Origin of the sequence: Arthrobacter sp. MMS18-M83 (assembly GCF_026683955.1) — a bacterium.
Classification (GTDB): domain Bacteria; phylum Actinomycetota; class Actinomycetes; order Actinomycetales; family Micrococcaceae; genus Arthrobacter.
Map to the genome: position 1 here is coordinate 1668441 of NZ_CP113343.1, position 56936 is coordinate 1725376.

Consider the following 56936-nt stretch of genomic DNA (forward strand, 5'->3'; position numbering starts at 1 on the left):
GGCCTGAGCTTCGGGCTGCTGCTCGCGCTGGCCGCCGTCGGCCTGTCCTTGATCTTCGGCACCACCGGCCTGACGAACTTCGCACATGGCGAGATGGTCACGCTCGGAGCCGTGTTGGTCTTCACCTTCAATGCGATGAACCTGCCGTTCTGGCTGGCTATCGTGCTCGCGTTGCTCGGCGGTGGACTCTTTGGCTACGTTCAAGACGCCGGACTCTGGCGCCCGCTGCGGCGGCGCGGAACCAGCCTGGTGCCCATGATGATCGTCAGTATCGGCCTCGCCTTGGCGATCCGCTACGTCATCCAATTCTTTTTCGGCGGCGCCACGCAGCAGCTGCCCTACGCCCAGAGTTCGGAAATCCAGATTGGGCCAGTGTCCATCTCGCCCAACAACCTTTGGTCCCTCGTCATCAGTGCCGTGGTCATTGCCCTGATCGGCATCGTCCTGCTCAAGACAAGGCTCGGCAAGGCAACGCGCGCAGTGGCGGACAACCCCGCCCTGGCCGCAGCCTCCGGCATCGACGTTGACTCTGTCATTCGCATCGTGTGGATCGTCGGGGGCATGTTGGCATCCCTCGGTGGCATCCTCTGGGCCTACTACCGGCCAGGGGTCACCTTCGACATGGGTTCGCAAATCCTTCTGCTCATCTTCGCCGGCGTGACCCTTGGCGGTCTTGGAACCGTCTTCGGCGCACTGATCGGTTCGATCGTCGTCGGAATCTTCGTCGAGCTGACTACAGTGTTCGGCCTCGCCGCCGACCTCAAATACGTCGGTGCCCTGTTCATCATGATTGTTGTCCTCTTGTTCCGACCGCAGGGTATCCTCGGCCGGCGTGAGCGCGTGGGTTAGGAAACGGCTATGGACTTTGGATTTATTTTCTCCAGCGCCGCGGGCGAATTGATCAGCCCGACGACGGCGGCATACGCCCTTGCCGCGCTCGGCCTCGCCGTGCACTTCGGCTACTCGGGCCTACTGAACTTCGGCCAGGCAGGATTCATGGCGGTCGGCGCGTACGGCTTCGCCATCTCGACCCTGACCTTCAAGGTTCCGTTCTTTGTCGGTTTGCTCATCGCGGTCATCTGTTCAGTGGCATTTGCGTTCATCCTGGGTATTCCCACACTGCGGCTTCGCGCGGACTACCTCGCCATCGTGACTATCGCTTCCGCGGAAATCCTGCGATACATCGTCACCACCAACCAGCTGACCGGCTTTACGGGTTCGGCTAACGGTCTGGCGGCCTTCGAAGGCGATTTCTTTGTGATGAATCCGTTCCCGCCCGGCACATACCTGGGCATGAACAACCGTGACTTCTTCATCAGGGTTGTCGGCTGGGGCCTGGTCGTCGTCTGCTGCGTCCTGGTGTGGCTCCTCATGCGCAGCCCTTGGGGACGCGTCCTGAAGGGAATTCGTGAGGACGAGAATGCTGTCCGTTCGCTCGGAAAGAACGTCTATTCCTACAAGATGCAGGCCCTGATGATCGGTGGCGTGCTTGGCGCCCTGTCGGGCATGATCTTCACCCTCCCCCGAGGCGCGGTCCAGCCATCCAACTACGGTACGGAGCTGACCTTCTTCCTGTGGACATGCCTGCTCTTGGGCGGAATGGCAACGGTCCTCGGACCCGTGATCGGCGCCATGATCTTCTGGGTGGTCTTGTCCCTGACCCAGAGCATCCTGTACGGCCTGATCGAGTCTGGAGCGGTGACATGGCTCACTACGGTCCAGGCCGGTCAACTGCGCTACATCCTGGTGGGTGTGGCCCTCATGCTCCTGATGATCTTCCGCCCGCAGGGCGTCTTCGGCAACAAGAAGGAGCTCGCATTCGCATGACTGAGCCTCGCGACAACTCGCATGATGTGAAAACAGAAGAACTCAACTACATGACTGATTCACGGCCGATCGCCATCGGCGAGAACCTACCGGGCTGCAAGAAGAGGGACCCGATCGTGGTGGCGGAAAACGTCACGCGCAGCTTTGGCGGCATCAACGCCGTCGACGTCGAGTACCTCGAGATCCCGCGGCACAAGATCACGGCACTCATCGGCCCCAACGGAGCCGGCAAAACCACCCTATTCAACCTCCTGACAGGCTTTGACACGCCTAATTCCGGTGAGTGGAAGTTCGAAGGAAACAATATCGCGGGAGTGTCTTCCTACAAGGTGGCCCGCATGGGCATGGTGCGCACGTTCCAACTGACAAAAGTCATGGGGAAGCTCACCGTCATGGAAAACATGCGGCTCGGTGCCGCAAACCAGCCAGGCGAGCGTCTCTCGAAAGCCCTGTTCAAAGGCATCTGGGGCGGCCGGGAAAAGGAAATCACGGCCCAGGCAGATGTCCTGCTGGAGAAGTTCAAGCTGGACGCCAAGAAGGACGACTACGCAGCTTCCCTCTCCGGAGGCCAGCGCAAGCTCCTGGAGATGGCCCGTTCGCTCATGGTCCGGCCGAAGCTCGTCATGCTGGACGAACCCATGGCAGGCGTCAACCCGGCGCTGACCCAGTCCCTTCTTGACCACATCAAGAACCTGAAGGCGGAAGGCATGACCGTGCTCTTCGTGGAGCACGACATGAACATGGTCCGGCACATCGCCGACTGGGTGGTGGTCATGGCCGAAGGGCGGATCGTCGCCGAAGGCCCACCAGGGGAAGTCATGAAGAACCCGGCCGTGATCGATGCCTACCTGGGCGCCCACCACGACGTCGATCTCGGCGACGCCGAGGGCATCAAGGAACTCGAGGCCGAACTCGAGGCAGACGAGGAATCGATCGTGGGCACGGAAAATGCAGGCATGATCGCCCCCGAAGTCGTCATCGCCCGTCTGGAGGAGGATGGCAAATGAGTGCAACCAGCGCAATGCCGGCAGCCGGCAGCACACCGGCCGACGAGGCCGTGGTGAGCGTCACCAACCTGGTGGCGGGGTACCTGCCCGGCGTCAACATCCTCAACGGCTGCAGCATCGAAGCCCGCAAGGGTGAACTGATCGGCATCATCGGACCCAACGGAGCAGGTAAATCCACCCTCCTGAAGGCGATGTTCGGGCTTGTGAAGGTCCACTCCGGCTCGGTGGTGGTCCGGGGGCAGGACCTCACCGGGCTGAAGGCAAACAAGCTGGTGACGAAGGGAGTCGGTTTCGTCCCACAGAACAACAACGTGTTTGCCACGCTGACCATCGAAGAGAACCTCCAGATGGGCATGTTTCAGAAGCCCAAGGCTTTTGCCGAGCGCTTCGATTTTGTGACCGAGCTCTTCCCGGAGTTGGGCAAGCGCCGCGCCCAGCGTGCGGGCTCTCTCTCCGGCGGTGAACGCCAGATGGTGGCCATGGGACGCGCCCTCATGATGGATCCGGCCGTCCTGTTGCTGGACGAGCCGTCCGCAGGCCTCTCCCCTGTCAAACAAGATGAGACCTTCCTGCGCGTCCACGAGATCAACCGAGCAGGTGTCTCGGTGATCATGGTGGAACAGAACGCCCGCCGGTGCCTCCAGATCTGCGATCGCGGCTACGTCCTGGACCAGGGCAAGGACGCGTACACCGGCACAGGCAGGGAGCTCATGAAGGACCCCAAAGTCATCCAGCTCTACCTCGGCACCCTGGCCGACACCGTGGAGGGCGACGGACACTAAGCTCAAAGCCCGGCACTGCGGTGCCGGGCTTTTTGCTGCCCGTTTTGGCGCGCCCTTCGACTGCCCCGCTTTGGCGCGCTCTCCGACCGCTCGCTCTGGCGCGCTTTCCGACCGCTCACTTTGGCGCGCTCCGGCAGCGAAGAGGGCAAAGCAAAGGACCCCCGGAGATTCCGGGGGTCCTGCTTACTTCGCTTCGTTATTGTTCAGTCTGCTTCAGCCTGCGGCTTAGAGCTTGCCGAATTCTTCGCGGACCGGCTTGTAGGTGTTGTCGTCCTGGTACTTGTAGATACCGATGTAGGCCTCGGTCGGGTCGCCGTTGGCAGCAAAGGTCACGGGACCAGACTTGCCGTCGTAGTCGATGTCCTTGCCTTGGCGAAGCAACGTCACGCAGCTTGGGAAGTCATAGCACTTCACGCCGTCCTTGGAGACGTCCTGGAGGTGCTTGGCAATGTCCACGCCCTTCGTGCTCTTCGCTTCTTCCGTTGCCAGGGCGATCAGGTTGACAGCGTCCCAGGATTCACCCGCGTAGCTGTAGTCCTTCAGGCTCGGGTCAATGGCCAGGAGCTGCTTCTTGAAGTCATCCTTCGCGAAGGTGCCCGGGATGGTGCCCTGGGCTCCGGTCATCGTGCCTGGCTTGAAGTCCTTGCTGTAGTCGGAGGTGTTGCCGTCAACCATGAACAACTGCGTTGGCTTGACGCCCTTGCCTGTCAGGAGGGGAACGATGCTCTTGGCCTGGTCGAAGGAAATCAGGGCGATCGCGTCCGGCTTGGCTGCAATTACCTTGTCCACCTGGCTGCTGAACTGGGAGTCGCCTTCATTGAAGAGTTCCTCCGCAACAACCTTTCCACCGGCCGCTTCGAACGCGGACTTCACGTTCTTCTGCAGGCCAGTACCATAGGCGTCGTTCAAGACGATCATGCCCAGGGTCTGGGCACCGCAGGATGCCATGTAGTTTCCGAGGACCTTGCCCTGTAGGACGTCAGAGGGGGCGGTGCGCCAGTAGAGGCCCTTGTCGTCCCAGGTACTGAAGTCCGGCGAGGTGTTGGCCGGGGAGAACTGGATGACGCCAGCGCCAGTGATCTGGTTGATCACGGTCTTGGAAACGCCCGAAGACGCTGCACCGACGATAGCGCTGACTCCCTGGCCGAGAAGGGCCGTGGTCGATTGGGTAGCGATATCTGTCTTCGTGTCACCGGAATCACGGTGGATCACCTCGACCGGGTGGCCGAGGACCCCGCCTGCGTCATTGATCTGCTTGATGGCAAGGTTCACGCCAGCGATTTCGGGCGGGCCGAGGAAGGCCAGTGAGCCGGTCGTAGGCAGAAGCGAACCGATCTTCAATGGCGCTGCGGAAGTGGTGGTCGAGGGAGGCACGGGACCGGTAGTGGTTGCGGTCTGGCTTGCGCCAGCGCCTGCTCCCGCACTGGGTGCGGGACAAGAGACGCCTGCAGGCGCGGCGGAGCTGCTTCCAGTGGAGCTCGGTGTGGATGATCCACCACAGGCCGTGGCTAGAAGAGCGACGCCGATGCCAAGCGCGGTGAGCTTGGCCGCACGGGGCGCCGCATGGGAAAGATCAAACATGAATTGTCTCCTCGATCGAGAGAGGTGCGATCTACCTTTAAATGCGATTGATCAGGTGTTCCTGAATAAGACTCAAACTAATGCAATTGAACCGGGAACATAAGTGATTCAGGTCACAGCCCTATAACACTCGTTGCATGGGGGAAATCTTATGGTCAGCCGGGAGTACCTTCGGACCCTTGCGGCGAGTCCACGGCCATCCGCGCCGTCGCAAGGAATGCAAGCGTGCCCCAGCCGGGACTCGAACCCGGACTGAGCGGATTTTAAGTCCGCTGCCTCTGCCGATTGGGCTACTGGGGCGCCCGGATAATGGTAACCCAGCCCGCGGCCGGGTACGCGTCAAAGGCCAGGAGTCCGGCGCCCCTGGAGCGCTTCGAACGGCTCTGCATAGCGGAAGGTGCCGCTGACGCCGTCGGGCCATGTCGTAAGAGGCAACAACTGGAAATGGTCTCCCCACACGGGGTCGGGCGCCGTCACGCCCAGTTGGCTGGCCGGAAGATATCCGAAGCGCGGATAGAAATCAGCGCTGCCCAGCAAGGCGATGCCCGGTTCGCCCGCGTCCTCGGCCCGTCGGGCGGTCTCCTTCAAGAGCGCAGATCCGATGCCGCGCCGCTGCAGGTGCGGCTGGACGCTGATGGGGCCGAGTCCCAAAAGTTCGAGATTTCCGAGCCAAGCGCGGGTGCTGATGATGTGCCCCACGATCTCCCCGCCGATCTCGGCCACGATGCTGAACTCGGGAAGATACCCGTCGCAGTCGAATAGTTCGCGCAACAGCTTCACTTCCGCCGGGATTCCTCCGACCGGCAGTCCGGTGACCGGGCTGATCGAGAACGCGCTGGCTGTCAGCTCCAGGATCTCCTCACGGTCAGCTGGCATCTCCGTCCGCAGGACCAGCCCTTGTGACAGCCGCTGCAGCACCTCCATGGCGTGCCCGCGTTCGGCGGATGGAACCAGCAGGTGGTCGTGATGGAACCCTGCCAGGACGTTGCAGCTGATACCGGCTGCGGTCAGGGCGGAACTGACGGCTGCCGTCAGGCCCACCGCATCCAGCGCGGAGTGAATCTGAAGGGTGATCCAGGCGGCCTCGAAGTCGTAGGACAGTCCGAGACGCTCGGCTTCCTCGCGGCGCACCACCACTGTGAGGCCCTCCGCTTCGCGGACAGCGGCTTCGATGTTGCCCTCAAGCGGTTTGCCATGTGGCCACAACGCGTACACATAGTCGCCGTCGCGAACCACAGGGTGCATGGATGTCAGAAGGGTTGTCAGATCGCTTTCGCCAGCCATGCTGACAAGTCTAGGATGCGGAGTCGCTGACAGAACCGGCCCCGCCGTCGCGGAGGCCTGGACTTAACGGCGACGGCGGCCGCCTCCGGGTGGGAGACGGCCGCCGTCGTCAGGACTGCTTCGGTATCGCTACTTGGCGTCAGCCGTAACCGGGGCCTTGGCCTCGGCTGGCTCAGCAGCCGGAGCGGGAGCCGGCGCAGCAGCCGGCTTGGGGGCCGGGGTCGCTGCGGACACGAACGCGCCGCGCGGGTTGTCGAGGTCCATCAGCTGGGTGGTGTCGCGTCCCATGATCATGCCCAGGAGCCAGTTGAAGATGACACGGACCTTGCGCTCACCGGTGGGGATGGCCAAGCCGTGGTAGCCGCGGTGGGCCAGCCAGGCGAGACCGCCCTTGAGGCCGATCCGGCCCAGGAGGTTGATGTTGGCAACGCCCTTCCATTCGCCGAAACCGGCAACCGCACCGAGGTTCTTGTGCTTGTAATCGCCCATGGGTTTGTCCCAGCGGGAGGCCCACAAGTTCTTGGCGAGGCGCTTGGCCTGGCGGAGTGCGTGCTGGGCGTTCGGAACGCAGGTACCGTCCGGCAGGCCGCTGCCAGTGAGGTCCGGGACGGCGGCGATGTCGCCGGCGGCCCAGGCGTTGTCGATGATGCCTTCGTCGCCCGCGATGCGGAGGTCCGGCAGAACACGGACTCGTCCGCGGGGCTCCAGCGGGAAGTCGGTGGAACGGATCATCGGGTTGGCCTGCACACCTGCCGTCCACACGAGGGTGTCGGCTTCGAATTCCTGGGCGGGAGTCTTGTCCGGCAGGTTGATGAGCTTCAGGCTACCCTCGGCGTTGTCGAGGGAGGTGTTGAGCAGGACCTCGATGCCGCGGCTGCGCAGGTGTTCAACTACCCATTCGGCCTGGGCAGCGGTGACCTCGGGCATGATGCGGCCCATGGCTTCGACGAGAACGAAGCGGATTTCTTCCTGGCGGATGCGGGAGTTGTTCTTGACGGCGGCGCGGGCGAGGTCTTCCATCTCGGTGATGCACTCGATACCGGCGAAGCCGCCACCCACAACCACGAAGGTCAGGGCCTTGGCTCGCTCAGCCGGGTCCGTCATGGTGGAGGCGACCTCGATGCGCTCGAGGACCTTGTTGCGTAGCGCTACTGCTTCTTCGATGGTCTTCAGGCCGATGCCTTCATCGGCGAGGCCCTTGATCGGGAAGGTGCGGGTGATGGCGCCGGCGGCAACCACGACGTCGAAGTAAGGAATCTCGAAAGGCTCGCCACCGTCAGCCGGGGCAACAACTGCGGTCCGGTTCTGGTGGTCGATGCTGGTGACGCGGCCCTGGATGAGTTCCGTCTGCTTGAGGTGCTGGCGGTGGGAGACGACGGCGTGGCGTGCCTCGATGTTTCCGCCGGCCACTTCAGGGAGGAAGGGCTGGTAGGTCATGTAGGGAAGCGGATCAACGACGGTAACGATTCCGCCGGCATTCGCGATCTTCTTCTGCAGCTTGAGTGCTACGTACAGGCCGACGTATCCGCCGCCGACAACGAGAACACGGGGACGGTCAATGAGCTCAGGGGTGGTTGCCATAAGAATAGAGTACAGCACCTTGTGAAAATCTTCACTAACTATTTCCCGGCGCCGCCGCACCGGCGCCACGGGCTATTTCGGGGTACTCGGATCCACAACGTCTGCCGCGCCAGTGGCTGGTTCTTCGGGCAGTTCCGGACTGCTCCGGTAGGCGCGCCTCAATTGGACCGAGGCGCCCGCGACGATGGCCACGAAGAGCGATCCGAAGCCGATGACCACCGCAGCGGGAACGGCTGTGTCCGCCTGGGAGGGCGCCTTCGCCACGGGAACCGTGGGATCCGCCAAGGTGGCTGCGGGGCTGCTGGGCTTGGACACCGGCTCTGGTGTGGGGCTACTGAGGTCCCCGCGTCGATGGACCCGGATCCAGTCCACGATGGAACCCACCGGATTGCTCGTTGCCTCGGGCACATCGGCTTTCAATGCCGCTTCGGCGTTGAGAATGCCGTAGCCATAGATGGGGTCCTTGCCAGGCGCTCCAGCGTCCTCTGCCGTGGACACAATCCGGTTGATGACCTGCTTGGCGCTCATATCCGGCCATTTCGAACGGATCAGGGCCGCGACACCGGAGACAAGGGGCGCGGAGCCGGAGGTTCCGGCCCAGTCTTCATAGCTCCCCCGGGCAGGCCGCCCACCAGCTTTTCCGCGGGCGCGGAGATGCCGATGCTGATCCCCTGCGAAGAAGCATCGACGCTGGCCGTACGGTTTCGGTCAAGGCCTGCCACGGTCAATACGCCGGGAATCGTGGCCGGCGCGCCCACCTGGACGTTCCCGCCAATGCGGTTGCCCGCCGCGGCCACGATCACCACGTCCTTCTGTTCGGCATAGAGGAACGCCGCATCCCAACTCTGGGGCCAATCCGGCGAGGTGCTCCCGAGGGAAATGTTGATGACTTTGGCACCGTTGTCCACCGCCCACCGCACAGCCTGCGGAATCTGCTCCTGGTCTGTCTTTCCGGCAGGGTTCGGCGAACCGAGCCAAGCCGAGACAGACAGGATCTCGGCCTCGGGGGCGACGCCGACGATTCCGTCCGGGCCAATGGATCCGGAGGAGGGCGAGGGCGAGGGCGAGGGCGACGGAGACGCCGAAGGGCTGGCTGAAGCGTGTCCACGGCCAGCCAGGAGCGTAGCGACGAGGGTCCCGTGCTCGGGTTTGGCGCCGATGCTCTTCTGCCCGTTTGGATCGCCCGAACCGGAAACGTCAGTTCCGCCGACTACGGCACCCTTGAGATCGGGGTGTTGCCCGTCTACCCCGCTGTCAATGATGGCCACTTTCACCCCGGCGCCCTTGGATACCTGCCAGGCAGCGGAGATGCCGTATTCGTTGAGCCAGTATTCCTTGTCCCGCCAGGAGTCGGCGAACGCCGCAGGCGCAGCCAGCAGGGCCCCTGCCAGGCTTCCCCCGGCCAACATGGCGGCCAGCGCGGCCGATGCGGTTCGGCGGCGCCAACGGTGCGGCAGCGTCATCAGCGAATACTCAGCGCGATGCCGTCGAGGATGTCATGCTCGCTGGAGGTGGCCACGCTGATGGATCCATCCCCGAGCTCAGCCAGGCGCTGGAGTATGCGGCGCCATACGAGTGCTCCGGCTCCGATGACGTCGACACGCCCGGGGTGCATGTAGGGCAGCCGGGCCCGCTCTTCGCGGCTCATTTCCAGCAGGCTCGTGGCGGCGTCGCTGATGGTCTCCAGATCCAGGCTGGCGCCGTGGATCAGTGCGGGATCGTACTCGCTCAGGCCCAGGGCGTGTGCCGTGATGGTGGTGATGGAACCCGCAACACCCACGACGGCGGTGGCCCGGCCCAGCGGGACCGTTCGGCCGGCGAGGTCAATGGCTGCGTCGACATCGGCTTCCGCGGCGGCGATCTGCTCCGGCGTCGGGGGGTCGTTGCGGAGGTGGCGTTCGGTCAGCCGCACGCAGCCGATATCAACGGATTTGGCGGCAATGACGCCATCGGAGTCTCCAAGGACGAACTCGGTGCTTCCACCGCCGAGGTCCACGACGAGCAGCGGATCCTTGCCACGCGAAGGAAGCACGCTGCTTGCCCCGGCGAAGGACAGGGCGGCTTCTTCATCGCCTGAGATGACCTCGGGTTCGACCCCCAGCAGGTCCCGTATGCCGTCAACGAAGACGTCCCGGTTGCGAGCGTCGCGGCTGGCGGATGTCGCCACGAAGCGGACACTCCCTACACCGTGATGGCGGATCAGTTCGGCGTAGTCGCCCGTTGCCGCAAAGGTGCGTTCGAGCGCCTCAGGGGCAAGTTCGCCGGTGGCGTCCACTCCTTGACCGAGGCGAACCACGCGCATCTCGCGGACAATGTCGCGCAGCGGAGACCCCGCATCGGCACCGCTGGCGTCCGCGATGAGGAGGCGAATCGAATTAGTGCCACAATCGATGGCGGCTACGCGGCTCATGCGTCGTGCTCCCCTGCAATCGGCTCGTCCGAAAATGCATCGGCGGTCTTGGACTTGCGGACAGGTGCCGGACGGCCCACGATGTCCGGAAGCCCCTGCGGGCCGTGGCGACTGAGGTCCTTGGACGGGGCCTCGCCCGCGCTGTCCCAAGCGCCGTCGCAGTAGCAGCGGTCCGCGGTCCACCATTCGCTGATCGCTTCAATGGCCTCGTCGCCGAGCGGATTGACTCCGGGGCCGGCTGCCAGGGAATGGCCAACCAAGACGTGGAGGCATTTGACGCGCGTGGGCATTCCGCCGGCGGAGACCCCCGCGATCTCCGGGACAGGTCCAGTCCCGGCACGTCCGGCAATTTCGTCACGCGCGCGAAGATAGGCCTCGTGGGCGCCCTGGTAGGCCGTTGCCAAGGGCTTGTCTGCCGTGAGCCGTTCATTCATTTCATTCATGAGCCCGCCCGCTTCCAGCCGCGACACTGCGGCGGTAATGACGGGGTGCGTCAGGTAGAACGTCGTCGGAAACGGTGTGCCATTGCTCAAACGCGGAGCAGTCGCCGCGACCAACGGGTTGCCGCACACGCAGCGGGCGGGGATTTCGACAACGTCGCGGACAGGCCGTCCGAGCTGGCGGCTGAGTACTTCCAGGTCGTGAGCTGATGGCTTGCGGGACTCCTGCGATGCAGGTGCCGAGTTGTTTTCCACTGGCGCTGCCATCCTTCCTGCCCTGTTTTGGCCGTGCCTATCAGGGCGCGACGGCGGCGGGCACCGCGTCTAGTCTGTTGCCGAGCGTCTGATGGATTCCCACAGCCCATCCACCCACGGCAGATTGGCGGGGCTTCCGGAAGCTCCTGAGCCGGTGCGTCCGCCCGGTGTGCCGGCGGGAACTCCGCCGCCAAACACCCAGTAGCCTGCTTCACCCGGCATAACCATGTTAATGCGGTCGCGGGCCTGTTGTTTCACGTAGTTGGGGTCCTGCCAGCGGGTGATCTGCTTCTTGAGGCCTGCTTGCTCGGCCTGCTTGCTCGCGATGTCGGCCTCCAGGGCGGAGATTTCCGCCTTTTTTTCCAGGAAAATCTTGACCGTGGGCGCGAGCATGATGGTGATCGCGACCATCACCACGGCGAGTGCAAGCATGCGCCCTGAGAAGGCCTTTGCGGGCACGGGGCCGGTCGCTTTGTCCTTGCCGGGGTGGGCCTTTGAGGCAGGCTTGGGTTTGCTTTGGGCGCTGCCTTCGGGCTTGGCGGTGGACGACGTCTTGGAACCAGCGTGAGCCGGGGCCTCCTGCGGCGTAGGCGTTGCCTTACGGGACTCGCCGAAGTCGGCACGGATGACATGGCCGCCGTCAGGGTTCTTTTGGGGCGACCGCCCCAGTGCGTCGGCTCGGGGGACCTTGGGACGGCGGGTGGCCATGACACTCCTGTAATGCCTGGTGCTTGCCTGGCGGGTTGCTGCGCTTTGTCTGCCTCATGGAGCCTGCGGTCTTGCCGAAGTGCTCTCACGTTTCGTTAAACAGAACCGGTGGCTACGGTCTTTCCACCATAGCCACCGGTCAGCTGTTTCAACGGATACTAGCCCTTGAAACGCGGGAAAGCGCTGCGGCCGGCGTAGCGTGCGGCGTCATCGAGTTCTTCTTCGATGCGCAGCAGCTGGTTGTACTTCGCGACGCGCTCGGAGCGGGCCGGGGCACCTGTCTTGATCTGGCCCGCGTTGGTGGCAACGGCGATGTCAGCAATGGTGGTGTCCTCGGTTTCGCCGGAGCGGTGCGAGGTGATGGTGGTGTAGCCGGAACGCTGGGCCAGGGAAACGGCGTCCAGGGTTTCGGTCAGGGAGCCAATCTGGTTGACCTTGACGAGCAGCGAGTTCGCGGTGGCGGCGTCGATGCCCTGCTGCAGGCGGACAGGGTTGGTCACGAAGAGGTCGTCGCCAACCAGCTGGACCTTGTCACCGATGGTCTCGGTGAGGGTCTTCCAGCCTTCCCAGTCGTTCTCGTCCAGCGGGTCCTCAATGGAGACCAGCGGGTAGTCTGCAACGAGCTCGGCGTAGTAGGCGCTCATCTCGGTGGCCGAGAGGGCCTTGCCTTCGAACTGGTAGGCGCCATCCTTGTAGAACTCGGAGGAGGCGACGTCCAGCGCGAGGGCGATGTCCTTGCCCGGGGTGTAGCCGGCGTTCTTGATGGCTTCCTGGATCAGGTCCAGCGCGGCGCGGTTGGACGGGAGGTTCGGCGCGAAGCCGCCTTCGTCGCCGAGGCCCGTGGACAGGCCCTTGGCCTGCAGGACGGACTTGAGGTTGTGGTAGACCTCAACGCCCCAGCGCAGGCCTTCGGAGAAGGTCTCGGCGCCGATCGGGACGATCATGAATTCCTGGATGTCGACGTCCGAGTCGGCGTGGGAGCCACCGTTGAGGATGTTCATCAGCGGGACGGGAAGGACGTGGGCGTTCGGACCGCCCAGGTACTTGTACAGGGGCAGGTCTGCGGATGCGGCGGCGGCGCTGGCCACGGCGAGGGAAACACCAAGGATGGCGTTGGCGCCGAGCTTGCCCTTGTTCGGGGTGCCGTCGAGGTCGATCATGGCCTGGTCGATGCTGCGCTGGTCCGTCGCGTCGAAGCCAATGAGGGCCGGGGCGATTTCGTCGATGACCGCGTCAACGGCCTTCTGGACGCCCTTGCCGAGGTAACGGCCCTTGTCGCCGTCGCGCAGTTCAACGGCTTCGTGCTCGCCGGTGGAAGCACCGGAGGGAACTGCCGCGCGGCCGATCTGGCCATCGGAAAGCAGAACTTCAACTTCTACTGTCGGGTTTCCGCGGGAATCAAGGATCTCGCGGGCGTGGATGGCATCGATAAGCGCCATGGACTGCTCCTTATGGTGAAGCGATTTACTGGGAATCTAGAGGGAAATTCTCGACGTCCTCGTCGCCACTAGCCTAGTCGAGAGCTGCCAACGTTACGGAACAGCGTCGGACCCCTCACGTTATGTGGCTCCGCCGTCGCGTCCTTGGTAGCGGCGGACAGCGGCACGCAAGGCCCGTTCGGCGTCGAATCCCTTTTCTTTCGAGCCCGCGACGACGGCAAGCAGTAAGTCTCCAAGCGCAGCTTCCGAGTCTGGAACCTCCACCGCCGCAACCGGGCGGCCAGGCCGTTCCGGACCGCCTGAGCGAGCAGCGCGCTCGGCACGGTCAAGGGACTTCTGCGCCAAGGCTAGGGCCGGAAGGTGGGGTGGAATGCCTTCGAAGGGATCCGAGCGCTCGGGCTTTTCGGCCTTCTTCACTGCATCCCACTTTTCGACAATCTCCTCCACGGTGGCCGGGAAGGAATCCTGCAAGGATCCGTCCGGCCTGAAGACATGGGGGTTGCGCCGCACCATCTTCTCTGTAATGGCGCGCGCGACGTCGTCGAACGTGAACCGTCCTTGCTCCTCGGCGAGCCGGGCGTGGAGCACCACTTGAAGCAGCACATCGCCCAGCTCGCCGCGAAGTTCATCCGAAGTATCGGAGCCGGAGGCCCCCGCCTCGATCGAGTCGACCACCTCGTACGCTTCCTCGATCAAGTACTCGACCAGGGATTCGTGGGTCAGCGCACCCATCCAGGGACAGTGCTCGCGCAAAGAGGCGATCTTTTGCACAAGCACCGTCATGGGACTTCCGGAGGCCGCGCCTGCAAGAGTTTGCTCAGGCAAGGTTGGCGTAGGCGTCGTTGATGTACTCCACCAACGCTTCTTTTTCGTCCAACGGCAGGAACGACGACTCGGCCGCGTTAAGGGTCAGTTCCAGGAGGTCGTCGAGATCGTAGTCGAAGGTCTCCACGAGAAGCTCGAACTCGTCGGTGAGCGTGACGCCGCTCATGAGCCGGTTGTCAGTGTTGATGGTGACGTTGAAGCCCAGCTGGTAGAGCATGTCCAACGGGTGGTTCTCGATTCCTTCGCCGAAGTTCGCGATCGCTCCGGTCTGCAGGTTGGACGAGGGGCAGATTTCCAGCGCAATTCCGCGGTCGCGGACCCAGCCGGCCACCTCACCCAAGGTGACCATGCCAACGGTGTCATCGGAGTCGTCGTCGGCTTCTTCGCCCTCGGCATCTTCGTATTCAACGGTGATGTCCTCGGCGATACGGACGCCGTGACCCAAGCGCAGGGCGCGCCCGTCCACCAGGGCGGACTGGATGCTGTCCAGGCCTGCTGCTTCGCCGGCGTGCACGGTAGCCGGGAAGTTGTGTTCTGCGAGGTAGGTGAAAGCGTCCTTGAAACGGGAAGGCAGGAAGCCAGCTTCGGCTCCGGCGATGTCGAAACCGACCGCGCCGTTGTGCCGGTGCCGCACGGCGAGCTCGGCGATCTCCTGGCCGCGGTCCGCGTGGCGCATCGCCGTGATGAGCTGGCCCACCTGGATCTGGCGGCCGGACTCCTCAACGGCATCCACGCCGGCGTCGAGCCCTTCCTGGACAGCGTCCACAACCTCGTCCAAGGTGAGGCCCTTCTGCAGGTGCTGCTCAGGTGCCCAGCGGATCTCGCCGTACACAACGCCGTCGTCCGCCAAGTCCTCCACGAACTCCTTGGCGACCCGCGCCAGGCCTTCCTTGGTCTGCATGACGGCAATCGTGTGGTCAAAGGTTTCGAGATAACGGACCAAGGAACCGGAATCTGCGGACTCCCGGAACCACTGGCCAAGAGCTACAGGATCCGTGGAAGGCAGGGTGTGGCCGACGGCATCCGCCAGCTCGATGATGGTGGCCGGGCGCAGTCCCCCGTCCAAATGGTCGTGAAGGGAAACCTTCGGGAGGCTCTTCAGGTCGAAATCAAGGGCAGGGGCGGCATCAACAATAGGCTCAGTCACGTGTCCAACTCTAGGGGGACGGAAGGAGCTTAGCCAGCAGGGTTTGAGCGCTCGACGCCGGCAATCGCCTTGACTGCGGTACCTGAATCTGCCGCGGCTGCTTCCGCGGAAGCTGCTTCCTTCTTCTCAGCATCCTTCTTCTCAAGGTGCTTGTGCCACCAACGGAGGGTGTGGTCCACAATGACACCGAGCACCACGGCGAACGCCACGGCAATCCCCACGCCGAGCAGCGGGTTGTTGTGCACCCAGTGGCCGGCCAGCGATCCAATCCCGATCGAATATCCTACCCAGGTGAAGCAGGCGAAGGCATCCAGCCAGAAGAAGGTCTTGTGGCGGAACCCGGTTTGTCCAGCGACGTAGTTCACTGCCACACGGCCCCACGGAATATACCGTGCGGTGAAGATGAGCACGGCGCCGCGTTTGTCCAGCTCGTAGTGTGCCCAGGCGAACATCTTCCGGACCTTCGGCTTGCGCATCCATTTCCAGCGGTCCAAGCCGATCTTGCGGCCCAGCATGTAGGCCGTGTTGTCGCCGGCCATGGCCCCGACCAGCGCCGTAGCGCCGAGGATCCACAGATTGGGCTCGCCCCGGTGCATTGCTAAGGCCGAGAGCCCCACGATCGCGGTCTCACTGGGAAGGATCGTGGCAAAGCCGTCGATGAAGAAGAAAACCAGGAGCACCGGGTAGATCCACGGTTGCCCGGCGGCGTGCTCGAGCATGTGGTTCATGAATTCCACGCAGGCATTGCTCCTCAAGGAAAGTCACGCGGTTGCGTGACACAGATCGCTATCCAGTGTCCCACGGCCGGAGCATCGTTCGCTACGCCCCGGTCAGAGAGGAACACAACTTAACGCTAGCTCGAAACTTGGCTAGGTGACGGGTTCCTCTTCGGTCTCCCCCGCATCTTCGACCGCCTCGACCTCTTCTGGAGAGGGCGTGGAGCCGCGAACCGCGCTGATGACGCGGTCCACGATGATTCCGAGGATGACTGCCGCGACGATCGCGATGATCGCCCCAAGCAAGTGGTTGTGTTCGAACCACTGCCCGAAGAACAAACCGATCGCCACCGAGTAGCTGGCCCACAGAACGGCAGACATGGCTGTAAGCGCCACAAACGTGCCGTGCGAGAAGCGCGTGGCTCCGGCGGTGAGGTTGACCGCCACACGGCCGATGGGGATGAACCGGGCCACCATGATCAGCGACGCGGCCCGACGTCGAAGTTCCCGTCCAGCCCAACGGAAGGCGCCCTGCATCCTTTGGGAACGCATCCACCGCCAGCGGCGAACACCTATTTGGCGGCCGATCAAGTAGGCGATGTTGTCGCCGGAGAAAGCCCCCAGCGCGCCCACCAGAATCAGCAACCACGCGTTGGGCACTCCGGCAGTTGCGGCGACGGCAGCCAATCCAACCACTACCGACTCGCTGGGAATGGGCGGAAAGAAACCATCGATCACGCAGCAGGCAAAGACCAGAAGCAGGACCCAGGGCTGCCCTGCGGCGGCGAGGATGAAGTCGTTGATTGCTTGCACGGTCTTCCTAACGAATGGCCGTGGGGATTGTCTCCCGGGCATCCGAAAATGCCCGGGAAACCAGCCTAGGAGATCCGGTCGATAATGAGCCGCTGTGCCGGCCGTGAGCCTTCCGGCGCTATCAGCACGGCTCCTTCCAATGCTTCCTTGGCTCTTTCGAACTTTTCAGGGGTGTCGGTCAGGAGGGTCATCAGCGGCTCCCCCGCCCGCACCAAGGCTCCCGGCTTGGCATGCATGCGTACCCCTGCACCGGCTTGGACAATGTCTTCCTTCCGGGCCCGGCCAGCTCCGAGCCGCCACGCAGCCACGCCCACGGACAATGCGTCCAGTTCCACCAGCACGCCGTCTGCCGGCGCAGGGATGACCTCGGATTCCTTGGCCACGGGCAACGCCGCACGCGGATCGCCGCCCTGCGCTTCAATCATGCGGTTCCAGACGTCCATTGCCCGGCCGTCCTTGAGCGCGGCCGCGGGGTCGGCGTCGCGCACACCAGCACAGGCGAGCATCTCTTCGGCGAGCCTGATGGTCAGCTCGACGACGTCCTCCGGACCGCCACCGGCAAGCACCTCCACCGATTCCTCCACCTCGATGGCATTTCCCGCAGTCAAACCCAGCGGAGTGCTCATGTTTGTCAGGAGGGCCACCGTGTTCACGCCGGCATCCTTGCCCAGCGCCACCATGGTCTCGGCCAGCTCACGGGCACGTGCTTCGTCCTTCATGAAAGCCCCCGAGCCCACCTTCACGTCAAGCACCAGGGAACCCGTGCCCTCGGCGATCTTCTTGCTCATGATGGACGAGGCAATCAGCGGGATGGCTTCCACGGTGCCCGTAACGTCCCGGAGGGCGTAGAGCTTCTTGTCTGCCGGTGCCAATCCCGTGCCGGCAGCGCAAATGACCGCTCCGACGTCCTGCAGTTGGGCCAGGATTTCCTCGTTGCTCAGATCTGCACGCCACCCGGGAATTGCTTCCAGTTTGTCGAGGGTGCCGCCGGTGTGGCCCAGTCCCCTACCCGAAAGCTGGGGAACCGCCACTCCGAAGACCGCCACCAACGGCGCCAGCGGAAGGGTGATCTTGTCCCCGACTCCCCCGGTGGAGTGCTTGTCAGTGGTGGCCTTCATGCCGCCGTCGGGACGCCGAAGGCTGGAGAAGTCCATTCGCTCGCCCGAGGCGATCATCGCCGCGGTCCAGCGCGAGATCTCGTCGCGGTCCATCCCGTTGAGCAGGATCGCCATATTCAGGGCGGCCATCTGCTCGTCGGCGATGACACCCCGGGTGTAGGCGTCGATGGTCCAGTCGATCTGTTCCGGGCTCAGGGTGCCCTTGTCCCGCTTGATGCTGATGATCTGTACGGCATCAAACGCTTCAGTCTGTGTCACCGGTTCTCCTCGAGGTTGTCGGGACCGAAGGCATCGGGCAGCACTTGGTCCATGGTCTTGATGCCCTGTGTTGTCATGAGCTGCATGCCGGGCGCCCGGAATTCATACAGCAACTGCCTGCACCGGCCGCACGGCATGAGGACGTTCCCCTTCGCATCGACGCAATAGAACGCCCGCAATCTGCCGCCGCCACCCATGTGGAGGTCACCCACCAGGGCGCACTCAGCACACAAGGTCAGGCCATAGCTGGCGTTCTCGACATTGCAGCCGCTGACAATCCGTCCGTCATCGGTGAGTGCGGCAGCCCCCACCGGGAACTTCGAGTACGGAGCGTAGGCCTTACCCATGGCAGCGACCGCAGCAGCCTCCAGGGCCGCCCAGTCCACGCCTCCGGTATCCGTGACAGCCACGGTCAACCCTTCACGTACGGTATGCCGCTTGCCGCCGGCGGCCGGGACCTGCCTACCAATCCGGCGACGGCGAAGACCGTCAAGGCGTAGGGCAGCATGGCCATGAACTGGCTCGGCACGGGCGATCCGATGATGGTGATGACGCTTTGGAGGTTGTCCGCGAAGCCGAACAGCAACGCGGCCAGGAACGCGCCGATCGGGTTCCACCGCCCGAAGATCAACGCTGCCAGCGCGATGTACCCGCGGCCTCCGGACATGTCCTTGCTGAAGGCGTCCACGGAGACCAGCGTGAAGAAGGAGCCGCCAATTCCTGCGATCGCGCCGCCCATCAGCACGTTCCAGAAACGGGTCCGGTTGACATTGATGCCCACGGTGTCGGCGGCTTGAGGGTGCTCGCCGACGGCCCTCACACGGAGGCCCCATTTCGTGTGGAATAGGCCGAGGTAGACCACGATCACGGCGATGTACATCAAATAGCCCACGAGGGACTGGTGGAACAGGATGGGACCAATGATGGGGATATCGGACAGGAAGGGGATATCCACCGGCGGCAAGCGGCCGGGCTTGTTGAGGCCTTCCGGGTCGGCTGTCAGCAGCGTCGAGAACAGGAAGCTCGTCAGTCCACTGATGAGGACGTTGAGGACGACGCCCACGATGATCTGGTTGACGAGGTACTTGATACTGACCACGGCCAGAACCAGGGAAACAAGCGCCCCGGCCACCGCCGCGGCGACCAGCCCGGCGTAGACGTTGTGCGTCACCGTAGCGACAACGGCCGCGGAAAACGCACCCAAAAGGAGCTGTCCTTCAATGGCGATGTTGACCACGCCGACGCGTTCGCACAGGACCCCGGAAAGGGAACCGAACACCAGCGGCACGGCCAAGGTCACGGATCCTGCGATCAGGCCGGCGAGGGAGATGGACGGCTCGGCGTCATTTCCGTGGGCCACGATCCAGACCATGAAGCCGATCAGGAAAAGGGCGGCGAAGGTACCTCCCACCCACCGGGGAATGGTCCGCTTTGCTTGCGTGAGGTACACCGTATAGCCTGCCAGGCCCAGCAGAACGACTGCGCAGATCCAGCCTATGGCCGCGGAAGGAACCGTGATCCGGACAACCTTCGCGACTCCGAGCGCGGCAAGGCCGAGAACCACCACAGCGGCGACAGTGGCTGCGGGCAGCCAGCCGGGCACCTGGCCTGAACGACGGCGGACGAACCACAGGTATCCGAGCCACGCTGAAAGCAGAAGGGCCAGGACCAGCGTGACCCACGCAGCTACATTGGACGCCGCTTCATTGGCTGCCTCGGCGATGCCGAAACCTGCCGATTTCGAATTGGACATGAATCCGAACAGCACGGTTCCCAGGATTGCGAGCAGGGACAGTCCGATTCCGGCCTTCCAGCTCACCAGTTCGCTGACACCCGGTTTTCCGGAGCGCGCAGGGGCGTTGCCGGCGGGCGTGCCACTGCCGGATGTTGTTGTTGTGGTGCTCATGCTGTTGCCGCTCCGCTCTCAATTTTTCCGGAGGGGACCGTTCCGGAGCCAGGGCCGCCCGGGGCCTTCTTCTTTTTCCGGGGATTCAGCCCGAAGATCGCGCGCACCAATGGCGGCGCCGCAATGAACAGGACGATCAGCGACTGGATGACCAAAACGATGTCGATCGGGGTCTGCGTCTGTGCCTGCATTGCGACCCCTCCCGCCCTGAACGCACCGAACAGGAGACCGGCGAAGAAGGTTCCCCACGGCGTCGAACGGCCCAACAGGGCAACCGTGATGGCATCGAATCCGATGGAAGCCGCGACGCCTCCCGAGAGGTATTTCTCCGTCCCTGATACCTGCGCAATGCCGGCCAGGCCCGCAAGCGCACCGGCAATCGCCATGACCAGGATCACGGCCCGTGGCACATTGATCCCGGCGGTGCGTGCGGCGCTCTGGTTGGCGCCGACGGCCCGGAATTCAAAGCCAAGGGTAGAGCGGTTCAGGAGCCACCAGACGAAGACGGTTGCCACCACGGCCAAGAGGAAGCCGGCGTGGAGCCTGAACTGCGGACCGAGCAACTCCGGAAACAGCGCCGACTGGTCCAGGAAGGGCGAGATCGGGTTGGTCGAGCCCTTGCGCTGGAAAGCCGGAGTGGTCAGGAGGAAAAGGAGCAGGAAGTTGGCGATGTAGTTCAGCATGATGGTCACGATGACCTCATGCGCGCCGGTCCTCGCCTTGAGGAGACCGACGACGGCGCCCCACACCGCGCCGCCCACGAGTCCGGCAACGATGACCACCAGGAGGTGGACCAGGAACGGCAAGTGCCACGTGAAGCCAACGTAGGCGCCGAACAGGGCACCAAAGATGATTTGACCTTGTGCGCCGATGTTGAACAGTCCCGCACGGAACGCCAATGCCACGCCAAGTCCGGCGCAAATCAACGGTGTGGACACCGTCAGTGTTTCAGTAATCGGGTACAGCTGGGCTGCTGCGTCCGCCCCGGCCCAGTTGAACAGCGAGCCCTGGACTAGCGCTACGTACGGCCTGAACACCTCGGTGAGCATGTCCCCCGGCTGCGCGAAGAAATATCCTGCCGCTTCGGCCACTTTGGGGTTGGTCACGGCCATCAGGATTCCGCCGAGCACAATCGCGAGGAGTACTGACAGTACCGACACCATGGCGTTTCCGGTCACGATCTGCCGGAAGACCGAACCACCGGCGGCGTGCGGGATCCGTCCGCCTTGACTGGTAGCCGGAACCGCTGACGGGGCCATCGCACCGTCCGCAGTGTCCAGCGCGACATCCGCTACGACGTCGTCGTCAATCGATGTTTCCGGGAGTACCGGTTTGACCCCGTGTTTGTGTCGAGGGGTGTTGGACTCAGACATGTGTTCCTCCCTCGAGGGTTTTGTGCGCAGCCAGTTCTGCCTCGTGTTCCGGAACGCCTGCCATCATCAAGCCCAAAACATCGCGGGAGGTACCTGCAGGGACAATCCCTACGAGCCTTCCGCGGTAGAGAACGGCGATCCTGTCAGCGAGCTCAAGCACTTCATCGAGCTCTGTGGAGACGATCATCACCGGAGTTCCGTTGTCCCGTTCGGCAATGACCCGTTTGTGCACGAATTCGATGGAGCCGACGTCGAGCCCCCGGGTGGGCTGCGATGCGATAAAGAGCCTCAATGGCCTGGACAGCTCCCTTGCCAGCACCACCTTTTGCTGGTTTCCGCCGGAGAGCGTACCCACGGCCACGTCGATCGACGGCGTGCGCACATCGAACTCTTCGACCTTTTTCTCCGCATGGGCAGCAATCAGGGCAGGTTTCATGCCAATGCCCTGGGCGAAAGGCGGCTTGTCGTACAGGTCCAGGATCATGTTCTCGGAAATGGAGAACGTCCCCACCAGACCGTCGATCTTCCGGTCCTCGGGGACGAACCCGACGCCGGCGGAAAGGACTTGCTTGACGCTCTTGCCGAGCAGTTCGACGTCGTCGAGGATGATGGATCCGGTGACATGGGGCTGGACGCCCAGGATGGCTTCGGTCAGCTCGGTCTGGCCGTTGCCTTGGACTCCGGCGATGGCAAGCACTTCACCCTTGGCGATGTCGAAACTCAGCCCGTCCACGACGTGCTGGCCATTGTGGTCAACAACGGTGAGGTCCCGGACCTTGAAGGTCGCCTCACCGGGTTGGGCAGGCTTCTTTTCCAAGGTCAGGCTGACTGCCCGGCCCACCATCGCCGAGGCGAGTTCCGTCGGGGACGCCGAGGGGTCAGCCGAGCCAACCACTTTCCCCCGTCGGATCACCGTGATGATGTCCGAAATTTCCTTGACCTCACGCAGTTTGTGCGAAATGAAGACAATGGATTTTCCGGCAGCCTTGAGCTGCCGAATGATATCCAGGAGCTCGTCTGTTTCCTGCGGAGTGAGAACGGCAGTCGGTTCATCCAGAATCAGGACTTCGGCGTCGCGCACTAGCGCCTTGATGATCTCGACCCGTTGCTGCACTCCGACGGGAAGGTCTTCCACGAGGGCATCGGGGTCCACGTGGAAACCGTATTGCTTTGAAATCTCTGAAATCTTGCGGCGCGTTTCATCCAAGTTCAGGAAACCGGCTGCCTTGGTGGCTTCGTTTCCCAATGCGACATTTTCGGCCACGGTGAAGACCGGAATCAACATGAAGTGCTGGTGGACCATGCCGATTCCTGCCGCCATGGCGTCGCCGGGACCTTTGAAAACCACAGGCTTGCCGTCGACCAGGATTTCACCGTCACTGGGGTCGTAAAGTCCGTAAAGGACATTCATCAGGGTGGATTTACCGGCACCGTTTTCGCCCAAAAGGCAATGGACTTGGCCGGGTTCAACCACGAGGTCGATGTGGTCATTGGCTACGAGGGATCCGAAGCGCTTCGTGATCCCTTTCAGTTCGAGTTTCAAAACTCCAACCCATCTATAAAGGATGGCCCTTCGTCATCACCGTGCTCCCAGCATAGTGCTCGGCAAAGGAGTGTCGAAGAGCAAAATTGAAGGCAACGCAGAACGCGCTGCCCTTCTGCCAAAACTCGGCTGAAGGGCAGCGCGGCGTGGTTTAGCCCGGACTATTACTTGGGGCTGGACTTTGATTGGACCTTTACTGCGCCGGAGATAATGTCCTTCTTCAGCTGGTCAAGATCGCTCTTCATGTCAGCCGGCACCGAGGAGTCGAGATCGTGGAACGGGGCAAGTGCCACGCCCCCGTTGTCGAGCGTTCCAACGTAGGGGCTGGGGTCGAACTTGCCGTCCTTGTCCGCCTTGATGACCGTTTCGACAGCAGTGGCCATGGTCTTCTGGACCGAGGTCAGGATGACCGACTTGTAGGCGGGTGCCGTCAGGTAGCCGTCCGAGTCGACCCAGATCAGCTTGGCGTCCGTGCCCTTTGCCTTGGCGTCAAGGATGGCACTGCCGGCACCCGCACCAACGGGACCAGCGACGGGAAGGACGACGTCGGCGCCCTGGTCCAGGAATCCCTGGGTGAGGACCTTGCCCTTGTCGACCTGCTTGAAGTCGCCTACGAACGTTCCGTCCTGCTTGTCCTTATCCCAGCCAAGCAGCTGGACGGACTTGCCCTTCTTCTGGTTGTAGTACTTCACGCCGTCAGCGAAGCCGTCCATGAAGATGCTCACGGTGGGAATGTTGAGACCACCGAAGGTGGCAACCTTGCCCGTCTTGGAGGTACCTGCCGCCAGGTAGCCGGCCAGGAACGAGGCCTGGGCCGTGTCATAGACAATCGGCTTGACGTTCTTCGGGAAGGTGGGGTCCGAGTAGTCGATGATGGCGAAGTGGCTGTTCTGGTTTGCCGTGGCAATCGACTTGGTCGCATCGCCCAGGAGGAAGCCGACGGTAACCGTCAACTTGCAGCCCTGCTGGACCATGGAACGAAGGTTGGGGTCGTAGTCCGTGTCGGCTTTGGACTGGACGTGCTTCTCCTGGATGGCAAGATCCTTGGCGGCTGCCTGAAGTCCTTCATAGCCTGACTGGTTGAACGACTTGTCGTCGAAGCCACCGGAGTCGGACACCATGCAAGCGGTGTAGTCCGACTTCGTGGCGCTGCCCGAGCTCGACGCAGACGGTGCGCTACCGCAGCCTGCCAGCAAAAGAGCCGCGGCGCCCGCAGTTGCGACGCCTGCAAATGAACCGCGCTTCAGGGTGGCACGCAGTGATTGCTTCAATTTTCCTCCAAGAAGAAAGTGATTGATGCTACGACAGTTGGTCAATGAGTGTCCGTTTCGAAAACTCGAGGCTGAAATTCTGTTTTCACTGATGCTTCGCAGCACTGCGCCTGGGGCGCACTGATGCCACAACTTTAGTGGGATGGAACACACCCCGGTAACACAAAAGCCCAACAATCCTAAGATCGTTGGGCTTTTGTTACCAAGCAGTAGTGGAACTCCCAGCCATCGGTCCTAGCATCCGGGCCGGAGCAGATGGGCCCTATCGCGCTGGGGTAACCCGCGCAGAGGTGCTCAGTGTATGCGGACCAGCATTTTGCCGGTGTTGGCCCCGTCCAGGAGATCAATGAAGGCCTGCGGCGCGTTTTCCAGCCCGTCTACGATCGTCTCGTCGTAGCGGACGGTTCCATCGGCGAGCCATCCGGCCATCTTCCCGGCAAACTCGGCGGCGTGCTGGCGCTGCCCACTCACGAGGAAGCCCCGGAGGGTCAGTTGCTTTCCAATGGCCACAGCCAGGTTGCGGGGGGCAGCTGCGGGCTCCTTGGAGTTGTACTGGGAGATCGCACCGCACATCGCCACGCGGCCGCCCACCGTGAGGACTGCGAGGGCAGCCTCAAGGTGCTCGCCGCCCACGTTGTCGAAGTAGACGTCGATCCCTCGCTCCCCCGCCGCCTCACGGAGTTGGGCCACCACCGGACCGTCGTGGTAGTCGAAGGCAGCGTCGAAGCCGAGTTCCAGCAAGCGCGCCACCTTCTCGGGGGAACCGGCACTGCCGATCACCTTGGAGGCGCCCATGGCCTTGGCGATCTGGCCCACGATCGAGCCGACGGCTCCTGCCGCGCCGGAAACGAAAACGACGTCGCCCGTTTTGAACTCGGCCACCTTGAGCAGCCCGGCATACGCAGTCAGTCCCGTCATGCCGAGGGCGCCAAGGAACGCCGACGACGGCGCGAGGCCGGCCGGGACCGGCGTCACATGTGTGCCGTCCACCACGGAGAACTCGCGCCAGCCGAGCTGGTGCACGACGACGTCGCCCACCTTGTGCGCTTCGGAACGGGACGCGATCACCTCACCGACCGCGCCGCCGTCGAGCGCTTCATTGAGGCGGAAGGGTGCCGAATAGGACTTCGCGTCGTTCATGCGGCCGCGCATGTAGGGATCAACCGACATGAACTCGTTGCGGACCAGGATCTGGCCGTCCTGCAGCTCCGGCAGTTCGGCCTCCGCCAGGCGGAAATTCTCCTGGACAGGACGTCCCTGCGGGCGGGATGCCAGCTGGATTTCGCGGGTACGGCTGGGAAGTGCGACGCTCATGCGGCCACCTCCACAAGCTTGATGTCGACGGCGATGTTGCCGCGGGTCGCGTTGGAGTAGGGGCAGATCTCGTGTGCCTTGGCCACGAGCTGCTCGGCGGTTTCCCGGTCGAGGGCCGGCAACGCGATCTCAAGCTCGGCGGCAAGTCCGTATCCCTCGCGGCCTTCCAGGGCGCCGAAATGGATCTTGGCTGCCACGGCCGAATCACTGAGATCCGCCCGCGCCTTGCGTCCTACCAGCCGGAGTGCCGAGTGGAAGCAGGCCGCGTAACCGGCGGCAAAAAGTTGCTCAGGGTTGGTGCCCTGGCCGTTTCCGCCCAGTTCCACCGGGCTGGCGAGTGCTACGTCCAGCTTGCCGTCACTGGTGCGTGCGTTGCCTTCGCGGCCTTCGCCGGAAGCAAGCGCCTCGGCTGTGTACAAAGTCTTCACTATGGTTCCTTTTCCTTTGGAGGGATGGACGATCAGATGGCTGAATGGAGGGCGGCGGTAAGCCTGCCCAGGGTGTCGTGAAGCTGAGCAAGCTCGTCGGCACTCAAGCCCGCGGCGTCGGCGAGCCGCTGTGGCACGGCGCCTGCCTGAGCACTCAGGGCAAGCCCCGGGTCCGTCAGGTGGATTTCGACGCGGCGCTCGTCTTCGGCCGAACGTCGGCGCTCTACCAGGCCCAAGGCTTCAAGCCTCTTGAGCAGGGGTGACAACGTGCCCGAGTCAAGTCCGAGCTCGACGCCCAGTTCCCTTACGCTTCGCGGCTCGTTTTCCCAAAGAACCAGCATCACGAGGTACTGCGGATACGTCAGCCCAAGCTCATCCAGCACCGGCCTGTAGACCGCCGTGGCCGCCTTCGACGCGGAGTAGAGGGCAAAACAGACCTGGTGGTTGAGACGGGGGGCTTCACTCATGGAAATAACAATAGCCCACAATTAGATTGTGCACAACCCAAGTGAATCAATAACGCTCGCTCACAAACAAGCCCTTCCCCGGCGGCCCTCGCTCACAAACAAGCCCAAACGACGGGATCCTCCTGCAGATGATCTGCAGGAGGATCCCCGGCCTTTCGGCCAAAAGTGAGCGAGCGTCGCAGTTTTAGAGATCCCGCATGGTGCGCAATGCGGCGGCAGCCAAGACTTGGATGGCGAAGCCAAGGGCCCGTTCGTCCACGATGAAGTCACCCCGGTGGAGATCGTATTCTTCGCCGCCCGGCGTGTGGGTGCCGAGCCGCATCATGGCACCGGGCAGGTCGGCCAGGAACCAGGCGAAGTCCTCGCCGCCCATGGACTGGGGGGTCAGGACGACGGCATGCTCACCGAGTTCAGCCCTGGCCGCGGCCTCGATGAGGGCAGTTTCGTGTTCTGAGTTGACCACGGGAGGAACCCCCCGCGTGTGCTCGAGGTGGACGTCCACCCCGTACGGCGCGGCAACTTGCTGGACGACATCGTCCAACAACTCCCCCGCGCTATGCCATGCATCGCGGTCCAGGCAGCGCATGGTCCCTGCCATATAACCATTGGCAGGGATGGCATTGGGCGCGGATCCTGCCGTGATCTGGCCCCACACCACAGAGACTCCGCTGCGGACATCCACGCGACGGGAAAGCACGGCCGGGACGTTGATGGCGATCTGGGCCAGTGCGAAGACCAGGTCCTCGGTCAGATGCGGCCGGGAAGTGTGTCCGCCACGTCCGGTCAGTTCGATTTTGATGGTGTCCGAGGCTGAGGTGATCGCCCCGATCCGCGTGCCGATCTGGCCAACGTTGATGCGCGGATCACAGTGCAGCGCCAGAATCCGCGGGACACCCTGAAGGACGCCCTGCTCGATGCAGGACAACGCACCGCCGGGCATGGTTTCCTCGGCCGGTTGGAAGATGATGCGCACCGTGCCGCCCAGCGGCGATTCCTGGTGCATGGCGTGCAGCACCAGGGCGATTCCGAGCATGCTGGTGGTGTGGACGTCATGCCCGCAGGCGTGGGTCACGCCGTGGTTCTTCGACGCGAACGGAAGCCCGGTCTCCTCGATGATGGGGAGGGCATCGATGTCACCGCGCAACGCCGTTGCGATGGGCCCTTCGCCGACGTCGACCGTCACGCCCGAGCCTTCCAGCCGGCGTGGCTCCAGTCCCGCGGCTTCAAGCCGCTCCACGAGCTTGTCCGTGGTGCGGAACTCCTTGAAGGACAGTTCCGGGTGCGCATGCAAATCCCGCCGGAATTCGATGAGTTCCGGCAAAAGATCGTCAAGCCACGGCCTCACCACGGGAGTCGGCTCGGTTTCAGTAGTGAAATTGCGCACCTCACAACTCTAGCCATCCGCGCCCCTCGAATAACGAAAGGGGTCTCTTGGTTACGGACTGCGCCTCAAGGACTTTGTTTAGAGTACGTCGGTGTCCCCGCTGGCCTTGAGCGCGTCCACCGCTCCCTTGACCCGTTGAGCGTGCTCCTTGGTGGTGACAAGCAGGGCGTCCGGAGTGTCCACGATCACCACGTCCTTGATACCGATAAGCGCGATCACACGCTTGGTGTCGGAGACAACCACGCCGCTGGCGTTTTCGGTGAAGACACGTGCGCCTTCGCCGAGGACCGTCACTTCGTCGACGTCCCCGGCATTGTTGAGGCGGCCGATCGCCGCAAAGTCTCCGACGTCGTCCCAACGGAAGGTACCGGGCACGACGGCGACATCCCCCGCCGCTGCCGCGGGTTCTGCCACAGCGTAGTCAATGGCGATCTTGGGCAGCGTAGGCCACACGCGAGCCGTCACTTCATCGCGCTCCGGAGTGTCCCAGGCTTCCGCAATTTCCTGCAGACCGGCGAACAGGACCGGCTGGTTTGCTTCAAGATGCTTGAGCATGAGCGCCACCGGGGCAACGAACATTCCGGCGTTCCAGACGTAATCGCCGGTCTCTAGGTACTTCTTCGCAATGTCTTCGCTCGGCTTCTCGACGAATTCGATCACCGCATGCGCGTTCGGCGCGTCGTCGATATTGAGCAAGTCGCCGGTGCGGATGTAGCCGAACCCGGTTGAGGGATGGGTGGGCTTAATGCCAATAGTGACGATTTTTCCGGCTGCAGCAGTGTGGATCGCCTCGCGCACGGTTTCCTGGAAGAGGTTGTCCGGGCTGATGACGTGGTCGGCTGCGAACGAACCCATGATGGTGTCCGGATCGCGACGGTACAGGATGGCGGCGGCGAGGCCGATCGCCGCTCCTGAGTCCTTCGGTTCACTTTCCAGGACCAACTCGTCGTCGCCCACTTCGGGAAGCTGGCGGCAGACAGCCGTCCGGTGCGCCACACCCGTAACAACCAGGACCCGGTTGCCGGCCAGTGGTTCGAGCCGGTCGTATGTAGCCCGCAGGAGGGTGCTCCCCGAACCGGTGAGGTCGTGTAGGAATTTTGGCGCAGCAGCACGCGAAAGCGGCCAGAGGCGCGTGCCCACTCCGCCGGCCGGAATAACCGCATGGAAGTGGCGCAATGGCGATTCGAGGCTCGCAGCGTTTTCTATACTCACCGCAACACCTTATCCGACACCCGCGCAAGTCCCACTTTGTGGTCTTCGTCTCACCCTCGCGGCGAAAAGACCGGAATTCAGGCGAACACCCGCAATCTCGTTACAAGAAGGGGCGCCTAAATTGAATAAGCTGTGAGCGAAGCCTAGATTTAGGCTGAGCTACGAGTGCTCTCGCAGCTGGCGTTCCCCCCGCATGGATCCCGTGCCAGCGCCGCTGTGTTGCAGGAAGGTTTATTCAGTGCCGACAAAACCAGCTGGCACCTTGTACCGCGGCCGTGAAGGCATGTGGTCCTGGGTTGGACATCGCATTACCGGTGTTGTGATCTTTTTCTTCTTGTTGGTCCATGTGCTGGACACCTCATTGGTGCGTGTGTCCCCGGAGGCCTATACGGCCGTCATCGGCGCCTACAAGAACCCCATCATGGCCCTCGGCGAAACGGGCCTCGTCGCAGCGATCGTTTTCCACGCCTTCAATGGCTTGCGCATCATCGCCGTTGACTTCTGGAAGAAGGGCGCCAAGTACCAGCGCCAAATGCTGTGGGTCGTCCTGGCACTCTGGCTGGTTACTTTCGCGGCCTTCGCTATTCGCCACCTGTCCCTCGCTCTGGGAGGCCACTAAGCCATGAGTACTGATATTCAGAGTCCCCGCAGCGGAAAGATCGCCCCGCAATACCGTCGCGGCACCGGTTCCAAGGGGAACTTCGAGATGCTCGCATGGCTGTTCATGCGGCTCTCCGGCGTCGTGCTCGTGGTGCTGATCTTCGGCCACCTCTTCGTGAACCTGCTGGTGGGAGAGGGCATCCACGCCATCGACTTCGGTTTCGTGGCTGGCAAGTGGGCAGACCCGTTCTGGCAGTTCTGGGACCTGGCCATGCTGTGGCTCGCGATGCTTCACGGCACCAACGGTGTTCGCACCATCATCAACGACTACGCCGAAAAGGACGCCACGCGCTTCTGGCTCAAGGTGGTCCTGTACGCGGCCAGCTTCGTCATCATCGTTCTGGGCACCCTGGTGATCTTCACGTTCAACCCGTGCCCCGTCGTCAACGGCGTTCAGCTGCCGGGCGGGTTCTGCCCGGCGCCGTAGCGGCTCCGCTGCACCGCTGGCAATGTCCGGCAGTGCACAACACGCGGAGCAGGCTCCGCCGACCATCTGACTTAGAGAGAAAGAGCATCTGGTATGCAGGTCCACAAGTACGACGTCGTTATTGTCGGTGCCGGCGGCGCCGGCATGCGCGCCGCGATCGAATCCGGTCAGCGCGCACGCACCGCAGTACTGACCAAGCTCTACCCCACCCGTTCCCACACCGGTGCAGCCCAGGGCGGCATGTGTGCAGCCCTGGCCAACGTCGAAGAGGACAACTGGGAGTGGCACACGTTCGACACCATCAAGGGCGGCGACTACCTGGTTGACCAGGACGCAGCCGAGGTCATGGCGAAAGAAGCCATCGACGCCGTGCTGGACCTGGAAAAGATGGGCCTGCCGTTCAACCGCACGCCCGAAGGCCGCATTGACCAGCGCCGTTTCGGTGGGCACACCCGTGACCACGGCAAGGCTCCGGTTCGCCGCGCCTGCTATGCGGCTGACCGCACGGGACACATGATCCTGCAGACGCTGTACCAAAACTGCGTCAAGCACAACGTTGAGTTCTACAACGAGTACTACGTCCTGGACCTGCTGCTCGTCGAAGAAGACGCAGTACGCGAAGACGGCACGCCGTACAAGCAGAAGCGCGTTGCCGGTGTTGTGTCCTACGACCTCGCGTCCGGCGAACTCCACGTCTTCCAAGCGAAGTCCGTAGTCTTCGCCTCCGGCGGCGCCGGCAAGGTCTTCAAGACCACCTCCAACGCCCACACTCTGACCGGTGACGGCATGGGCATCGCTTTCCGCCGTGGCATCCCGCTGGAAGACATGGAGTTCTTCCAGTTCCACCCGACCGGCCTTGCAGGCCTGGGCATCCTCCTGACCGAAGGTGCACGTGGCGAAGGCGCTATCCTCCGCAACTCGGAGGGTGAACGCTTCATGGAGCGCTACGCCCCAACCATCAAGGACCTCGCCCCCCGCGACATCGTGGCCCGCGCCATGGCGAATGAAGTCCGCGAAGGCCGTGGTTGCGGCCCGAACAAGGACTACGTCCTCTTGGACCTGACCCACCTTGAGCCCGCGCACATCGAGGCCAAGCTGCCGGACATCACCGAGTTCGCCCGCACCTACCTGGGTGTGGAACCCTTCACGGAGCCTGTTCCCGTGTTCCCGACGGCGCACTACGCCATGGGCGGCATCCCGACGAACATCACCACCGAGGTGCTGCAGGACAACCAGACGATCGTGCCCGGCCTGTACGCCGCCGGCGAGGTTGCCTGCGTTTCGGTCCACGGCTCCAACCGTCTTGGCACAAACTCCCTCCTGGACATCAACGTCTTCGGCAAGCGTGCCGGCGTTGCCGCGGCGGAATACTCCAAGACTGCCGATTTCGTCGAACTGCCCGAGGATCCCGAAGCGCACACCCGCGCCATGCTGTCCGGGCTGCTGGACGGCAACGGAACCGAGCGTGTCGCGCAGATCCGCAAGGAACTGCAGGAAACCATGGACACCAACATGCAGGTGTTCCGCACCAAGGAATCCTTGGAGCAGGTCCTCAGCGACATCGCCGAATTCGAAGCGCGCTACAAGAACGTGGTTGTCCAGGACAAGGGCAAACGCTTCAACCTGGATCTACTGGAGGCCGTGGAACTGGGCTTCCTCCTCGACATGGCGAAGGTCATGACGGTCGGTGCACTGCACCGTGAAGAGTCCCGCGGCGGCCACTACCGCGAGGACTTCCCGGACCGCGACGACGAGAAGTTCATGAAGCACTCCATGGCTTACAAGGACAGCTCGGTCACCACCGAATCGTCAGCCGAATCCGTAGCGGGCATCCGTCTCGAGACCAAGCCCGTTGTCTTTACCCGTTACGAGCCAATGGAGCGTAAGTACTAATGACGACCGAAATGGCTGAGCCGGCCTCCAAGATCGAGCTTCCCGCAGGCATTGGCGGAGGCGGGGAAATTCCCACCTTCAACATCACCCTGCGCGTGCGTCGCTACAACCCGGAAGTCTCGGAAGAGGCCGCCTGGGAAGACCACCAGCTAACCATGTACGGCACGGACCGCGTGCTGGACGCCCTGCACAAGGTCAAGTGGGAGATCGACGGTTCGCTGTCCTTCCGTCGCTCTTGTGCGCACGGCATTTGTGGTTCCGATGCCATGCGGATCAACGGCCGCAACCGCCTCGCCTGCAAGACCCTGCTGAAGGACTTGGACACGTCCAAGCCCATCACTGTTGAGCCGATCAAGGGCCTCCCCGTGGAGAAGGACCTGATCGTGGACATGGAGCCGTTCTTCCAGTCCTTCCGCGAGGTCATGCCCTTCTTGATCAACAAGGGCCACGAGCCCACCAAGGAGCGGCTCCAGTCGGTCAAAGACCGTGAACGCTTTGACGACACCACCAAGTGCATCCTGTGCGCTGCGTGTACCTCGTCTTGCCCGGTGTTCTGGACGGACGGCCAGTACTTCGGTCCGGCCGCGATTGTGAACGCGCACCGCTTCATCTTCGATTCCCGTGACGACGCTGGCGACATGCGCCTGGAGATCCTCAACGACAAGGAAGGCGTGTGGCGTTGCCGCACCACCTTCAACTGCTCGGAGGCTTGCCCCCGTGGCATCCAGGTGACCCAGGCTATCGCCGAGGTCAAGCAGGCCATCCTGGCACGTAAGATCTAGTTTCCGAAGTCAGAGTACGACGACGGTGTCCCCCTTTGTGGGGTACGCCGTCGTCGTTGTTTAAGAGTCGTTCAGGAAAAGCCGGGCGACTCGCAAAGCGAAAGGCGGACAGGGTGTCCAAATCCGTGAAGATCAGCTTCGAAGGCAGCACCGGAGACCTCCTGGCAGGAATCGTGGACGTGCCTGAGGGCCCGGTCCGGGGCTGGGGTGTGTTTTCCCATGGTCTGACCCTCGGCAAGGACAGCCCCTCCGCCTCGCGTATCTGCAAGGGCTTGGCGGACCTTGGCGTCGGTATGCTGCGCTTCGACAACCTTGGGCTGGGCGACTCCGCCGGCGAATGGTCCGCTGGATCGTTCAGCGTGAAAGTGGCAGACACCATCCGAGCCGCCGGGTTCATGCGTGCCGATGACAAGGAAATCTCCCTGCTGGTGGGCCACTCCTTCGGCGGAGCGGCTGTACTAGCGGCGGCCCTCAGCCTTCCCGAGGTACGGGCCGTTGCGACTGTGGGCGCCCCGTTCGAACCCAAACACGTGGAGCACATGTTCGACGCCGAAGTGAGCACGATCCTCAGCGAAGGCAGCGCAGAGGTCAACCTGGGCGGAAGGCGGATGGAGGTTCGCCGCCACTTTGTGGAGGACGTGGAGCAGGCCGACCTCAGGGACTGCATCCGTACCCTGCACAGACCCCTCATGGTGCTGCACTCCCCCACGGACAACACCGTGGGCATCGACAATGCCAGCGAGATCTTCCAAACGGCGCGGCACCCGCGGAGCTTCGTCTCGCTCGAAGGCAGCGACCACCTGTTGACAGGCAAGGGACAGGCAGCCCGGGTTGCCCGGATCATCTCGGCCTGGGCCGGGCAGTACCTCGGCGACTAGCGCCCTACTTTCCCTTCGCGGGGAAGGAATGGATCGGAAGGTGCCGCGATCCGAGGGCAGCCTTGCGGTGGGACTCGTGGGCGTCCCCGTCGGCCTCCCTGATGGCCGACCACGCGGCGGACACCAGATAGACCTGGCTGACCAGGTTGAACCAAATGAGAAGCCCGATGATGATGGCGAAGGGCGCGAGGACAGGATTCTGGCCCGCGCGCGCCAACAACTCGGTGCTGAAGACTTGGAGCGCGGTAGTGCCCACCGCCGCAATGATGGTTCCCTCAATGAAGGCCTGCCGCCCCAGTGGAAGGCTCCCCGCAAGCCGGAAGAGGATGGCCGCCGTCGCCCAGTTCAGCAGCAACGGCACCACCAGCTTCACGATGCCAATCACGGGTCCCGCGATGCCTTCATTCTTGCCGAGGAGGCCAATCACCCAGCTGGCGGCCGTTCCAAAGACCAGGGAGACGCCTGCGCTCAGAACCAGCGCCGCGCCAAGCAACAGGAGCGTCCCGGCGTCGAACAATTTAGCCAGGACCGGGTTGCGGGGCAGCGGCGGCAATTCCATGACCCCACGCAGACCCTCGCGCACGCTCGCGATCCAGCCCAAAGAGGTAAACACGGTGACTACTGCGGCGATGACCGCCGTCCAGCCCAGGCCATTCGGATTGAGCAGCTCATGGGGATTGACCAGGCCCTCGCCGCCGTCCACCTTCAAGAGCCCCGGCGCACTCTTGGCGATGTTCGCAATGATGGCGTCCACCAAGAAAGGCTGGCCGCTCAGGACGAGGCCTGCAATGGAAAACCCGGTGGTCAGCAAACCTGTGATGGAGAAGAACATCGTGAACCCGATGCCGGCGCTCATGAGCGGCCCATGGCGCAGCGAGTAGTGCTGCCACGCCCGCATGGGCCGGAAGGTGTTCAGCCGGGCAAGGAGCAGCTGCACGAAGGCCATCAGCGTGGCGACCGTGCCGGCGTTGGAGTGCCGTGCATGGCCCCAATCGAGCCTGCGATGGATGAGTTGCAGCTTTAGTTTGGCGAGCTCAGTTGGTTGCGGCGGAATCTCCGCTGTTGGCTGTGCTTTCCCGTGCTTGATCTGTGTCGCCGCCAAAGTCGAGCTCTTCCCGTAGCTGCCAAATGCCATTGTCGTCGTGCTCGTAAAGTCCCATGCTAACCACGGGGAAGGTGGCGGTGTAGTTCTTGAGCGCCGTTTCGGCCTCGTCCAAGCTTTCGGGAGCGACGTCGTGGGCTACCGTCACGTGCGGGTGGTAGGGGAAAGGAAGATCGCGTTCCAGGGGCCCGGTCTGCAGTTGTTCATGCAGGCCCACACACTCCTCGAAACCGTCTTCGACCTTCAGGAACACCACCGGGGATACCGGACGGAAGGAGCCCGTGCCGGAAATCGTGATTTTGAACGGCGCCTGGCCCCGGGCGACCTCCCGAACATGCTCCCGCGTAGCTTCCCAATCCCGCGCAGGCGTGGTGGTGACCAGCGTGATGTGGGCGGGGATGGCCTCGGCCATGGGATCACCGAAGGAGGCACGCCATTGCTGCAGCTCCTGCGCCACATCCGGGGGAAAGCCCAGGATGACGCCCACGCACATGCTGTCGCCGCACGCGCTGGCGGACTGGTTTGCATCCGCGTCCCGGCGGGCATCAGTGGACCGGCCGGCTCCCCCTGCAGGGGAGCCGGCCTGGACGCTGAGCTTGCCAGCTGCGCACATGGTTTTAGCGGATTCCTGGTGCTCCGCCGTAAGGCAGGAAGCCCACCTTGGCGTAGACGTCGGCAAGAGTGGCGGAGGCGATCTCGCGGGCTTTGTCCGCCCCATGGGCCAGGAGTCGATCGAGCTCGGCCGGGTCAGCCAGCAGCTCGTTTGCGCGGTCCCGGATAGGTCCGAGGTGCCCGGCGACGAGCTCGGCGAGATCGACCTTCAGATGGCCGTACATCTTGCCCTGGTAATCCGCGACGATCTTTTCCACCGGCTGCCCGCTGATGGATGAGTAAATGCTCAGCAGGTTGGACACGCCGGGCTTGGCTTCACGGTCGAAACGGATTTCCGTCTCAGTGTCCGTGACCGCCGACTTGATGCGCTTGGCCGTGATCTTCGGGTCATCCAGCAGGTTGATCAAACCAGCCGGCGACTCTGCGGACTTGGACATCTTGGCCGTGGGGTGCTGGAGATCGTAGATCTTGGCCGATTCCTTCTGGATGAAGGCCTGCGGCACCTGGAACGTCTCGCCATAGCGGCTGTTGAAACGCTGGGCGAGATCGCGGCTGAGCTCAATGTGCTGCCGCTGGTCCTCACCAACGGGTACGCCGTGCGGCTGGTACAGCAGGATGTCGGCTGCCTGCAGGATCGGGTACGTGAAGAGCCCGACGCTGGCGTGATCCGAACCGTGTTGCAAGGACTTGTCCTTGAACTGGATCATGCGCGAGGCCTCGCCGAAGCCCGTAATGCAGCCTAGGACCCAAGCGAGCTGGGCGTGTTCAGGAACCTGGGACTGGACAAACAGTGTGCACTTGTTGACGTCTACTCCGCCGGCGATGTACTGAGCAGCAGTGACGCGTGTACGGCGGGCAAGCTCGGCAGGATCCTGCGGCACCGTGATGGCGTGCAAGTCCGGGATGAAGAAGATGGCGTCATACTCGTCCTGCATGCGGACCCAGTTGACCAAGGCACCGAGGTAGTTCCCCAGATGGAGGGAGTCGGCAGATGGCTGCATGCCGGACAGGACACGGTGCTTGGCGCCGGCAGCCAGTTTTGTGGATGTTGCCATGGTTGCGGCCGCAGCGGGTTCAGTTGTGGTGGAACTGGTCATGGGGAAACTTTCGAAAGCTTAGAGCTGGTAGTCGACTACCAGCGGTGCGTGGTCGGAGAAACGGGTGTCCCACGACGGCGCCCGGTCCACGACGGCCGAAAGAGCGGCTGCCGCGAGTCCGGGAGTGGCCATGTGGTAGTCGATGCGCCAGCCAGTGTCAGTGTCAAAGGCCTTACCGCGCTGGGACCACCAGGTGTAGGGGCCATCGACATTTCCTGCCAGGCCCCTGTGGACATCCCTCCATCCGATCTCGTCGCCAAAGAAGCGGTCGAAGTACGCACGCTCTTCAGGAAGGAAACCGGCACGCTTGGTGTTGCCCTTCCAATTCTTGATGTCGAGTTCAGTGTGGCCCACGTTGAGGTCGCCAACCACCAGGGCATGCCCACTGTGCTTGGCGAGCTCCGGGAGCCGAGTGATCATGACGTCCAGGAAGCGGTACTTGTCCACCTGCTTGGGGGTATCCACCTCGCCGGAGTGCACATAGGCGCTGACGACGGTCAGGGTAGTGTCCTTGCCACCGCCGTCCCGAACGACGTAATCGGCCTCCACCCAGCGTCCGGTGGTGGCAAAGTAATCGTCACCGATACCCACACGGGTGGCCGTGGGTTCCTGACGGGAGGCAATCGCAACGCCGGCGCGGCCCTTGGCCTCGGCTTCGGCGTGGAGGATGTGCCAGCCTTCGCCGATGAGTTGGTGAACCACCTCATCAGGCGCACGGACCTCCTGCAGGCACAGGATGTCGACGTCGCGCGGTTCCAGCCACTCCGCCATGCCCTTCTTATAGGCGGCGCGAATGCCGTTGACGTTGACCGTTGCGATGCGAAGGAAGTCCTTCTTCAATGCCGAGCTCACCCCGCCTACTCTAGTCGATGATGGTGCCCGAGACGGGCTCGTCGCCGCCACCGGAGGACTTGATCATGTCCCGCGCGTTGCTTGACGTGATGGCGATGGTCTCCAAGGCGCGGTTGATGGTGTCTTGATCGGCAGATTCGCCCTTGGCGCGCTCCGCCTCCACCACGCGAACCTGCACCTGCACAATCTTGAACGAGTGGTCCAGTTTGAGGTCGCGGATTTCATCCGATTCGCTGCGTTCCGAGACCACGCGGGTGCCGCCGTGGTCGGCGCTCGACGACGACGGCGCCCGGCCGGTTGCCGCATTGAACGCGTTCTGTGCTTCGGTGAGTTTTTCTCCAGCCCGCTTGGCAGCCCTCTGGATGCTGAAGACCACGAAGGCGGCCAGGGCGAGCCAGCCGAAGGACACAACGGCGACGATCCAACCGACCACGTCGTTCTGGTTTGCCGCGAAGATCACGGCCACCAGGAAAGCGATGAGCACCACCGTCATGCCCAGTCCACCAATGCGGAAGCCCTTGAAAGGGCTCTTGGCGGAAGCGGACGGAGGAACAGATGACGGGGAGTCGCCGAGAGATTGCATGCACCCATTGTCGCAAACTCCACAGGACGAGCCAGCCGCTTCCACCCCCGGCGAACAGCCTGGTTCTATTTCAGGAAGAGCTTGCGTAGCCGTCCCGTGGTGAGCATGATGCCGAGTGCGATCATCACAAGGTAGTAGGCGATATGGACTGCCGTGGCCGGACTGAAGGAGCCAATGCTGATCTGCCGCAGGAGCTCCACGCCATGCCACAGGGGCATCGCCTGGATGAGCCACTGAATGTATTGCGGATAGACGGTTATCGGGTAGAACGTCGCGCTGAACAGGAACATGGGCAGCATGAAAAAGTTGATCCAGTCCATCTGCTGGAAAGTCTTCATGAAGCTCGTGATGCCCATGCCGAAGCTTGCAAAGCCGAAAGCAATCAGCACGGACGCCGGGATGACCAGGATGGCCCACGGCGTCTTGATGAGGCCCATGACGGCCATGACTGCGGTGAAGCCGGTCGCGTACAGGAGTCCACGAAGCAAGGCGAGGAAAATCTCCCCCATGGCTACATCCAAAGGCCCAAGGGAGGTGTAGAGCATGCCTTGGTACAGCTTGGCGAAGTTCATCTTGAAGAAGACGTTCCACGTGGAGTCGTAGACTGCGCCGTTCATGGCGGACACCGCCAGAAGCGCCGGCGCAATGTAGGCCGCGTAACTGATTTCTTGGCCACCAGGTCCGGCCACGGTGCCTACGATCGGGCCCAGCCCCACTCCCATGGAGATCAGGTACAGCACCGGCTCGAAGAACCCAGACACCAGGATCAGCCAGGTACTGCTTTTTGCCGCCATGAGGCCCCGGGCCACAACAGCAAGCGCATTGCGGGAATACAGCGGGCCGAACGTTCGCTCGCGGGCTGCTTCTGTAGCGCTGTGGCCCCCGGTCAAGGTGCTCATGCCCCCATCCTCTTAACGAACTGCCGCCGTGTCAGCGTCCAGCCGGCGGCAACTGCCCCAAGAAGGAACAAGACGTGGGTCAGGGTTAACACGGGGCTCTCCTCGAGTCCATAGGTGAAGACGCGCCCCAACTGCGTACCGTGCCACACCGGCGAGATCCAGCCGATCCAGCGCACCCCCAGCGGCAGCGAGTCCAGCGGGAAAAAGGTCCCCGAAAACAGGAACAACGGCACCACGACGAACCGCTGCACCAGGGCGAACTGGCCGGAGTCTTTGGTGATGCTCGAGGCATAGGCCATGAGCGGCAGCCCGAAGGACAGCCCGGCCACCGTGGCAACCACCGCCGACACCCACCCCCAAGGACTCGGCGAGGCACCGAACATGGCCACGATGACGAAATAGACCACGGATTGCACGAGGAACTTCAGAGTGCTGGCCATGATGTGGCCCGCGGCAATCTGCTGCGGAACGAGCGGAGAAGCGTGCGGCCCGTAGAACACCCGGCGCCACTTGAAGCCGTCCATGATCGGGTACGAGAAGTCCCCCGACGCCGTCATGACCGCGGATGAGACGAGCAATGCCGGCGCAATGAACGCCAGGTAGCTCACACCGCCGAACACCGCCGTACGGTTCGCATCCACCAGGCTCGCCAGCCCGATGCCCATGGCAAACAGGTATGCCACCGGCTGCCCCACGCTGTAGAGGAACACGGACCAGCCGTAACCACGCATCACACGAAGGGCCTGCTCGGCGTAGAAGAACGATCCCCAGCGCCGCGCCCGGCTGGCCGAGACGGCCGGCGAGTGAGCGCGCAAGGGATGGTCCGCCGTCGGGAGCTGTGCGTCAGCCATACGTCCTCCCGCTCAACTGCTGTCCGCCAGTCAACTGTCGGCTAATCAACAAGGCTCCGTCCGGTCAGCCGGAGGAAGACGTCCTCCAGCGAAGAACGCCGCACCAGCGAGGTCAGGGGGCGGAGCCGGCGCGCCGAGACTTGCTCCAAGGCCGATTCGCCGTCGTCCGCGTAGATAAGCACACGATCCGGCAGCGTCTCCACCCGTTCTCCGACGCCTTCGAGTTCGACGCCGATCGTGGTATTCCGTTCCGAGCCGAAGCGGAGCTCCAAAACCTCGCGCGTCGAATATTCGCGGATCAGGCTGGCCGGCGATCCTTCGGCCATGATGCGGCCTTTGTCCACGACGATCAGCCGGTCGCAAAGCTGTTCGGCCTCATCCATGTAATGCGTGGTGAGGATCAGCGTGACCCCCTGTTCCTTCAGCCTGAACAGCCGGTCCCAGAGGATGTGTCGGGCTTGGGGATCCAGTCCCGTGGTGGGCTCATCCAAGAGCAGGATCTTGGGCTCGTTGATCAGTGAGCGGGCGATCGTCAGGCGTCGTTTCATGCCGCCCGAGAGGGCATCGACCCTGGACTTGGCTTTGTCTGTCAGCTGGGCAAACTCGAGCAGCTCATCGGCCTTCGGGCGCAAGTAGCTCAAAGGGAGGCCGAAGTAGCGCCCATAGACAATCAGGTTTTCGCGGACCTTCAGCTCCTCGTCCAGGTTGTCCTGCTGGGGCACCACGCCCAGGTGCGCGCGGACTTCCGGCCCGTGGGTTTCCGGGTCCAGGCCCATGATGCTGAGCTTCCCGGACGTGCGCTGGGAGACTCCGCCAATCATTTTCATGGTGGTCGATTTACCGGCGCCGTTCGGGCCAAGCAGGCCGAAGGACTCCCCCGCCGAGACTTCGAAGGAGATACCGTCGACGGCTGTGAGCTCGCCGTAGCTCTTGGTGAGATTCTCGGCTGTGATGACTGCGGGTGGGTTCATCTGGAAGCTGGCTGACGTGGAGAAAGAGCGGGTGGCTTCATTGTGCACCCCAGCAGACTAGTAGAGCCAAGGAATACGTGAAAGAGGTATTCCGCAATTTTCTGGAATAACCCGGGGCCTGGCCCGCCCAGGAAACCAGACTGCGGAGGATTCTGCTGGATCATTCCAAGCATCAGGCCCTGGAACCGCATGATTCCAAGGCCTGACGGTTTGTCCAGACGAATGATCCAGCAAAATCCGCCGGTCCCTCACTTCGTGGGATGTGCCCGCAGCACTTCGAGGCGTTGGCGGTACTCGGTCTCATCGATTTCGCCACGTGCGTAGCGCTCCCTCAGCACGCTTTCGGCGCCCTGGGTCGCGGCCCAGTCGTGGTTCCGGCGCCACATGCGGCGGCCAAAGAAGATGAAGAATCCGATAACCAGGATCCAAAACAATGGAATCAGGAGGAAAAACGGCCAGAAGACGAATCCGTCCCCCGGTCCATGGACGACGTCGGCGGGAAGCTGCGCGGCCGCGGCGCCGATGGTGGTGCTCAGTGATGTCAACATGTCCAGTCCAAACTCTTAACAGGCCGTATCTCGGCTCTGTTTCCAGTCTGGTTTTTCGCCCATCGAAACGCGTCGGCCACCGGGAGTCACTTGCGTCCGCCCGCCTACTCCCCCGGGAGACTGCGCGGAACGGCTAGCTGCTCCAGCCGGGCCGGACCAGACCGGATTCGTAAGCCAGGACCACCAATTGCGCCCGGTCCCGCACCAGCAATTTCGTCATGATCCGGGAAACGTGCGTCTTGGCCGTCAGAGGGGTGATGAACAGCCGCTCGGCGATCTCGGCGTTGTTCAAGCCTTCGCCCACCAGCGCCAGGACTTCCCGTTCGCGTTCGGTGATCTGGTCCAAGGGAACTGTCTTGGACGCCGCTTTGCTGTGCAGGGCCAGCTGGGCCATGATGCGGCGGGTCACCGACGGCGAAAGGAGGGCGTCGCCGTCGTGCACCACCCGCACTGCGCGGATCAGTTCCTCCGGTTCGGTGTCCTTGACGAGGAAGCCGGCCGCACCGGCGCGCACAGCCTCGGCGATGTATTCGTCCAGTTCGAACGTGGTGAGGATGATGATGCGGGTGTGCGCGAGGCGAGGGTCAGCCAGGATCTGCCGGGTTGCGGCCAGCCCGTCGCCATCGGGCATGCGGATATCCATGAGGATGACGTCGGGTGCTTCACGCTCGGCCAGCCTCACCGCGTCCTTGCCGGTACCCGCTTCCGCCACCACTTCCATGTCCGGTTCAGCATCCAGGAGCGCCCTGAATCCCGCCCGGATGAGGGTCTGGTCGTCGGCAAGCAGCAAGCGGATCATGGGCGGTGTTCTCCTTGGGTAAGGTTCAGCGGAAGCATCGCTTCAACGCGCAGCCCGGGTTCCAGCGGGGTCAAGCCAAGCGTGCCGCCGAGAGCCTGGACGCGCTCGTGCATACCTGTCAGTCCGTTGCCGGCGGCCGCTCCCCGCATGCCTGCACCGTCGTCGTCGACCCTCACCTTGAGCGCGTTCCCCGCCAATTCCAGAAGTACGACGGCGGACGCCGCGCCTGAGTGCCTGCGCACGTTGCTCAGGGCTTCCTGGACAATCCGGTAAGCCGTCTCCTGCTGTGCTGTGGCTACTCGCTCTGGGTCTACTCGTTCCGGGTCTACTGAGTTCTCGAACCGCACCTCCAAGCCGCCGCGCCGGGCGTCCTCCACGAGTTCCGGGATCCGCGCCAAACTTGGCGCTGCGGCAGGACTCAACGGAGCGTCGTCTCGCAGTACGCCAAGGAGCTGACGGACCTCGGCCAAGGACTCCTTGCTCGCCGCCTTGATGGCTTCCAGCGCCGGGCGGAGCTTCTCGGGATCGTTGGTGCCCAGATGGAGAGCCACGGAAGCCTGGACGTTGATCATCGACAGGGAGTGGGCCACCACATCGTGGATGTCCCGGGCGAGCGTGAGCCGATACTCGTCCCGTTCGGCCTGTTTCGCGGCCTCCCGCCGTCGCCGGTATTCGGCCATCCGCTCGCCCCGACGTCGGAAGCCCTCACCGATCAGGACCAGGATCGCCACCCACGCGATGCCGGCGGACGCCCGGACAAGCCCGGTCTCACCCCCCGTCAGGACTGAGAACAGCACGACGGCGACGGCGCAGATCCCTGCCCCAAGCCACGCCTGCCAGCGCAGCCCCGCGGCCGCGGTCAGGATGATCGACAACGCCAGGGACAGCACGATCGGGCCCCAGGCGTAACCGAGGAGCACATAGCTGAAAGTGGCCGCCAAGGTGACCGGAAGCATGACCACGGGCCTGCTCGACCGGAAAGCCAGCGCCGCGGGTCCTGCCAGCAACAGGATGAAGGCCAGTGGGTCCAAGGGGCGCAGCGCAGCCTGGTGGCCCGCCGAAAAGACGGTCCCCAGGACTTGGATCAAGGCCACCGCGATCACGATGAAACTCGTAGGGGGACCCTGGAAACGCCGCTGCATGCTCCGAGCCTAGCCGCGGCGGGCTCCGGCGTCGTCGGGTTAACGATGTAGGACGCCTACTCCCGAGGGAGTAGGCGTCCTACACGGCGGTGGGGAGCAAAATCAGGCGACGCCGGAGACGCTTCCCGCTGCCAATTGGCGTTCCGCGGCTTCGACCACGTTGGTCATGAGCAGCGCCACTGTCATGGGACCGACGCCGCCGGGGTTCGGCGAAATCCAGCCGGCCACATCGGCAACGGCGGGATCGATGTCGCCGTGGACCTTGCTCTTGCCCGTCTCGGGGTCGGTTTCACGGGTTACACCGACGTCGAGCACGGCCGCGCCCGGCTTCACGTCCGCAGCCTTGACGATGTGCTTGGCACCCGCCGCGCCCACAATCACGTCCGCCTGCCGCAGCAGCTCCGAGAGGTTCTTGGTGCCGGTGTGCGTCAGCGTCACGGTAGCGTTCACGGCCCGCCGGGTGAGCAGCAGGCCGATCGAGCGGCCGATCGTGACGCCGCGGCCGACCACCACAACGTGCTTGCCAGCGAGGCTGTAGCCGTTGCGCTCCAGGAGCTCGATGACGCCGCGGGGCGTGCACGGCAGCGGCGAGGTGATCTCTCCGTTGACGTTGAGCACCAGCCGGCCCAGGTTGGTCGGGTGCAGGCCGTCGGCATCCTTGGCGGGGTCGATCCGCTCAAGGATGGCGTCGGTGTCCAGATGCTTGGGCAGCGGCAGCTGCACGATGTAACCGTGGCAGGTGGGGTCCGCATTGAGTTCATCGATGAGGGCCTCAACCTGAGTCTGGGTGGCATCCGCCGGAAGCTCACGCTGGATCGAGTTCATCCCGATCTCCACAGACTGCTTGTGCTTCATGGACACGTAAAGCTGCGAAGCAGGGTCCGCGCCTACGAGCACAGTGGCAATGCCCGGAGTCACGCCGCGGGCCTTCAGGGCAGCGACGCGCTCAGTGAGCTCGGATTTGATGGCGGCGGCGGCGGCCTTGCCGTCAAGGATCTTCGCGGTCTGCGCCATGGACGGGTTCACCACTGCTCGTGCTGCGGGTACAGCGGGAAATCGGCGGCGAGCTTGTCGACACGGGCCTGCAGGGCTTCAACGTCGGTGGCGGAACCGGCCTTCAACGCGGAAGCGATGATCTCGGCAACCTCGGTGAACTCGGCAGCACTGAATCCGCGGGTGGCCAAGGCCGGAGTACCGATACGCAGGCCGGAGGTGACCATCGGCGGGCGGGGGTCGAACGGAACGGCGTTGCGGTTGACGGTGATGCCCACCGAGTGCAGGAGGTCTTCGGCCTGCTGGCCGTCCAGCTGCGAGTTGCGCAGGTCCACGAGGACCAAGTGAACATCGGTGCCGCCGGTCAGGACGGAAATGCCGGCTCCGGCAACATCAGCCTGGTTCAGGCGGTCCGCGATGATCTTGGCGCCTTCGATGACTCGTTCCTGGCGTTCCTTGAATTCCTCGCCCGCGGCGATCTTGAAGGCAACGGCCTTGGCGGCGATCACGTGCATGAGCGGACCGCCCTGCTGGCCCGGGAAAACGTTGGAGTTGAGCTTCTTCGCCCATTCTTCCTTGGCGAGGATCACACCGGAACGCGGACCGGACAGCGTCTTGTGCACCGTGGAGGTCACGACGTCGGAATGCGGCACCGGGCTCGGGTGCAGGCCTGCTGCCACAAGGCCGGCGAAGTGGGCCATGTCCGTCCAGAGAAGCGCGCCAACCTCGTCGGCGATGGAGCGGAAGGCCTCAAAGTCGAGGTGGCGCGGGTAAGCGGACCAACCGGCGATGATCACCTGCGGCTTCTCGGCAATGGCCTGCTCGCGGAGCTTGTCCATGTCCACGCGGAAGGTGTCTGCTTCAACCTGGTAGGCGGCAACCTTGTACAGCTTGCCGGAGAAGTTCAGCTTCATGCCGTGGGTCAGGTGACCACCGTGGGCCAGGGACAGGCCCAGGATCTTGTCGCCCGGGTTGATCAAGGCGGAGAGGGCAGCGGCGTTGGCCTGTGCACCCGAGTGCGGCTGCACGTTGGCGTACTCGGCACCGAAGAGAGCCTTCACGCGGTCGATGGCCAGCTGCTCGGCGATGTCCACGTATTCGCAGCCACCGTAGTAGCGCTTGCCCGGGTAGCCTTCGGCGTATTTGTTGGTCAGGACAGAACCCTGGGCCTCCATGACGGCGCGGGGCGCAAAGTTCTCGGAAGCGATCATTTCCAGGGTGCCGCGCTGGCGGCCGAGTTCCTGTTCCAGAACCGCTGCGATCTCGGGGTCGAGTTCGGAAAGCGGCTGGTTGCTGATGGTCGCGGAGGTGATGGTGGTGGTCACGAAGATCTCCTGGATAGGCAACGGGTATTTCTACAGGTCAGGCTACCGGCTGGGTTTTTTCCATGCCTTTTGATTACGGGGCATGGCACAGCGACAGTAAAACGTGACCCTCGGCCCAGGCGTACGATCCGTGGTCTTCATCAATGCCGCTCCCTGGTGGTACACCACCCAACGCCAGTCGCGACGACTTAAACAGTACAACAGGTGCGCAACGGTAGGCTTGACCGTGTGACTGACTCCACCCTGCCCACGTCTTTTGTTGTAACCCTGTCCTGCCCGGACCGGCCCGGAATTGTGCACGCCGTTGCAGGCGCCTTGTTGGAGGCTGGCTGCAACATCGCCGATTCCCAGCAATACGGCAGCCCCAGCACGGGAAACTTCTTCATGCGGGTGGAAGCCACCACCTCCTCGACCAAGGCTGAACTGAGCTCGGCGCTTGCCCCGGTGGCCGAAGCATTCGGGATGAAGTGGCAGATCAACCCGGTGGGCCAGAAGGTCCGGACCCTGATTCTGGGTTCAAAGGACGCACACTGCCTCAACGATCTGCTCTTCCAACAGCGTTCCGGAACCCTCCCCATCGAAGTGCCGGCCATCGTGTCCAACCACCGGGACCTCGAAGGGCTGGCCGAGTTCTATGGCATTCCCTTCCACCACATCCCCGTCACCCCGGACACCAAGCCCGAGGCCGAGGCGAAACTCCTTGGGCTCATCCATGAGCACGGCATCGAGCTGACTGTCCTGGCGCGCTACATGCAGGTCCTCTCCAACGAGCTCTGCAAAGAGCTCAACGGCAAGGCCATCAACATTCATCACTCCTTCCTGCCGTCCTTCAAGGGTGCCAAGCCTTACCACCAGGCGCATGCCCGGGGCGTGAAGATCATCGGCGCCACCGCCCACTACGTCACGGCGGACCTCGATGAGGGTCCCATCATCGAGCAGGAAGTCATCCGCGTGGACCACGCACGTACCGCCGAGCAATTCGTGCAGATGGGCCGCGACGTCGAGGGCCGCACCCTCGCGCAGGCCGTGCAGTGGCACGCCGAACACCGCGTCCTCCTGGACGGCACCCGCACGGTGGTCTTCAACTAACGTTCCCGCCCAACTGACTCGCAGTTGATGTCGTTTTGGGCGCCTATAACGGCATCTATTGCCAGCCAGTTGGGTGTTCTAGGCTGGGTGCATGGACGGCACCCGGAGGGCCTTCAGCGACGAAACCGATCACGAGGCGGACCTCGCCTCTTTCTACGACCGGCAGGCCCCCACAGAGAACACCCGGGCGCTGACGCCGCATCGGGTTGAATGCCGCGATTGGTTCATCCGCCTGCTTAAGGACGAACACAGGCACTCGCTGTTCGAACTGGGCTGCGGCACCGGCGTCGAAGGATTGGAATTCGTGCGGGCAGGCCTGCACTACACCGGCGTCGACCTATCCGAGGAGAGCGTCCATCTGGCACGGACCAAAGGCTTGGACGCCAGTGTGGCCAGCGGCCGGTCCCTGCCATTCGCCGACGCCGTTTTCCCCGCAGTGTGGACCATGAGCACTTTGTTGCATGTCCCTAACACTCGAATCCACGACGTCGTCAGCGAACTCGTGCGGGTCGCCGCGCCCGGCGCGCCAATCGCCGTCGGGCTCTGGTCAGGTGACGATGAGGAAGTACTCAACCCGGAGGACGAAGACGAACCGCGGCGGTTCTTCAGCCGGCGGAGCGACGACGCCGTGAGGCGCATCTTCGGGGCGCACGGCGCGGTGGAACACTTTGAGACCTGGCCCGAAGGCACGGGTGCCGAGTCTGGGCCGGGTGCGGGGAATTGGACGCAGCACTACCAGTTCCTGGTCCTCCGGACGCCTTCCGGCCGAATGTAGTCCCCACCGCCAGTAGGTGTCGCAATGCGGGCTGATAACGACACCTACTGCTAGTTGGGTTGGGGCCGGCGTGTTCTAGGCTTGGCCCATGGCTCCCATTTACACCTTTGCCGGGGACACCCCGGCCATTCATGACACCGCCTTCGTGGCTCCCACGGCATCCATCATCGGCAAGGCCACCCTCGGCGCGGACTCCAGCGCCTTCTATGGTGTGTCGGTTCGTGCCGACACCGCCGCAATCAGCGTCGGTGCCGGCTCGAACCTGCAGGACAACGTAGTCTTGCACGCAGATCCCGGTTTCCCCTGCACCGTAGGCGAGCGCGTCAGCGTCGGACACAGCGCCGTCGTGCACGGTTGCACGGTGGAGGACGACTGCCTTATCGGCATGAGCGCCACCATCCTGAACGGCGCGGTGATCGGTACCGGTTCCCTCGTGGCCGCTGGCGCCGTCGTGCTTGAGGGAACTGTCATCCCGCCGCGTTCCTTGGTTGCCGGAGTGCCCGCCAAAGTGCGCCGCGAACTGAGCGAGGAAGAACTCGACGGCGTGAAGCGCAACGCCGCCCACTACCGGGAACTGGCTGCGGCGCACCGTGAGATGCACGCGGAGAGTTAGTCCAGGCTGATCGGACCCAGCTCGTCCAACAGTTCACCGGGACCAGGGTTGCCAGCCACGGAGGAACCGCCCAGGTGGTTCACCACGCCCCACACAGCGTTCAGGCCTGTGGTGACGGCGCCTTCTGCCCAACCTGCGGTGAACGAGACGTCGTCGCCGGCCAGGAAGATGCCACGCTGGCTCTCCGGCAGTTTGTCCTGCTTGAAGTGCGTGAACAGGCGCTGCTGGTAACGGTAGTGCCCGGGCAAGTTGGCCTTGAAGGCACCCATGAAGTTGGGGTCGGCCTCCCAGGAAACCGTGATGGGCTGGCCCACAATGTGGCTCGCGATGTCCACCCCCGGGTAGATCTGCTCCAGCGAGTGCAGCATGAGCTTGACGCGTTCCTCGGCGGTGAGCGAAAGCCACTTCAGGGCATCGTCGTTCCACGTGTAGGAAAGCAGGATGACGGCGGGCTTGTCCGGACCGTCGTCGAGCAGGTACGTTGCCCGGTTGAGCCGGTCGGTCAGGGTCATGGACAATATTTCGCGGCCCGTTTCCGGGTCGATGTCCTTCCAGAATGGGCGGTCCACCATCACAAAGGTCTTGGACGACTGCATGTAGTGCGAGCGCTCGATCGCGGTCCACAGCTCCGACGGGAACAACGATTCCTGGGTGTGGATGCGTGTGGACAGCAACCAGGATTGGCACGTGGTCACGACAGCGGGGTAGCCGGTTTTCCGGCCCCAGCGTTCGCGCACCATGAGTTCGCCCGAAGGGCCGTCAACACTGTCGCGCTCAATGCGGTCTACGGCTCCGCGCGGGGAACCGGAATGCAGGGATGCCAGCGAGGTGCCCTCGGGCCAGTGAGCCATGCCCGACGGCGCGTGGTGCCACAGTGCCTCGGGGAGCCGTTGCGCTCCCCCAGTGATGAGCCGGTGCTGGTCATCGGCGTCGGTGTAGACAACACGCAGGATTTCGAGGATGGAGTTGGGGAAGTCGGTGTCCCAGCCGCCGGTGCCGAAACCTACCTGCCCGAAGGCCTCCCGGTGCGCGAATCCGGCCTTTTTGAAGGACTTGCTTGCGGCGATGAAGCCGTAGAAGGTCTGTTCGTCCAGGAGCGGGAGCAGTTCGTTCCATAGCTCCTTGATGCGCTTGGTGTCACGGGCGCGGATGGCTTCCTGCATTTCCTGGAACGAGGCACCGTCATTCACTGCGGCCTTCCAGGCTGCGGCAACTTCGTGGAAGAACTCCGGCAGGTCCGCGGACGTTGCCGCATAATGCTTCTGCCCGGCCAGCTCGATCACCGTGCTTGATGTTGCAGGCGCGAGCGGGTTGGGGAATTCCTGGGTGTCCAGGCCGAGGAGATCGACGTAGTGGTAGAAAGCCTTGCCGGACACCGGGAACCGCATGCCGCCAAGGTCTGCGACCACTCCGGGAGCCGAAGGGAAGCTCGCGGTACGGAGCCGCCCGCCGATCTGGTCAGCCTCGTAGACCACGGGGCGCAGTCCGAGTTTCATGAGCTCGTAGGCCGTGACGAGTCCCGAGAGGCCGGCACCGATCACCGCGACCTCGGTGCCGTACAGTTCCGGCGGAACAACTGCCAGGCCGTCCGGGTGGGCCAGGTAGTGGTCGTAGCTGAAGGGGAAGTCCGGATTCAGCATGGTGATGGGAGCGTCGGCCGGCGTTGCTCGGGAAATCCCCGTGTCCCCCGTGCGGGGTGTGGGTTCCGTGGGCAATTCGGTGGCGGTGGTCATGAAAGTTCTGCCTTCACAGTTTCCGGGTCGTGGACCCTTGCGGATAGTTCACGGTATTCCTGTTCGGTCAGGGCCGCTACCTTGGAGTTCCGGCGTCCATAACCGAAGTAGAGTGCGATCCCCACGAGCATCCAGCCGCCGAACACCACCCATGTGTCTGCGCCCAAGTTGGCCATGAGGTAGGCGCACATCAGCGTGCCGAGGACCGGGGTGATCGGGTAGAGCGGTACGCGGAAGCTGCGCTTGAGGTCCGGGCGGTTGCGCCGTAAGTAGATGACGGCGACGTTCACCAGCGCGAACGCAAAGAGCGTGCCGATGCTGGTGGCGTCGGCCAGCGCGCCGAGCGGGACAAGCCCTGCGGTGAGTGCGACGGCGGTGCCCACGATGAGCGTTCCAGCCACCGGGGTGCCGGTGCGCGGGGAGATACGGCCGAAGACTTCAGGAACCAGTCCGTCGCGGGACATGGAGAGCAGGATGCGGGTCTGGCCGTAAAGCACGGTCAGCACGATGCTGGCGATCGCGAGCACGGCTCCGATGGAGAAGACGAGCGCGATCCATGGCTGGTGGGTGGTTTCCTCGAGGATCTGCACGAGGGCTGCCTCGGTGCCGCCGAACCATTCCCAGGGGCGGGCGCCGATGGCGGCCACTGCGACCAGGACATAGATGCTGGTCACGATCACCATTGAAAGCAGGATGGCCCGCGGCAGGTCGCGCTTGGGGTTGCGGGCCTCTTCGCCGGCGGTGGAAGCGGCGTCGAAGCCGATGTAGGAGAAGAAGACCCGGGAGGCGGCCGCCGAGACGCCCGCGGCACCCATCGGCATGAGGGGTTCGAAGTTCCCGGCATTGAACGCGGTGAAGGCAACGGCGCAGAAGAACAGCAGGATGACAATCTTGATGGCCACGATCACGGTGTTGATCCAGGCGCTCTCCTTGGCCCCGCGCACCAGGAGGATCATCGCGAGGACCACAATCGCCATGGCGGGGACGTTGACCACCCCGCCGCTGCCCGGCGGCTGGGACATGGCGTCCGGCAGGAATTGCCCGAACGCCGCGAGCGTCTCGTTCACGTATTGCCCTGCGCCGACGGCCACGGCAGCCACGGAGACCGCGTATTCGAGGACGAGGCACCAACCACAGATCCAGGCCATGCCTTCGCCCATGGTGGCGTAGGAGTAGGAGTAGCTGGAGCCGGCAACGGGCACCAGGCCCGCCATTTCCGCGTAGGACACGGCGGAGAACAGGGCAGCGAGGCCGGCCACCACGAAGGAGATCCAGACTGCGGGTCCGGCCAGCGGCACGGACTCGCCGAGGATCACCAGGATGCCCGTGCCCAGGGTGGCGCCGACACTGATCATCGTCAGCTGGAGGACACCGAAGCTGCGGACCAGCGGCGTCCCGCTTTCGCTGCTTCCGGCTTCCCTGACCATTTGCCCGATCGGCTTGCGGCGCAGCAGTTGCGCACCGAGCCCCGGACGGCGGGCGGCGTTGCTCGCATCTGTAGGTGTGGCGTGTATTGGCTCGGTCTGGGTGGAGGTAGGCACAGTCACCGTTGACGTCCCTTCAGAGTAGTTTGCGGTTTCCCGTGTCCACCGTAAGCCTGTGAGCCAGCTCTCACGGCGGTGCAAAATGACCTATAGTGATCAACCATGAGACGTATTGCACAATCAGAACAGACGCCGGAAGCGGCTCTTTCCGGGCAGGTCAGCGTTGATCTGTCTGCGATTTCAGACAACATCAAGGCCCTCAAGAAGCGCACCGCCGCGCCGTATTTCATGGCCGTCGTCAAAGGTAACGGCTACGGGCACGGGCTGGTCGATGTGGCCCGCACGGCGGTGGAGGCAGGAGCTGACTGGCTTGGAACAGCGCAGCTCAGCGAGGCCATCGCGCTCCGCAAGGCGGGCATCACCGTGCCGGTCTTGTCCTGGCTTTATCTGGCATCCCAGACCAGCGCAACAATCCGAGAGGCACTCGAGTACGACGTCGACGTTTCGCTTGGGAGCGTCGGCCAGCTTGAGGTCCTGGCGGGTATCGCGAGGCAGCTGGGGCGGCCCGCCGTCGTACACCTGGAACTGGACAGCGGCCTCAGCCGCGGCGGCGCACGAAAGGAAGACTGGCCAGAACTGGTGGCCCACGCGCGCAAGGCCGAACAAGATGGCACCGTGCTGGTCCGCGGCATCTGGACCCACCTTGCCTGGGCCGATGTTCCCGCGCACCCGGGCAACGCAGCCGCCGTGGCGGAATTCGAGGATGCCGTGCGCGATGCGCGGGCCGCCGGACTGGACCCGCAACTACGGCACGTCTCCAGCTCGGCCAACATCCTGGACCGGCCCGAATTCCATTTCGACATGGTCCGTGCGGGCCTGGCCATCTACGGGCTGGCGCCCGCGGATCACCTGGATCCGGCCGACTTCGGACTGCGCCCCGCCCTGAGCGTCACCGCACCTCTCGTCATGGTCAAGAAGGTCCCCGCAGGAACCGGCGTCAGTTACGAACACCAGGCCATCACCCACGAGCCGCGCTATCTCGGTCTCATTCCCTTGGGCTACGCCGACGGCATCCCCAAGGGCATCAGCGGCCGCAGCCTGGTCCAGATCGCCGGACGGAAAGTCCCCGTGATCGGCAAGGTGTGCATGGACCAGTTCATGGTGGACCTGGGGCCCGATGCGTCCGGGATCGAGGTCGGAGACACGGCGGTACTGTTCGGCGATCCGGCCGGAGGGGCTGCGAGCGCAGACGATTGGGGCGCTGCGATCGGAAGCCATGGCGACGAGATCATCAACCGGATCGCACCCAGACTCCCTCGTGTTTATGAGTCCGGTGCCTACGAATGCCCCGACTACCAGGGTCTCGCAGCCAGGGAGGCGCCGAGCGATGTCGCCTGAGCCGAGCCAGGGCCGCCTGAGTTTTGTCACGCTCGATCAGTTCCTCAAGCAGCTGCCGCCCGAGTTGGAGATACTCCACGACGGCGGCAGCGGCGAGGAGTTGCTGCGTTGGGTTGAGCCCAGCGAACTGGACGATCCCACCCCCTACCTGCCAGAAGGGGAGTTCCTGCTGACCGCGGGGCTCCCCTTCCTGGGCGACGGCGGTTCCCAGGAGAACGTTGACGCTTACGTGAAGCGGCTGGTGGGGGCCAAGGTGGCGGCGCTGGGGTTCGGGATCAGGCCGTATTTCGACGCCGTTCCGTCCGAGCTACTGAAGGCTTGCCGCCGGCACAAGCTCACTTTGATTGAGATCCCGGAATCCATCCCCTTCGCCGCGATCGGACTGGAGTTCTCCCAGCTTCTGGAATCGGACAACGCGAAGGTCTTCCGCCAACTCGCCGACACCAACAGGCAACTCATGCGGGCTGTCCTCTCCCCTCGGCCTGAACACGAACTGCTCGCCGCGCTGGTCCTAAAGGCGCCAGTCTGGGCCCTGCTGGTAGGCGCGGACGGGCGGATCCGTGCGCGCGCCCACGCCGCCGGCGGCAGCACCGGCGTCGAGCATTCGCTGCTGGAGCCAATGCTGGAACGGCTCCTTTCGGGCAGCGGGCCGCGCGTTGAGGTGGACGGCTTTGAGCAGCCGGGCTCAGCGATGGTTTTCGGCCACCCGCTGCGGAGCACCAAGGATGCCAACCTGGGCGCCCTGATTCTGGGATCGGACGTTGCACTGACTCCCGCCCAGAACAGCGTGGTGCAGTCCGTGGTGGGGCTGCTGGAGTTGCTGGTCCGGCAACGGACCAGCGGCTCGCTCGCGCCGAGCCAGCTGGCCACCGCATTGCTTCTGCACCCGGAGAGCCTTGCCACTGGCAGTACGCGGCACATCAACGGGCTCAAGGACCTCCTCGCGCAAAGCTTATCCTCCACGCGCTCCGCTCCCCTGCGCGTCGTTCAGGGCATCAAGGTGGACTCTCCCGAATGGCCGGCCGGCGACAGCCCCGTGCGCGAGCTATTGCAGTGGCGGCGCCTCTTCGACACCAAGCTGGTGGAAATCACCGATTACGGATTCGCTGCGGTCACGAGGCTCAAGGTGGATGACTCCCTGCTGGCGGACATCGAAAGACTCGGTTGGCGGCTGGTCATCGGGGATCCCACCGAACTGACGGGACTCGCCGCAGCGCATCAGCGCGTCACGTCGCTCCGCAGCCGAGTGCAATCGAGCGGCACGAGCGCCCGGGTCGACGAGGTGACGTGGTCCGTGACCGGACTGCTTGGGCGTGAGGCCGGGTCCATGCTGGCCGCGCGGCTGCTTGAACCGGTGCTCGCCTTGGAAGCCGATAGGCGCGATCCACTGTTGGCCGTGCTCCGGGGCTGGTTGAGTGAGAACGGCAGCTGGGACGCCTCCGCCAAACTCTTGGGCCTGCACCGCAACAGTGTGCGCCGTCAGATCGGTCTGCTCGCCGAGCTTCTTGATACCGACTTGAACCAGGCCCAGGTGCGCGCAGAACTTTGGATCGCGCTGCAGTACACGAATGAGTTGGTGCGCGGGGCGGACGGAGCATAACTTCGGCACTTTTTCCCAGTGATTTTTGCCGAACACACCTAGGATGCGTCTAAAAGAGCATTAACGAGCTAGGTGAAGGCCGCTTTTGCACCTATTTTCTTGATTCCTCACACTCATTTTTTGCCGGCCTACACCTAGACGGGGTTTGCGAGACCTAGCCTTCGAGTGCCGGGCTACACGGAATCGACCAGTAGCTCATATCGAAGTAGGGGGAAGAAATGCTCGCCATGACCACATTGAACGCAACAAGCGCAATAACAACGGCGCGAACCAAGATTGACGAAATGATTGTCCGCTACGACGGCTGGTTTCTTGTGCTTCTCGCCGTCCTGATGGTGCTTGCTTTTTCTTTGCTCGCAGCGATGGCCATCTGGTGCCTGACGCAAGGAAGAGGCCGTTTCACCGGCAACTGGAGTTGGAACCAATGGGGCGTCTCTATGTTCGTTGAATGCAGGTAACTCAGAGCCAAGCTATCCGTCGTGGTGGCACGGTGACGACGTGCCACCACGGCCTGAGCATCGGAAGCACCACTCGTGACACTCAGCGTCGACAACCTCAATTACTCCTACAACTCCAGAATCCAAGTACTCCATGACGTCTCGTTCAAGATCGCCGAGAACCAGGTGGTGGGGCTCATTGGCCCCAATGGGTCTGGAAAATCCACCCTTATTAAGGTCATCTTGGATCTGCTTCAACTTCAAAGCGGCCGCGTCTGCATCGGGTCCTGCACGAGCCAGAGCCGCGACGCCAAGATGGCGTCGATCTACTTGTCTAGCAATGACTACCTTCCTGAATTCCTCACGGGGAGGAATATTTGCGCTTCATGCATGGGCTCTATGGAGAACCCCTGGACCACGCCGCATTGACGATGCAATTCACCAGGTACTCAATGCGCGACAGGCACCGCGATTTGATCGAGGACTACTCACACGGGATGAGGAAGAAGCTGCAACTCATCGCCGCATTCATGCTCAAGCGAAGGTTCACGGTAATCGATGAGACGCTCAACGGCGTCGACATCGACGCAGTCAACGTCTTCGAACGCGATATCCGCGAACTCGCCAGAGAAGGCCGATCGGTTCTGCTTTGCAGTCATGATTTCACAATGTTGGAGCACATCGCCGATGAGCTAGCAGTTCTCATCCAAGGAGCCTTGGTGGTTCAGGCTCCTGTCTGGAAAGTCATCCACGACCACGGAACGATAGCTGATCTTGCCAACGAATTCATCCAAGCAATGGAAACACTGTAAATGCGCCTCAAGAGCGTAGTTCTCCTGTTTCAACTGTTCTGGCTCTTCGTCGTGAGACGCGTTCTCGGACGAGGATTGTTGGCTAGCCCAACCGCGCGGCTTTCTGCCCTGCTCCTTACCCTTGCCGCGTTCGCTGGATTCAACGCATTGAGCTATGTGGTCATCCGGCAGTATCTCGGCGGAACCGGTCTACTTGCGCCTGTCCTTCAAGTAGCCAATGCGTCCGTCGGATTCTGGGTACTTATTGCGTACACGCTGATTCGGGTGCTGTTCATGAAGGCGGACGAACTTCTGAAACTCTCATTCAATCTGCCAGTGACCAATAAGGAAAGGACGTTGGCATTTGCGCTCTTCGAGTCGTCCTTCGTTCTCCTCATGACCGTCTTCGTTTTCGGTGCTTTCTCCATCTCAACCGTACTGATCGAGGGCCCGGACTACATTCCGAGAGTTCTGACGTCCATCTGGTTCCCCGCGATTTCAACCTACCTGCTTCTGAGTCTCGGCTACTGTCTCCTCGAGCGTACGCTTCTGGCCCTCAGGATTGCCCGGCTCCGCGGTCTAGTAGTTCCGATGGTGCTGGCCCTCGGGCTGGCCGTGGTCTTTCCCCAAACCAACGAGCTGAGTACCCAGATCGCCGAAAGCTACGTTTACGGGCGTGACTATTTTGCGCCGGTCCTGCTTTACGCAAAGCTGCAAAAAGACATCGGACTCTGGCTTTCCACCCTAGTGCTGCTTGCCTCATCAGCTGCACTCATTCCAGCAGTGGTAGCGGCCGCACCCAGGAGCTACGTCCCCATGCGGCGCTTCTTCGTCTTTCTACCTTCATGGCTCGCAGCCCGCAAGTTCGGGGTTCACGTGCTGGTCTTATTTCGCAGTTTCGAAACGATGGTTGCCGTCTCTTTCGTCATCGTCTATTCGGTCTTCGCTTGGATCCAGCACTTGGTGTTGCCACCTTACGCTCTTGCTCTCATCACCTTTCAAGGAGTCTACGCATTTTCTAACTCGGAGTGGTTGGGCCCCCGTTGGCAGTCCAGCGTCTATGCGATAGCTAGTTGATTTTTCTGCGTCCAGTTCTCCCAGTAGCGTTTCGGCGTCATGCCGTCCAGGGATCCGTGGGGCCGTTCATGATTGTAGATAGCTTTCCATTCCTCGGCCAAATACCTTGCCTCGGCCATGGTGTCCATGATTTCTCCTGTGAGTTGTTCCCTTCTGAATTGGGCGTTGAAGGATTCGATGAAGCCGTTCTGCCAGGGTGATCCGGGGTCGATGAACGCGGTATCGACCCCGGCGGTGTTGCACCAGTCAATCAGTGCCGCGGCGGTGAATTCAGGTCCGTTGTCGCAGCGGACGTAGGTCGGTGCGGTGCCGGTCTCGGCGATGATGTCCTCCAGCACGGCGACCACGTCGGAGGCCTTGAAGGACCGGCGCGGAATGACTGCCAGGGCGGTGCGGGTGTATTCGTCGATGACATTGAAGAACCGTATGTGCCGGC

At 63.1% G+C, this 56936-nt stretch carries 56 protein-coding genes, 1 tRNA gene, 1 pseudogene and 1 riboswitch (2 of these 59 cut by a window edge); of the genes and pseudogenes, 18 read left to right on the plus strand and 40 right to left on the minus strand.

Annotated features, from left to right (window positions below):
• The 4 genes in view from OW521_RS07860 to OW521_RS07875 are tightly spaced (at most 9 nt apart) and all read left to right on the plus strand, a layout consistent with a single transcriptional unit that may run on beyond the window.
• A protein-coding gene (locus OW521_RS07860) for a branched-chain amino acid ABC transporter permease (RefSeq protein WP_268025749.1) crosses the window boundary here: on the plus strand, window positions 1-849 show its 3' portion. Its footprint begins 426 nt before the window's first position; 849 of the gene's 1275 nt are visible here — the last part of the coding sequence; the start codon falls outside the window, past its left edge; the stop codon is at window positions 847-849.
• Between the two features lie 9 nt (window positions 850-858).
• Entirely contained in the window at window positions 859-1827 is a 969-nt protein-coding gene (locus tag OW521_RS07865; RefSeq protein WP_268024296.1) for a branched-chain amino acid ABC transporter permease, read from the plus strand.
• Window positions 1824-2834 (plus strand): ABC transporter ATP-binding protein, encoded by a 1011-nt coding sequence (locus OW521_RS07870; RefSeq protein WP_268024297.1) that lies wholly within the window; start codon window positions 1824-1826, stop codon window positions 2832-2834. Before OW521_RS07865 ends, OW521_RS07870 begins: the two co-directional genes overlap by 4 nt.
• Window positions 2831-3616, plus strand: coding sequence for an ABC transporter ATP-binding protein (locus tag OW521_RS07875; protein ID WP_268024299.1), 786 nt, complete (start codon window positions 2831-2833; stop codon window positions 3614-3616). Before OW521_RS07870 ends, OW521_RS07875 begins: the two co-directional genes overlap by 4 nt.
• Before the next feature lie 225 nt (window positions 3617-3841).
• On the opposite strand, the gene OW521_RS07880 is transcribed toward OW521_RS07875, so the two are convergent.
• From OW521_RS07880 to OW521_RS07995, 24 genes and pseudogenes are all read right to left on the minus strand, one after another.
• Window positions 3842-5197, minus strand: a complete 1356-nt coding sequence (locus OW521_RS07880; protein WP_268024301.1) for an ABC transporter substrate-binding protein — start codon at window positions 5195-5197, stop codon at window positions 3842-3844.
• 226 nt (window positions 5198-5423) lie between these two features.
• A tRNA-Leu gene (locus tag OW521_RS07885) sits at window positions 5424-5497 on the minus strand.
• 39 nt (window positions 5498-5536) lie between these two features.
• Complete coding sequence (locus tag OW521_RS07890) at window positions 5537-6481, minus strand: N-acetyltransferase (RefSeq protein ID WP_268024303.1); 945 nt, start codon at window positions 6479-6481, stop codon at window positions 5537-5539.
• Window positions 6482-6610: 129 nt separating this feature from the next.
• Window positions 6611-8062, minus strand: a complete 1452-nt coding sequence (locus OW521_RS07895) for an NAD(P)/FAD-dependent oxidoreductase (RefSeq protein ID WP_268024305.1) — start codon at window positions 8060-8062, stop codon at window positions 6611-6613.
• Between the two features lie 72 nt (window positions 8063-8134).
• Window positions 8135-9525: pseudogene (locus tag OW521_RS07900) on the minus strand (S8 family serine peptidase).
• A complete protein-coding gene (locus OW521_RS07905) occupies window positions 9525-10472 on the minus strand; it encodes a Ppx/GppA phosphatase family protein (protein ID WP_268024307.1) in 948 nt (315 codons plus the stop codon). The pseudogene OW521_RS07900 and the gene OW521_RS07905 overlap by 1 nt, the downstream one beginning before the upstream one ends.
• Complete coding sequence (locus tag OW521_RS07910) at window positions 10469-11179, minus strand: DUF501 domain-containing protein (protein ID WP_268024309.1); 711 nt, start codon at window positions 11177-11179, stop codon at window positions 10469-10471. Before OW521_RS07910 ends, OW521_RS07905 begins: the two co-directional genes overlap by 4 nt.
• A gap of 57 nt (window positions 11180-11236) precedes the next feature.
• Complete coding sequence (locus tag OW521_RS07915; RefSeq protein WP_268024311.1) at window positions 11237-11875, minus strand: FtsB family cell division protein; 639 nt, start codon at window positions 11873-11875, stop codon at window positions 11237-11239.
• 158 nt (window positions 11876-12033) lie between these two features.
• Window positions 12034-13314, minus strand: coding sequence for a phosphopyruvate hydratase (gene eno / locus OW521_RS07920; RefSeq protein ID WP_268024313.1), 1281 nt, complete (start codon window positions 13312-13314; stop codon window positions 12034-12036).
• A 120-nt stretch (window positions 13315-13434) separates the two neighbouring features.
• Complete coding sequence (locus tag OW521_RS07925; RefSeq protein WP_268024314.1) at window positions 13435-14097, minus strand: MazG nucleotide pyrophosphohydrolase domain-containing protein; 663 nt, start codon at window positions 14095-14097, stop codon at window positions 13435-13437.
• Window positions 14098-14131: 34 nt separating this feature from the next.
• Complete coding sequence (locus tag OW521_RS07930) at window positions 14132-15286, minus strand: adenosine deaminase (RefSeq protein ID WP_268024316.1); 1155 nt, start codon at window positions 15284-15286, stop codon at window positions 14132-14134.
• A gap of 29 nt (window positions 15287-15315) precedes the next feature.
• Window positions 15316-16005, minus strand: a complete 690-nt coding sequence (locus tag OW521_RS07935) for a DedA family protein (RefSeq protein ID WP_442781266.1) — start codon at window positions 16003-16005, stop codon at window positions 15316-15318.
• Window positions 16006-16155: 150 nt separating this feature from the next.
• On the minus strand, window positions 16156-16815 hold the full coding sequence (locus tag OW521_RS07940; RefSeq protein ID WP_268024320.1) for a DedA family protein: 660 nt from the start codon (window positions 16813-16815) through the stop codon (window positions 16156-16158).
• A gap of 65 nt (window positions 16816-16880) precedes the next feature.
• Window positions 16881-18191: a thymidine phosphorylase gene (locus OW521_RS07945; RefSeq protein WP_268024322.1), complete on the minus strand. Its 1311-nt coding sequence runs from the start codon at window positions 18189-18191 to the stop codon at window positions 16881-16883.
• The gene (locus OW521_RS07950; RefSeq protein WP_268025751.1) at window positions 18188-18538 is read right to left on the minus strand and encodes a cytidine deaminase; all 351 of its coding nucleotides are present in this window, start codon (window positions 18536-18538) and stop codon (window positions 18188-18190) included. Before OW521_RS07950 ends, OW521_RS07945 begins: the two co-directional genes overlap by 4 nt.
• A 65-nt stretch (window positions 18539-18603) precedes the next feature.
• Window positions 18604-20097 (minus strand): ABC transporter permease, encoded by a 1494-nt coding sequence (locus tag OW521_RS07955; RefSeq protein WP_268024324.1) that lies wholly within the window; start codon window positions 20095-20097, stop codon window positions 18604-18606.
• Window positions 20094-21470, minus strand: a complete 1377-nt coding sequence (locus OW521_RS07960) for an ABC transporter permease (protein WP_442781239.1) — start codon at window positions 21468-21470, stop codon at window positions 20094-20096. The genes OW521_RS07955 and OW521_RS07960 overlap by 4 nt, the downstream gene beginning before the upstream one ends.
• The gene (locus OW521_RS07965) at window positions 21463-23013 is read right to left on the minus strand and encodes an ABC transporter ATP-binding protein (RefSeq protein WP_268024326.1); all 1551 of its coding nucleotides are present in this window, start codon (window positions 23011-23013) and stop codon (window positions 21463-21465) included. The genes OW521_RS07960 and OW521_RS07965 overlap by 8 nt, the downstream gene beginning before the upstream one ends.
• A 164-nt stretch (window positions 23014-23177) precedes the next feature.
• Window positions 23178-24284 (minus strand): BMP family lipoprotein, encoded by a 1107-nt coding sequence (locus tag OW521_RS07970; protein WP_268024328.1) that lies wholly within the window; start codon window positions 24282-24284, stop codon window positions 23178-23180.
• Between the two features lie 294 nt (window positions 24285-24578).
• Window positions 24579-25598 (minus strand): NADP-dependent oxidoreductase, encoded by a 1020-nt coding sequence (locus OW521_RS07975; RefSeq protein WP_268024330.1) that lies wholly within the window; start codon window positions 25596-25598, stop codon window positions 24579-24581.
• Window positions 25595-26026, minus strand: coding sequence for an organic hydroperoxide resistance protein (locus tag OW521_RS07980; RefSeq protein ID WP_268024332.1), 432 nt, complete (start codon window positions 26024-26026; stop codon window positions 25595-25597). The genes OW521_RS07975 and OW521_RS07980 overlap by 4 nt, the downstream gene beginning before the upstream one ends.
• A gap of 32 nt (window positions 26027-26058) precedes the next feature.
• Window positions 26059-26493 (minus strand): MarR family winged helix-turn-helix transcriptional regulator, encoded by a 435-nt coding sequence (locus OW521_RS07985; RefSeq protein WP_268024334.1) that lies wholly within the window; start codon window positions 26491-26493, stop codon window positions 26059-26061.
• 184 nt (window positions 26494-26677) lie between these two features.
• A complete protein-coding gene (locus OW521_RS07990) occupies window positions 26678-27877 on the minus strand; it encodes an amidohydrolase (RefSeq protein ID WP_268024336.1) in 1200 nt (399 codons plus the stop codon).
• 78 nt (window positions 27878-27955) lie between these two features.
• The gene (locus tag OW521_RS07995; RefSeq protein ID WP_265978567.1) at window positions 27956-29089 is read right to left on the minus strand and encodes a mannose-1-phosphate guanylyltransferase; all 1134 of its coding nucleotides are present in this window, start codon (window positions 29087-29089) and stop codon (window positions 27956-27958) included.
• A gap of 283 nt (window positions 29090-29372) precedes the next feature.
• Between OW521_RS07995 and sdhC the strand changes: the two genes are divergently transcribed.
• The 5 genes from sdhC (at window position 29373) to OW521_RS08020 (ending at window position 33729) form a co-directional block, all read left to right on the plus strand.
• The gene (gene sdhC, locus OW521_RS08000) at window positions 29373-29708 is read left to right on the plus strand and encodes a succinate dehydrogenase, cytochrome b556 subunit (protein ID WP_326494037.1); all 336 of its coding nucleotides are present in this window, start codon (window positions 29373-29375) and stop codon (window positions 29706-29708) included.
• 3 nt (window positions 29709-29711) lie between these two features.
• Entirely contained in the window at window positions 29712-30176 is a 465-nt protein-coding gene (locus OW521_RS08005; RefSeq protein ID WP_268024341.1) for a succinate dehydrogenase hydrophobic membrane anchor subunit, read from the plus strand.
• A 93-nt stretch (window positions 30177-30269) separates the two neighbouring features.
• A complete protein-coding gene (sdhA, locus tag OW521_RS08010; protein ID WP_268024343.1) occupies window positions 30270-32069 on the plus strand; it encodes a succinate dehydrogenase flavoprotein subunit in 1800 nt (599 codons plus the stop codon).
• Complete coding sequence (locus OW521_RS08015; RefSeq protein ID WP_268024345.1) at window positions 32069-32851, plus strand: succinate dehydrogenase iron-sulfur subunit; 783 nt, start codon at window positions 32069-32071, stop codon at window positions 32849-32851. The genes sdhA and OW521_RS08015 overlap by 1 nt, the downstream gene beginning before the upstream one ends.
• 113 nt (window positions 32852-32964) lie before the next feature.
• Window positions 32965-33729, plus strand: a complete 765-nt coding sequence (locus OW521_RS08020) for an alpha/beta hydrolase family protein (RefSeq protein ID WP_268024347.1) — start codon at window positions 32965-32967, stop codon at window positions 33727-33729.
• Window positions 33730-33733: 4 nt separating this feature from the next.
• Here OW521_RS08020 and OW521_RS08025 read toward each other — a convergent pair whose 3' ends face one another.
• The 13 genes from OW521_RS08025 to glyA form a co-directional block, all read right to left on the minus strand.
• A complete protein-coding gene (locus OW521_RS08025) occupies window positions 33734-34831 on the minus strand; it encodes a YihY/virulence factor BrkB family protein (RefSeq protein ID WP_268024349.1) in 1098 nt (365 codons plus the stop codon).
• Entirely contained in the window at window positions 34764-35444 is a 681-nt protein-coding gene (locus OW521_RS08030; RefSeq protein ID WP_268024351.1) for a 2'-5' RNA ligase family protein, read from the minus strand. The genes OW521_RS08025 and OW521_RS08030 overlap by 68 nt, the downstream gene beginning before the upstream one ends.
• 4 nt (window positions 35445-35448) lie before the next feature.
• Window positions 35449-36540, minus strand: a complete 1092-nt coding sequence (trpS, locus tag OW521_RS08035) for a tryptophan--tRNA ligase (RefSeq protein ID WP_268024353.1) — start codon at window positions 36538-36540, stop codon at window positions 35449-35451.
• Between the two features lie 18 nt (window positions 36541-36558).
• Entirely contained in the window at window positions 36559-37392 is an 834-nt protein-coding gene (locus OW521_RS08040; protein ID WP_268024355.1) for an exodeoxyribonuclease III, read from the minus strand.
• 10 nt (window positions 37393-37402) lie between these two features.
• Window positions 37403-37975, minus strand: coding sequence for a hypothetical protein (locus tag OW521_RS08045; protein WP_268024358.1), 573 nt, complete (start codon window positions 37973-37975; stop codon window positions 37403-37405).
• Window positions 37976-38040: 65 nt separating this feature from the next.
• Window positions 38041-38874 carry an ABC transporter permease gene (locus OW521_RS08050; RefSeq protein ID WP_268024360.1) on the minus strand — a complete coding sequence of 278 codons (834 nt, stop codon included), beginning with the start codon at window positions 38872-38874 and terminating at the stop codon, window positions 38041-38043.
• Window positions 38871-39725 carry an ABC transporter permease gene (locus tag OW521_RS08055; protein ID WP_268024362.1) on the minus strand — a complete coding sequence of 285 codons (855 nt, stop codon included), beginning with the start codon at window positions 39723-39725 and terminating at the stop codon, window positions 38871-38873. Before OW521_RS08055 ends, OW521_RS08050 begins: the two co-directional genes overlap by 4 nt.
• Before the next feature lie 41 nt (window positions 39726-39766).
• Complete coding sequence (locus tag OW521_RS08060) at window positions 39767-40696, minus strand: ABC transporter ATP-binding protein (protein WP_268024364.1); 930 nt, start codon at window positions 40694-40696, stop codon at window positions 39767-39769.
• Window positions 40697-40944: 248 nt separating this feature from the next.
• On the minus strand, window positions 40945-41244 hold the full coding sequence (locus tag OW521_RS08065) for an SHOCT domain-containing protein (protein ID WP_268024366.1): 300 nt from the start codon (window positions 41242-41244) through the stop codon (window positions 40945-40947).
• A gap of 133 nt (window positions 41245-41377) precedes the next feature.
• The gene (locus OW521_RS08070) at window positions 41378-42043 is read right to left on the minus strand and encodes a response regulator (RefSeq protein ID WP_268024368.1); all 666 of its coding nucleotides are present in this window, start codon (window positions 42041-42043) and stop codon (window positions 41378-41380) included.
• Complete coding sequence (locus OW521_RS08075) at window positions 42040-43185, minus strand: sensor histidine kinase (protein ID WP_268024369.1); 1146 nt, start codon at window positions 43183-43185, stop codon at window positions 42040-42042. Before OW521_RS08075 ends, OW521_RS08070 begins: the two co-directional genes overlap by 4 nt.
• A gap of 102 nt (window positions 43186-43287) precedes the next feature.
• Entirely contained in the window at window positions 43288-44199 is a 912-nt protein-coding gene (locus OW521_RS08080; protein WP_268024370.1) for a bifunctional methylenetetrahydrofolate dehydrogenase/methenyltetrahydrofolate cyclohydrolase, read from the minus strand.
• An 8-nt stretch (window positions 44200-44207) separates the two neighbouring features.
• Window positions 44208-45503 (minus strand): serine hydroxymethyltransferase, encoded by a 1296-nt coding sequence (gene glyA, locus OW521_RS08085; RefSeq protein WP_268024371.1) that lies wholly within the window; start codon window positions 45501-45503, stop codon window positions 44208-44210.
• A 106-nt stretch (window positions 45504-45609) separates the two neighbouring features.
• Window positions 45610-45695: riboswitch (ZMP/ZTP riboswitch) on the minus strand.
• Window positions 45696-45731: 36 nt separating this feature from the next.
• Between glyA and purU the strand changes: the two genes are divergently transcribed.
• The 3 genes from purU (at window position 45732) to OW521_RS08100 (ending at window position 47980) form a co-directional block, all read left to right on the plus strand.
• Complete coding sequence (gene purU / locus OW521_RS08090) at window positions 45732-46592, plus strand: formyltetrahydrofolate deformylase (RefSeq protein WP_268024376.1); 861 nt, start codon at window positions 45732-45734, stop codon at window positions 46590-46592.
• Window positions 46593-46683: 91 nt separating this feature from the next.
• Window positions 46684-47367 carry a class I SAM-dependent methyltransferase gene (locus tag OW521_RS08095; protein WP_268024379.1) on the plus strand — a complete coding sequence of 228 codons (684 nt, stop codon included), beginning with the start codon at window positions 46684-46686 and terminating at the stop codon, window positions 47365-47367.
• An 88-nt stretch (window positions 47368-47455) separates the two neighbouring features.
• The gene (locus OW521_RS08100) at window positions 47456-47980 is read left to right on the plus strand and encodes a gamma carbonic anhydrase family protein (protein WP_268024381.1); all 525 of its coding nucleotides are present in this window, start codon (window positions 47456-47458) and stop codon (window positions 47978-47980) included.
• On the opposite strand, the gene OW521_RS08105 is transcribed toward OW521_RS08100, so the two are convergent.
• Window positions 47977-49713 (minus strand): flavin monoamine oxidase family protein, encoded by a 1737-nt coding sequence (locus OW521_RS08105; protein ID WP_442781241.1) that lies wholly within the window; start codon window positions 49711-49713, stop codon window positions 47977-47979. The two genes, OW521_RS08100 and OW521_RS08105, sit on opposite strands and share 4 nt — an antisense overlap.
• Entirely contained in the window at window positions 49710-51260 is a 1551-nt protein-coding gene (locus OW521_RS08110; protein WP_442781242.1) for an amino acid permease, read from the minus strand. The genes OW521_RS08105 and OW521_RS08110 overlap by 4 nt, the downstream gene beginning before the upstream one ends.
• 99 nt (window positions 51261-51359) lie before the next feature.
• Here OW521_RS08110 and alr point away from each other — a divergent pair, with 99 nt between their 5' ends.
• From alr to OW521_RS08140, 6 genes are all read left to right on the plus strand, one after another.
• Window positions 51360-52595 carry an alanine racemase gene (gene alr, locus OW521_RS08115; RefSeq protein ID WP_268024383.1) on the plus strand — a complete coding sequence of 412 codons (1236 nt, stop codon included), beginning with the start codon at window positions 51360-51362 and terminating at the stop codon, window positions 52593-52595.
• Window positions 52585-54195: a PucR family transcriptional regulator gene (locus OW521_RS08120; RefSeq protein ID WP_268024385.1), complete on the plus strand. Its 1611-nt coding sequence runs from the start codon at window positions 52585-52587 to the stop codon at window positions 54193-54195. The genes alr and OW521_RS08120 overlap by 11 nt, the downstream gene beginning before the upstream one ends.
• A gap of 218 nt (window positions 54196-54413) precedes the next feature.
• Complete coding sequence (locus OW521_RS08125) at window positions 54414-54653, plus strand: hypothetical protein (protein WP_268024387.1); 240 nt, start codon at window positions 54414-54416, stop codon at window positions 54651-54653.
• A 75-nt stretch (window positions 54654-54728) separates the two neighbouring features.
• Entirely contained in the window at window positions 54729-55061 is a 333-nt protein-coding gene (locus OW521_RS24150; RefSeq protein WP_326494014.1) for an ABC transporter ATP-binding protein, read from the plus strand.
• A 23-nt stretch (window positions 55062-55084) separates the two neighbouring features.
• A complete protein-coding gene (locus OW521_RS08135) occupies window positions 55085-55444 on the plus strand; it encodes a hypothetical protein (protein WP_268024389.1) in 360 nt (119 codons plus the stop codon).
• 78 nt (window positions 55445-55522) lie between these two features.
• Complete coding sequence (locus tag OW521_RS08140) at window positions 55523-56500, plus strand: hypothetical protein (RefSeq protein WP_268024390.1); 978 nt, start codon at window positions 55523-55525, stop codon at window positions 56498-56500.
• Here OW521_RS08140 and OW521_RS08145 read toward each other — a convergent pair.
• Window positions 56482-56936 (minus strand): IS3 family transposase gene (locus OW521_RS08145; RefSeq protein WP_268020581.1) (it continues 693 nt past the right edge of the window). Within the gene, window positions 56482-56936 belong to an annotated coding region that runs on past the window's edge; the region does not span the whole gene. The two genes, OW521_RS08140 and OW521_RS08145, sit on opposite strands and share 19 nt — an antisense overlap.

What these genes read in the sequence shown, in the direction of transcription:
- OW521_RS07865 (WP_268024296.1), top strand. Translation starts at nt 859, where the DNA reads ATGGACTTTGGATTTATTTTCTCCAGCGCCGCGGGCGAATTGATCAGC.
- OW521_RS07955 (WP_268024324.1), bottom strand. Translation starts at nt 20,097, where the DNA reads ATGAGCACCACAACAACAACATCCGGCAGTGGCACGCCCGCCGGCAAC.
- OW521_RS08070 (WP_268024368.1), bottom strand. Translation starts at nt 42,043, where the DNA reads ATGATCCGCTTGCTGCTTGCCGACGACCAGACCCTCATCCGGGCGGGA.
- trpS (WP_268024353.1), bottom strand. Translation starts at nt 36,540, where the DNA reads ATGACCAGTTCCACCACAACTGAACCCGCTGCGGCCGCAACCATGGCA.
- OW521_RS07875 (WP_268024299.1), top strand. Translation starts at nt 2,831, where the DNA reads ATGAGTGCAACCAGCGCAATGCCGGCAGCCGGCAGCACACCGGCCGAC.
- OW521_RS07910 (WP_268024309.1), bottom strand. Translation starts at nt 11,179, where the DNA reads ATGGCAGCGCCAGTGGAAAACAACTCGGCACCTGCATCGCAGGAGTCC.
- OW521_RS08060 (WP_268024364.1), bottom strand. Translation starts at nt 40,696, where the DNA reads ATGAACCCACCCGCAGTCATCACAGCCGAGAATCTCACCAAGAGCTAC.
- OW521_RS07880 (WP_268024301.1), bottom strand. Translation starts at nt 5,197, where the DNA reads ATGTTTGATCTTTCCCATGCGGCGCCCCGTGCGGCCAAGCTCACCGCG.
- OW521_RS08030 (WP_268024351.1), bottom strand. Translation starts at nt 35,444, where the DNA reads ATGTGCGCAGCTGGCAAGCTCAGCGTCCAGGCCGGCTCCCCTGCAGGG.
- OW521_RS08080 (WP_268024370.1), bottom strand. Translation starts at nt 44,199, where the DNA reads ATGGCGCAGACCGCGAAGATCCTTGACGGCAAGGCCGCCGCCGCCGCC.
- OW521_RS08105 (WP_442781241.1), bottom strand. Translation starts at nt 49,713, where the DNA reads ATGACCACCGCCACCGAATTGCCCACGGAACCCACACCCCGCACGGGG.
- OW521_RS08095 (WP_268024379.1), top strand. Translation starts at nt 46,684, where the DNA reads ATGGACGGCACCCGGAGGGCCTTCAGCGACGAAACCGATCACGAGGCG.
- OW521_RS08100 (WP_268024381.1), top strand. Translation starts at nt 47,456, where the DNA reads ATGGCTCCCATTTACACCTTTGCCGGGGACACCCCGGCCATTCATGAC.
- OW521_RS08045 (WP_268024358.1), bottom strand. Translation starts at nt 37,975, where the DNA reads ATGCAATCTCTCGGCGACTCCCCGTCATCTGTTCCTCCGTCCGCTTCC.
- OW521_RS07895 (WP_268024305.1), bottom strand. Translation starts at nt 8,062, where the DNA reads ATGGCAACCACCCCTGAGCTCATTGACCGTCCCCGTGTTCTCGTTGTC.
- OW521_RS07950 (WP_268025751.1), bottom strand. Translation starts at nt 18,538, where the DNA reads ATGGGTAAGGCCTACGCTCCGTACTCGAAGTTCCCGGTGGGGGCTGCC.
- OW521_RS07985 (WP_268024334.1), bottom strand. Translation starts at nt 26,493, where the DNA reads ATGAGTGAAGCCCCCCGTCTCAACCACCAGGTCTGTTTTGCCCTCTAC.
- alr (WP_268024383.1), top strand. Translation starts at nt 51,360, where the DNA reads ATGAGACGTATTGCACAATCAGAACAGACGCCGGAAGCGGCTCTTTCC.
- OW521_RS08015 (WP_268024345.1), top strand. Translation starts at nt 32,069, where the DNA reads ATGACGACCGAAATGGCTGAGCCGGCCTCCAAGATCGAGCTTCCCGCA.
- OW521_RS07935 (WP_442781266.1), bottom strand. Translation starts at nt 16,005, where the DNA reads ATGCTCGAGCACGCCGCCGGGCAACCGTGGATCTACCCGGTGCTCCTG.
- OW521_RS08125 (WP_268024387.1), top strand. Translation starts at nt 54,414, where the DNA reads ATGCTCGCCATGACCACATTGAACGCAACAAGCGCAATAACAACGGCG.
- eno (WP_268024313.1), bottom strand. Translation starts at nt 13,314, where the DNA reads ATGGCGCTTATCGATGCCATCCACGCCCGCGAGATCCTTGATTCCCGC.
- OW521_RS07960 (WP_442781239.1), bottom strand. Translation starts at nt 21,470, where the DNA reads ATGTCTGAGTCCAACACCCCTCGACACAAACACGGGGTCAAACCGGTA.
- OW521_RS08050 (WP_268024360.1), bottom strand. Translation starts at nt 38,874, where the DNA reads ATGAGCACCTTGACCGGGGGCCACAGCGCTACAGAAGCAGCCCGCGAG.
- OW521_RS07870 (WP_268024297.1), top strand. Translation starts at nt 1,824, where the DNA reads ATGACTGAGCCTCGCGACAACTCGCATGATGTGAAAACAGAAGAACTC.
- OW521_RS08065 (WP_268024366.1), bottom strand. Translation starts at nt 41,244, where the DNA reads ATGTTGACATCACTGAGCACCACCATCGGCGCCGCGGCCGCGCAGCTT.
- sdhA (WP_268024343.1), top strand. Translation starts at nt 30,270, where the DNA reads ATGCAGGTCCACAAGTACGACGTCGTTATTGTCGGTGCCGGCGGCGCC.
- OW521_RS07890 (WP_268024303.1), bottom strand. Translation starts at nt 6,481, where the DNA reads ATGGCTGGCGAAAGCGATCTGACAACCCTTCTGACATCCATGCACCCT.
- OW521_RS07915 (WP_268024311.1), bottom strand. Translation starts at nt 11,875, where the DNA reads ATGGCCACCCGCCGTCCCAAGGTCCCCCGAGCCGACGCACTGGGGCGG.
- OW521_RS08075 (WP_268024369.1), bottom strand. Translation starts at nt 43,185, where the DNA reads ATGCAGCGGCGTTTCCAGGGTCCCCCTACGAGTTTCATCGTGATCGCG.
- OW521_RS08120 (WP_268024385.1), top strand. Translation starts at nt 52,585, where the DNA reads ATGTCGCCTGAGCCGAGCCAGGGCCGCCTGAGTTTTGTCACGCTCGAT.
- OW521_RS07925 (WP_268024314.1), bottom strand. Translation starts at nt 14,097, where the DNA reads ATGACGGTGCTTGTGCAAAAGATCGCCTCTTTGCGCGAGCACTGTCCC.
- OW521_RS08005 (WP_268024341.1), top strand. Translation starts at nt 29,712, where the DNA reads ATGAGTACTGATATTCAGAGTCCCCGCAGCGGAAAGATCGCCCCGCAA.
- OW521_RS08055 (WP_268024362.1), bottom strand. Translation starts at nt 39,725, where the DNA reads ATGGCTGACGCACAGCTCCCGACGGCGGACCATCCCTTGCGCGCTCAC.
- OW521_RS08135 (WP_268024389.1), top strand. Translation starts at nt 55,085, where the DNA reads ATGCGCGACAGGCACCGCGATTTGATCGAGGACTACTCACACGGGATG.
- OW521_RS07905 (WP_268024307.1), bottom strand. Translation starts at nt 10,472, where the DNA reads ATGAGCCGCGTAGCCGCCATCGATTGTGGCACTAATTCGATTCGCCTC.
- sdhC (WP_326494037.1), top strand. Translation starts at nt 29,373, where the DNA reads ATGTGGTCCTGGGTTGGACATCGCATTACCGGTGTTGTGATCTTTTTC.
- OW521_RS07975 (WP_268024330.1), bottom strand. Translation starts at nt 25,598, where the DNA reads ATGAGCGTCGCACTTCCCAGCCGTACCCGCGAAATCCAGCTGGCATCC.